This is a genomic window from Halomonas sp. 3F2F, from assembly GCF_014897805.1.
Taxonomy (GTDB): Bacteria; Pseudomonadota; Gammaproteobacteria; order Pseudomonadales; family Halomonadaceae; genus Vreelandella.
Map to the genome: position 1 here is coordinate 171,717 of NZ_JABUZE010000130.1, position 47,122 is coordinate 218,838.

Annotated in this window: 45 protein-coding genes (1 of these 45 running past the window's edge); 29 read left to right on the forward strand and 16 right to left on the reverse strand. The window is 53.7% G+C overall.

Going from position 1 to position 47,122, the window contains the following annotated elements:
* On the reverse strand, nucleotides 1–188 hold the start of the coding sequence (locus tag INT21_RS13300) for a substrate-binding domain-containing protein (protein ID WP_226924662.1). It extends 700 nt beyond the left edge of the window; only the first 188 of its 888 coding nucleotides appear in the window; its start codon is at nucleotides 186–188; its stop codon lies beyond the left edge, outside the window.
* A 164-nt stretch (nucleotides 189–352) separates the two neighbouring features.
* On the opposite strand from INT21_RS13300, the gene INT21_RS13305 reads away from it, so the two are divergent.
* Genes INT21_RS13305 through INT21_RS13315 form a run of 3 tightly spaced genes read left to right on the forward strand, consistent with a single transcriptional unit; the run spans nucleotide 353 to nucleotide 2,659 of the window.
* Nucleotides 353–1,057: an ABC transporter permease gene (locus INT21_RS13305; protein WP_193061246.1), complete on the forward strand. Its 705-nt coding sequence runs from the start codon at nucleotides 353–355 to the stop codon at nucleotides 1,055–1,057.
* Nucleotides 1,054–1,800, forward strand: coding sequence for an ATP-binding cassette domain-containing protein (locus INT21_RS13310; RefSeq protein ID WP_193061245.1), 747 nt, complete (start codon nucleotides 1,054–1,056; stop codon nucleotides 1,798–1,800). Before INT21_RS13305 ends, INT21_RS13310 begins: the two co-directional genes overlap by 4 nt.
* Nucleotides 1,801–1,816: 16 nt before the next feature.
* Nucleotides 1,817–2,659 carry a substrate-binding domain-containing protein gene (locus tag INT21_RS13315; RefSeq protein ID WP_193061244.1) on the forward strand — a complete coding sequence of 281 codons (843 nt, stop codon included), beginning with the start codon at nucleotides 1,817–1,819 and terminating at the stop codon, nucleotides 2,657–2,659.
* A gap of 124 nt (nucleotides 2,660–2,783) precedes the next feature.
* Here INT21_RS13315 and cysN read toward each other — a convergent pair whose 3' ends face one another.
* From cysN to INT21_RS13345, 6 genes are all read right to left on the reverse strand, one after another.
* Complete coding sequence (cysN, locus tag INT21_RS13320; protein WP_089037580.1) at nucleotides 2,784–4,223, reverse strand: sulfate adenylyltransferase subunit CysN; 1,440 nt, start codon at nucleotides 4,221–4,223, stop codon at nucleotides 2,784–2,786.
* 12 nt (nucleotides 4,224–4,235) lie between these two features.
* The gene (gene cysD / locus INT21_RS13325; protein ID WP_193061243.1) at nucleotides 4,236–5,195 is read right to left on the reverse strand and encodes a sulfate adenylyltransferase subunit CysD; all 960 of its coding nucleotides are present in this window, start codon (nucleotides 5,193–5,195) and stop codon (nucleotides 4,236–4,238) included.
* Between the two features lie 178 nt (nucleotides 5,196–5,373).
* A complete protein-coding gene (locus INT21_RS13330) occupies nucleotides 5,374–6,108 on the reverse strand; it encodes a phosphodiesterase (protein WP_193061242.1) in 735 nt (244 codons plus the stop codon).
* Nucleotides 6,108–6,554: a DUF1249 domain-containing protein gene (locus INT21_RS13335; protein ID WP_193061241.1), complete on the reverse strand. Its 447-nt coding sequence runs from the start codon at nucleotides 6,552–6,554 to the stop codon at nucleotides 6,108–6,110. Before INT21_RS13335 ends, INT21_RS13330 begins: the two co-directional genes overlap by 1 nt.
* Nucleotides 6,555–6,556: 2 nt before the next feature.
* Entirely contained in the window at nucleotides 6,557–7,243 is a 687-nt protein-coding gene (locus INT21_RS13340) for an NUDIX domain-containing protein (protein ID WP_089037577.1), read from the reverse strand.
* Nucleotides 7,244–7,379: 136 nt separating this feature from the next.
* The gene (locus INT21_RS13345) at nucleotides 7,380–8,024 is read right to left on the reverse strand and encodes a hypothetical protein (protein WP_193061240.1); all 645 of its coding nucleotides are present in this window, start codon (nucleotides 8,022–8,024) and stop codon (nucleotides 7,380–7,382) included.
* 178 nt (nucleotides 8,025–8,202) lie between these two features.
* Between INT21_RS13345 and greB the strand changes: the two genes are divergently transcribed.
* Nucleotides 8,203–8,751, forward strand: coding sequence for a transcription elongation factor GreB (gene greB / locus INT21_RS13350; protein WP_193061239.1), 549 nt, complete (start codon nucleotides 8,203–8,205; stop codon nucleotides 8,749–8,751).
* A gap of 11 nt (nucleotides 8,752–8,762) precedes the next feature.
* Here greB and INT21_RS13355 read toward each other — a convergent pair whose 3' ends face one another.
* The 3 genes from INT21_RS13355 to INT21_RS13365 form a co-directional block, all read right to left on the reverse strand.
* Nucleotides 8,763–9,491 (reverse strand): SIMPL domain-containing protein, encoded by a 729-nt coding sequence (locus INT21_RS13355; RefSeq protein ID WP_089037575.1) that lies wholly within the window; start codon nucleotides 9,489–9,491, stop codon nucleotides 8,763–8,765.
* Between the two features lie 85 nt (nucleotides 9,492–9,576).
* On the reverse strand, nucleotides 9,577–10,566 hold the full coding sequence (locus tag INT21_RS13360) for a methyltransferase (protein WP_193061238.1): 990 nt from the start codon (nucleotides 10,564–10,566) through the stop codon (nucleotides 9,577–9,579).
* On the reverse strand, nucleotides 10,563–11,426 hold the full coding sequence (locus INT21_RS13365) for a methyltransferase domain-containing protein (RefSeq protein WP_193061237.1): 864 nt from the start codon (nucleotides 11,424–11,426) through the stop codon (nucleotides 10,563–10,565). The genes INT21_RS13360 and INT21_RS13365 overlap by 4 nt, the downstream gene beginning before the upstream one ends.
* 183 nt (nucleotides 11,427–11,609) lie before the next feature.
* Here INT21_RS13365 and INT21_RS13370 point away from each other — a divergent pair, with 183 nt between their 5' ends.
* From INT21_RS13370 to INT21_RS13385, 4 genes are all read left to right on the forward strand, one after another.
* Complete coding sequence (locus INT21_RS13370; protein WP_193061236.1) at nucleotides 11,610–12,626, forward strand: LacI family DNA-binding transcriptional regulator; 1,017 nt, start codon at nucleotides 11,610–11,612, stop codon at nucleotides 12,624–12,626.
* 89 nt (nucleotides 12,627–12,715) lie between these two features.
* The gene (locus INT21_RS13375; RefSeq protein WP_193061235.1) at nucleotides 12,716–13,684 is read left to right on the forward strand and encodes a sugar kinase; all 969 of its coding nucleotides are present in this window, start codon (nucleotides 12,716–12,718) and stop codon (nucleotides 13,682–13,684) included.
* Between the two features lie 43 nt (nucleotides 13,685–13,727).
* A complete protein-coding gene (locus INT21_RS13380; protein WP_193061234.1) occupies nucleotides 13,728–14,702 on the forward strand; it encodes a 2-hydroxyacid dehydrogenase in 975 nt (324 codons plus the stop codon).
* Entirely contained in the window at nucleotides 14,699–15,376 is a 678-nt protein-coding gene (locus INT21_RS13385; protein WP_193061233.1) for an HAD family hydrolase, read from the forward strand. Before INT21_RS13380 ends, INT21_RS13385 begins: the two co-directional genes overlap by 4 nt.
* A 33-nt stretch (nucleotides 15,377–15,409) precedes the next feature.
* On the opposite strand, the gene INT21_RS13390 is transcribed toward INT21_RS13385, so the two are convergent.
* Nucleotides 15,410–16,618 carry an amino acid deaminase gene (locus INT21_RS13390; protein ID WP_193061232.1) on the reverse strand — a complete coding sequence of 403 codons (1,209 nt, stop codon included), beginning with the start codon at nucleotides 16,616–16,618 and terminating at the stop codon, nucleotides 15,410–15,412.
* A gap of 124 nt (nucleotides 16,619–16,742) precedes the next feature.
* Between INT21_RS13390 and INT21_RS13395 the strand changes: the two genes are divergently transcribed.
* The 4 genes from INT21_RS13395 (at nucleotide 16,743) to INT21_RS13410 (ending at nucleotide 21,140) form a co-directional block, all read left to right on the forward strand.
* Nucleotides 16,743–17,606 (forward strand): MurR/RpiR family transcriptional regulator, encoded by an 864-nt coding sequence (locus INT21_RS13395; protein WP_193061231.1) that lies wholly within the window; start codon nucleotides 16,743–16,745, stop codon nucleotides 17,604–17,606.
* Nucleotide 17,607: 1 nt separating this feature from the next.
* On the forward strand, nucleotides 17,608–19,080 hold the full coding sequence (locus tag INT21_RS13400; RefSeq protein WP_193061230.1) for an N-acyl-D-amino-acid deacylase family protein: 1,473 nt from the start codon (nucleotides 17,608–17,610) through the stop codon (nucleotides 19,078–19,080).
* An 11-nt stretch (nucleotides 19,081–19,091) separates the two neighbouring features.
* Nucleotides 19,092–19,484, forward strand: coding sequence for a RidA family protein (locus tag INT21_RS13405; RefSeq protein ID WP_038485767.1), 393 nt, complete (start codon nucleotides 19,092–19,094; stop codon nucleotides 19,482–19,484).
* Nucleotides 19,485–19,640: 156 nt separating this feature from the next.
* The gene (locus INT21_RS13410; RefSeq protein WP_193061228.1) at nucleotides 19,641–21,140 is read left to right on the forward strand and encodes a sodium:solute symporter family protein; all 1,500 of its coding nucleotides are present in this window, start codon (nucleotides 19,641–19,643) and stop codon (nucleotides 21,138–21,140) included.
* Between the two features lie 174 nt (nucleotides 21,141–21,314).
* Here INT21_RS13410 and INT21_RS13415 read toward each other — a convergent pair whose 3' ends face one another.
* Nucleotides 21,315–22,613: a GAK system CofD-like protein gene (locus INT21_RS13415; RefSeq protein ID WP_226924660.1), complete on the reverse strand. Its 1,299-nt coding sequence runs from the start codon at nucleotides 22,611–22,613 to the stop codon at nucleotides 21,315–21,317.
* A gap of 143 nt (nucleotides 22,614–22,756) precedes the next feature.
* Here INT21_RS13415 and INT21_RS20670 point away from each other — a divergent pair, with 143 nt between their 5' ends.
* From INT21_RS20670 to INT21_RS13445, 6 genes are read left to right on the forward strand one after another with little or no spacing between them, the layout of a single operon-like run.
* Nucleotides 22,757–24,283 carry an aminoglycoside phosphotransferase family protein gene (locus INT21_RS20670; RefSeq protein ID WP_193085330.1) on the forward strand — a complete coding sequence of 509 codons (1,527 nt, stop codon included), beginning with the start codon at nucleotides 22,757–22,759 and terminating at the stop codon, nucleotides 24,281–24,283.
* A complete protein-coding gene (locus INT21_RS13425) occupies nucleotides 24,276–25,178 on the forward strand; it encodes a GAK system ATP-grasp enzyme (RefSeq protein WP_193085331.1) in 903 nt (300 codons plus the stop codon). The genes INT21_RS20670 and INT21_RS13425 overlap by 8 nt, the downstream gene beginning before the upstream one ends.
* Complete coding sequence (locus INT21_RS13430) at nucleotides 25,175–26,290, forward strand: HprK-related kinase B (RefSeq protein ID WP_193068759.1); 1,116 nt, start codon at nucleotides 25,175–25,177, stop codon at nucleotides 26,288–26,290. Before INT21_RS13425 ends, INT21_RS13430 begins: the two co-directional genes overlap by 4 nt.
* Entirely contained in the window at nucleotides 26,290–26,982 is a 693-nt protein-coding gene (locus tag INT21_RS13435) for a histidine phosphatase family protein (RefSeq protein WP_193068760.1), read from the forward strand. Before INT21_RS13430 ends, INT21_RS13435 begins: the two co-directional genes overlap by 1 nt.
* Nucleotides 26,983–27,000: 18 nt before the next feature.
* On the forward strand, nucleotides 27,001–28,341 hold the full coding sequence (locus tag INT21_RS13440) for a metallophosphoesterase (RefSeq protein WP_089037560.1): 1,341 nt from the start codon (nucleotides 27,001–27,003) through the stop codon (nucleotides 28,339–28,341).
* Complete coding sequence (locus tag INT21_RS13445) at nucleotides 28,342–28,623, forward strand: amphi-Trp domain-containing protein (RefSeq protein ID WP_193061222.1); 282 nt, start codon at nucleotides 28,342–28,344, stop codon at nucleotides 28,621–28,623.
* Nucleotides 28,624–28,676: 53 nt separating this feature from the next.
* Here INT21_RS13445 and INT21_RS13450 read toward each other — a convergent pair whose 3' ends face one another.
* Nucleotides 28,677–30,191 (reverse strand): amidase, encoded by a 1,515-nt coding sequence (locus INT21_RS13450; protein ID WP_193067728.1) that lies wholly within the window; start codon nucleotides 30,189–30,191, stop codon nucleotides 28,677–28,679.
* Between the two features lie 125 nt (nucleotides 30,192–30,316).
* Between INT21_RS13450 and INT21_RS13455 the strand changes: the two genes are divergently transcribed.
* The 5 genes from INT21_RS13455 to INT21_RS13475 all read left to right on the forward strand — a co-directional run bounded on the left by INT21_RS13455 (nucleotide 30,317) and on the right by INT21_RS13475 (nucleotide 35,380).
* Nucleotides 30,317–31,237, forward strand: coding sequence for a 3-keto-5-aminohexanoate cleavage protein (locus INT21_RS13455; RefSeq protein WP_193085332.1), 921 nt, complete (start codon nucleotides 30,317–30,319; stop codon nucleotides 31,235–31,237).
* Nucleotides 31,234–32,190: an L-carnitine dehydrogenase gene (locus INT21_RS13460; protein WP_193085333.1), complete on the forward strand. Its 957-nt coding sequence runs from the start codon at nucleotides 31,234–31,236 to the stop codon at nucleotides 32,188–32,190. The genes INT21_RS13455 and INT21_RS13460 overlap by 4 nt, the downstream gene beginning before the upstream one ends.
* Complete coding sequence (locus INT21_RS13465) at nucleotides 32,190–32,645, forward strand: thioesterase family protein (RefSeq protein ID WP_193068310.1); 456 nt, start codon at nucleotides 32,190–32,192, stop codon at nucleotides 32,643–32,645. Before INT21_RS13460 ends, INT21_RS13465 begins: the two co-directional genes overlap by 1 nt.
* A 195-nt stretch (nucleotides 32,646–32,840) precedes the next feature.
* Nucleotides 32,841–34,442, forward strand: a complete 1,602-nt coding sequence (locus INT21_RS13470; RefSeq protein WP_193068313.1) for a BCCT family transporter — start codon at nucleotides 32,841–32,843, stop codon at nucleotides 34,440–34,442.
* Between the two features lie 104 nt (nucleotides 34,443–34,546).
* On the forward strand, nucleotides 34,547–35,380 hold the full coding sequence (locus INT21_RS13475; RefSeq protein WP_193068309.1) for an alpha/beta hydrolase: 834 nt from the start codon (nucleotides 34,547–34,549) through the stop codon (nucleotides 35,378–35,380).
* Here the strand turns inward: INT21_RS13475 and INT21_RS13480 are convergent.
* Nucleotides 35,371–36,318, reverse strand: a complete 948-nt coding sequence (locus INT21_RS13480) for an ABC transporter substrate-binding protein (RefSeq protein WP_193068308.1) — start codon at nucleotides 36,316–36,318, stop codon at nucleotides 35,371–35,373. The two genes, INT21_RS13475 and INT21_RS13480, sit on opposite strands and share 10 nt — an antisense overlap.
* 119 nt (nucleotides 36,319–36,437) lie before the next feature.
* The gene (locus INT21_RS13485) at nucleotides 36,438–37,406 is read right to left on the reverse strand and encodes a GlxA family transcriptional regulator (protein WP_193068312.1); all 969 of its coding nucleotides are present in this window, start codon (nucleotides 37,404–37,406) and stop codon (nucleotides 36,438–36,440) included.
* Between the two features lie 174 nt (nucleotides 37,407–37,580).
* On the opposite strand from INT21_RS13485, the gene hutC reads away from it, so the two are divergent.
* The 6 genes from hutC to INT21_RS13515 all read left to right on the forward strand — a co-directional run bounded on the left by hutC (nucleotide 37,581) and on the right by INT21_RS13515 (nucleotide 45,532).
* A complete protein-coding gene (hutC, locus tag INT21_RS13490) occupies nucleotides 37,581–38,297 on the forward strand; it encodes a histidine utilization repressor (RefSeq protein ID WP_089037552.1) in 717 nt (238 codons plus the stop codon).
* Nucleotides 38,298–38,554: 257 nt separating this feature from the next.
* Nucleotides 38,555–39,769, forward strand: a complete 1,215-nt coding sequence (gene hutI, locus INT21_RS13495) for an imidazolonepropionase (RefSeq protein WP_193085334.1) — start codon at nucleotides 38,555–38,557, stop codon at nucleotides 39,767–39,769.
* Nucleotides 39,759–40,724 carry a formimidoylglutamase gene (gene hutG, locus INT21_RS13500; RefSeq protein ID WP_193085335.1) on the forward strand — a complete coding sequence of 322 codons (966 nt, stop codon included), beginning with the start codon at nucleotides 39,759–39,761 and terminating at the stop codon, nucleotides 40,722–40,724. The genes hutI and hutG overlap by 11 nt, the downstream gene beginning before the upstream one ends.
* An 81-nt stretch (nucleotides 40,725–40,805) precedes the next feature.
* Nucleotides 40,806–42,485: a urocanate hydratase gene (gene hutU, locus INT21_RS13505; protein WP_193085336.1), complete on the forward strand. Its 1,680-nt coding sequence runs from the start codon at nucleotides 40,806–40,808 to the stop codon at nucleotides 42,483–42,485.
* A 26-nt stretch (nucleotides 42,486–42,511) separates the two neighbouring features.
* Nucleotides 42,512–44,062 carry a histidine ammonia-lyase gene (gene hutH / locus INT21_RS13510; protein ID WP_193061214.1) on the forward strand — a complete coding sequence of 517 codons (1,551 nt, stop codon included), beginning with the start codon at nucleotides 42,512–42,514 and terminating at the stop codon, nucleotides 44,060–44,062.
* Between the two features lie 123 nt (nucleotides 44,063–44,185).
* Nucleotides 44,186–45,532, forward strand: coding sequence for a Na+/H+ antiporter family protein (locus INT21_RS13515; RefSeq protein WP_193061213.1), 1,347 nt, complete (start codon nucleotides 44,186–44,188; stop codon nucleotides 45,530–45,532).
* Between the two features lie 116 nt (nucleotides 45,533–45,648).
* Here INT21_RS13515 and alr read toward each other — a convergent pair whose 3' ends face one another.
* Entirely contained in the window at nucleotides 45,649–46,902 is a 1,254-nt protein-coding gene (gene alr / locus INT21_RS13520; protein WP_193061212.1) for an alanine racemase, read from the reverse strand.
* Nucleotides 46,903–47,122 lie beyond the last annotated feature (220 nt).

The following is a 47,122-nucleotide window of genomic DNA, read 5'->3' on the forward strand; positions in this document are numbered from 1 at the left end:
AACGCTTGGTCACCTTCTAAATGGCTAAGCACCCACATATCGATATGCTGACGAGGAAAGAGCAATTTTCCGGTAGCGCGGCTGCAAGGTATCTGCCCCTGGCGCACCAAGTCATACACTTTTCGCTCTTTTAAGCGCAGGTAGTCGGCCACCTCTGCCGTGGTGAGGAATTCCCTTAACATGTTCATACGCCTCGCCATTTACTGCATATAGCTGCATATATTTCAGACCACAGTGCATTACATCAAGTTTGCGTACATGATGCTAGTAATGCACCTCAAAGTAATTGAAGTCACATGATATCGGTTGTTAAAAACGATGCTGAATAACAAAAATGAGGGTGCGAACGGCAATGTCCCCAAGTGAGAACCCTTTTTACACAGCGTTTGCCTTGATTCTGGGAATGGATCAGGGGCTAATCGATATCGTGACGCTGTCACTGCAGGTGTCGCTGCTGGCCGTACTGCTTGCTTGTGTACTGGCATTACCACTAGGCGCTGCACTCGCTCTTTGGCGCTTCCCTGGCCGCAATGCGTTGATTGTGCTGCTCAATGCGCTCATGGGCCTTCCCCCAGTGGTCGCTGGGTTATGTGTCTATCTGCTGCTTTCTCGCGCAGGGCCACTAGGTCAGTTTGGGCTGCTGTTTACGCCAACGGCCATGGTGATTGCACAAGTCATTTTAGTATTCCCGATTATTGCCGCGCTTACTCGCCAGCAAGTAGAGACACTGCATAACGAGTATGCCGAACAGCTGCGCTCTCTTGGCCTGAAGCAGCTACGGATGATGCCTACTCTACTGTGGGACGCACGTTTCGGACTATTAACCGTGATACTCGCAGGCTTTGGCCGCGCTAGCGCTGAAGTCGGTGCGGTGATGATTGTCGGTGGCAATATCGATGGCGTCACCCGCGTAATGACTACCAGCATTGTGTTGGAAACCAGTAAAGGCAACCTCCCCCTCGCGCTGGGATTAGGCATCGTGCTGCTTAGCCTTGTAACGCTGATTAATGCATTGGCTCACACGATCAGTGAAACGGCCAAGAGGCGACTGGGATGAACGCGTCTATTTTTCCACCAGCGAGTTTCCCCCAGTCTCTTATGACGACCGTGCCTACGCTACATTTTGAGCAGGTCAGTTTTGAGCATCGCGGCCATCGTTTACTCGCCCCCACCACGCTGACACTCTCAGGCTGCCAGCGCACACTTATTATGGGTCCCAACGGTGCAGGAAAGAGCCTGTTAATGCGTTTGGCACACGGCCTGCTCACCCCCAGTAGTGGGCACGTTAGCTGGCAGGGAGAGCCACCGGCCCAAGCCATGGTGTTTCAGCGCCCGGTGCTACTGCGACGCTCGGCAATCGATAATTTGACCTATGCCCTGGCAGTTAGCGGAGTGCCACGTCGGCAGCGCAAGCACATGGCCCAGCAGGCACTCGAAAAATTTGGCTTAGTCGCGCTTGCCAAGCGTCCTGCCCGGGTGCTCTCCGGCGGCGAACAGCAGCGCCTTGCGCTTGCTCGTGCCTGGCTACTTAACCCTGCCGTGCTGTTCTTAGATGAGCCTACATCTGCTCTAGACCCTGCTGCTATCAAGGCGGTTGAAGATGCGGTAAATGAATTTCACCAGAACGGCACGCGCATCATTATGACCACCCACGACCTGCATCAAGCACGCCGCCTAGCTGATGAGGTGGTGTTTATGTATAGCGGCCAAGTGCTAGAGCACACGCAGGCCCAAGACTTTTTTAACACGCCAGCTTCCACGCAAGCGGGAGCCTTTATTCGCGGCGAACTTGTTTGGTAACCCCAGGAGCAACCCTATGAAAAAAACCACAATATTGACTACCGCTAGCTTACTAACCTCAGGATTAGTAGGCCTCTCGTGGAGTGCCTCACTGCTCGCTAACGATGATTTCATCACCTTAGCGTCAACCACCTCCACTGAAAACTCAGGGCTATTTGACGCGATTATTCCTACCTTCACCGACACCACGGGCATTGATGTGCGTGTGGTCGCCGTAGGGACAGGACAAGCATTTGAGATTGCCCGCCGAGGAGATGCCGATAGCCTGCTGGTGCATGACACGGCGGGCGAAGAGCAGTTTGTCGCCGATGGCTACGCCAGCGAGCGCCTGGACGTCATGTATAACGACTTTGTGATTGTCGGTCCCAGCGATGACCCTGCAGATGTGAGCAGTAGTGCCAATGTCACCGAGGCTTTTTCACGTATCGCGGAAAGTGAATCACCCTTTGCATCCCGAGGAGATGATAGCGGCACCAACCGTGCCGAACTGCGTTTATGGGAAGGTGCAGAGGTGACCCCTCAAGGTGAGTGGTATCGCGAGTTAGGTAGCGGCATGGGGCCAACTCTAAACACCGCTGCAGGTATGAACGCCTACACATTCACTGACCGTGCAACCTGGGTAGCATTTGAAAACCCGCAAGACTTAACACTGTTATTTGAAGGCGACGATGCGCTGTTTAATCAGTACGGCACTCTGCTGCTTTCTGAACAGAAACACCCGCACTTGAAGCATGATTTAGCGGCCCAGTGGCACCAGTGGCTGGTGTCTGAAGAAGGACAGCAAGCGATTGCCGATTTTGACGTCAACGGCCAACAGCTGTTTTTCCCTAACGCGCAGGCTTCGTCTAACACACAGTAGCGCTGCTCCTTACGTAAAAGCCGCCTTGGTCTCAATGACCAAGGCGGCTTTTTGGTTCAGCTCACGTACCTGATAACAGTACCTGATAACAGTACCTACTAACAGTACTTGCTAACAGACCCTGTTAACGCAGCAAGTCACGCACATCCTTCGCTTCCCAGTGCGGAAAATGCTTACGCACTAGCGCGTTCAAATCACGCTCAAAGGCTGCCCAATCAGTAGCGCCACTGACCTGCTCGCGGGCATCGGCTGTTCCGCGAATCATGCCAGCGCCAACTGTTACGTTGGTCAGTCTGTCGATGATGATAAAGCTACCAGTACCAGGGCTGGTTCGATAATCATCCACTGGAATCGCGGCTGTTAACTCTACCTCACAGCGAGCAATCGCGTTTAACCCCAGCGAGTCAGTGGCGTGTCTTTCAAGTGTATTAACGTCAATCTGGTACTCGATGGCACTTACCTGCCCAGATAGATCTCGGGTGGCGAGCTTAAAGTCATACAGTTTTCCCGGCGCCAGTGCATCTTCATGCATCCATACAATATCCGCCATGAACGCATTAGAAAGCGGTAAGTCGGCGTCGGCACTAACAATCCAATCACCGCGGGAAATATCAATCTCATCTTCCAGGGTGACGGTTATTGCTTGGCCTGGATAAGCGGCGCTTAAGTCGCCGTCAAACGTCACAATTCGCTCAACCCGTGACGTTTTACCCGATGGCAGCGCCTTTACTTCCTGGCCTGGGTGCAGAATACCTGCCGCTAATGTGCCGCAATAACCGCGAAAATCCAGATTCGGGCGATTAACGTACTGTACCGGCAAACGTAAATCAGTGAGGTTTTGGTCACGGCTGATTTCGACACTTTCCAGCAGCTCAATCAGCGTTTTACCTTCATAATCCGTACCGAAATACCAAGGCGTCTGATCACTTGGGTTGACGACGTTGTCGCCGTTGAGTGCCGACATGGGTACAAAGCGAATATCCGGCGCGCTAAGGTTGGTGGCAAACGCGCGATACTCATCAACAATCTCGTTGAAGCGCTGCTCAGAGAACTCCACCAAATCCATTTTGTTTACCGCAATCACCAAGTGCTGAATACCCAGCAAATCGGCAATAAAGCTATGGCGACGAGTTTGGGTCTGCACACCATAACGGGCATCAATCAAAATAATCGCCAAGCTGGCTGTTGAAGCGCCCGTGGCCATGTTTCGGGTGTACTGCTCATGCCCTGGGGTATCCGCAATGATGAACTTACGCTTTTCGGTGGAGAAAAAGCGATAAGCAACATCAATGGTAATGCCCTGTTCTCGCTCTGACTGCAAACCATCTACCAACAGCGCCAAATCAACCGTATCACCGGTAGTGCCACTGGTTTTAGACGCTTGGGTAATTGCCGCCAGTTGATCTTCAAAGATCATTTTAGAGTCGTGCAGCAGTCGCCCGATCAGCGTAGATTTGCCGTCATCGACACTGCCGCAGGTAATAAAGCGCAGCAGGTCTTTGTTCTCGTGCTCGTGAAGGTACTGCTCGATATTGTCAGCAATTAAATTGGATTGATGAGCCATTAGACCTACTCCTTAAAAATAGCCTTCGCGCTTTTTCTTCTCCATCGAACCGACCTGGTCACGATCAATGGCACGGCCACTACGCTCACTGGTTTTGGTCAACAGCATCTCTTGAATAATCTCGGGCAGTGTCGCCGCCGTTGATTCCACCGCACCGGTCAGTGGATAACAGCCCAGCGTTCTGAAGCGCACAAACTTCTCTTCAGGCACTTCATCGGGTGCCAAGGGCAAGCGATCATCGTCAACCATAACCTGCATGCCATCACGCTCAACCACAGGACGCTTGGCGGCGAAGTAAAGTGGCACAATCGGAATCGACTCAAGATAGATGTACTGCCAGATATCCAGCTCGGTCCAATTCGAAAGTGGGAAGACGCGAATTGACTCGCCCTTGTTAACGTTGGCGTTATACACATTCCAAAGCTCAGGGCGCTGACTCTTCGGATCCCAGCGGTGGTATTTATCGCGGAAGGAGTAGACACGCTCTTTAGCGCGCGAGGCTTCCTCATCACGCCGTGCGCCGCCGAAAGCCGCATCAAAGCCATGCTTATCCAGCGCTTGCTTCAACGCTTGGGTTTTCATGATGTCGGTATATTTCGCACTACCGTGGTCGAAGGGGTTGATATTGGCAGCCCGCCCCTCCTCATTGGTATGCACAATCAGCTCCATTCCCGCTTCTTCTGCCATGCGGTTACGAAACTCGATCATTTCACGAAACTTCCAGGTGGTGTCCACATGCATCAACGGGAATGGCGGTGTCCCCGGGTAGAAGGCTTTGCGCGCCAAGTGCAGCATCACCGAGGAGTCTTTACCGATGGAGTACATCATGACCGGGTTACTAAACTCAGCGGCGACTTCCCGGATAATATGTATCGATTCAGCTTCTAGCTGCTTTAGATGGGTCAAACGTGCCGCGTCAGGTGTGGCAGACACCTCACGCTGGGACGCTGACGGCGCAGAAAACTGGTTCATTACCTACTCCCTCATAAAACGGTGCTTGCACGTGCAAACGCTATTTTCCGACTAACGGCAATGTTGCCGAAAGACGGTTATTTGAGGATAGGGTAACGCCGAGTCAATAATAACCCAAAAGAATTAATAACTATCTTTTTATATCTTTATTGCCTAACAGTGTCATCACAGGCACACACTATACGACAACACGCTCAATCCAGGTCTGCCAATCACTGCCATGAAGATCAATGATTCGATAGCCGGGTCGAGATGCTTCATCAATCGCAAACTGCTCAGCGCCGGGTAAGAACTGGTCTGCGATGGCAGGACAACCATACACGTCAATCTTGCCATCCGCGGTACGGTGCGACTGGGCATAGGCTTGGTGGGCATGACCAAACAGGATGATTTTAACCTGAGGGTGGCGGTTTAACAGTTGCCAAAACGCCTCGCGATCTTGAAGGCCAATAGCGTCCATCCACACAGCGCCCACATCAACGGGGGGATGATGCATCACAATCAAGGTTGGGCGATCATCTTCTTCCAGGCGCGCAGCCAGTGCGTTTAAGCGCTCAGCACCTAACTCGCCATACGGCTGGCCTTCCACATGAGTATCCAGCAGCAGTAATCGCCACTGCGCTAGATCGACCTCTTCCACCAGCGGGTGTTCTGCTTGCATGAATGCCAACTGATCGTGATTGCCAGGAATCCAGAACCATGGGCACGGCAATGATGCCAGCGCTTGGCATGCCAACGCGTAAGAGGCAGCCGTTTCATCTTGGCTTACATCACCGCTAAATACGACGATGTCAGGCCGCTCAGCGATCACGGCTTCCAGCACACGCTCAAACTGCTGCCACGGAATTCCCGCCCGTGAGCGAGCTGCCTTATCGGCATGCAGGTGCGAATCGGTAATCTGAACCAGCCGCATCAGGGTAACTCCGGCATATCACAGGCATGGCCATGGGCTAAGCCATGCGCCAGCCACTCACCTAGAAAGCGATTCAGCTGCAGCTTCTCATCTGGCTGATGCATTCTGGCATTCGGATAACGATAGCGACCACTAAAGTGGCGCTCACGCTGAAAATCAGTCACTTCTGCCATACGTACATCATGGTAGAGATGGACACGCATTCTGGGGCCTTCAATAACCGCATCTAGCGGCCCACTCTGGGTCACTTCCACCATCGTGGTATAGGGCGCCTGCTCCAGAATCTTAAGATGTAAATCGCCGAAATGCTGGTCATCGCCATGCAGCGCGATATCACGTCGCTGGCCACTTTCCATATCACCTACCAAACGAAGCATGCGCATATAGTTGGCGCTACACTCGCCCTGCAGGGACTTTAAATCGGTGACATAGGCGGTTCTAGCCATGTTCACTCCTTTTCAGATTCGCTTGGCATTGTCGCTGCTCGATGAGAAGCAGCACGCAGCGAAGCGCGCTGGCTCGCTAACCAATGTAGCCCAATCAAACACATGGCGTTATCGAGTCTTCCCTGTTCCAGGAGTTCCCATGCTGTCGGAAAAGCCACCACATGAACACGGATATCTTCGTGCTCATCATCCAGGCCATGAATTCCCCCCATACCCTGGGTATCGACTAAACCACAAAATAGCGTCACGCGTTCGTTACACGCCCCTGGGCTTGGATAATAAGTATGCAATTTCGTCAGCACGCCAACCTGGCAGCCAGACTCTTCCATGGCTTCGCGGCGGGCAACATCTTCAAGGGACTCGCCTTTATCTGCCAGCCCCGCCACCAACTCTAACTTCCAAGGGGAAAGCGGATCATCAATCGCGCCAGCACGAAACTGTTCGACAAGTACTAATGCGTCACGAGCAGGGTCGTAAAGCAGCACGCCAACAGCATCAAAGCGGTTATGCACCTCACGCCGCATCGTGCCGCTCCAGCCACCTTCAAACAGACGATGACGCAGTTCTAAGGCTTCCAAACGGAAAAACCCCTGATAAAGGGTCTCTCGCTGAATAAGCTCGACATCGTCTCGGCCTAACTGAGGCGGCGCTGACGCATCGGGCACTAATGAATTAGGGCTAGATGCCATGAAGCACTCCCAGTGTTAACAATCGTTCTATTATCAATGCTTACCACTGGGAATGCCAATGCGCCTATCAACCTTAGCGTTTCTATCAACCTTAGCGTTTCTATCAACCTTAGCGCTAGGCGCCTTGGCTAACAGTCTACAGCTCGCCGAGTAATACCTCGGCATCCCGGCGCAGTGCTTCATCAGATTTTTGACGGGTCTCGCGTGCGGTACCATTCACCGCGCGCTGGGCATGCTCGCGAGCAGCTTGGGTATTGCCTTCTTCTTTCAAGAACGTTGCATAGTAATAGTTCACATCAATACCGTCTGGGCGAATCTCTAGCGCGCGCTGAAACATGCGCTCAGCGGTATTGCTGTTGCCAAAGCCTAACGGCCTGCCTGGTGCGCGGTCGTATAGCGCTCCTAGCGTGACATAAGCCGAGCCATTGCCGCCTTGTGGGTCGATTTCAATGGCCCGCTCCAGCACATCGCGGGCATCGCCCGCGGTGCCTAATGCACCAAGCCCACCGCGTTCACGTGCGTAGGAAGCCAGCACGATGCCTTGCCAGATCAATACTTCCGCTTGATCAGGATGTTGGCTAGCCAATTGCTCAGCCTCACTGGCCAGCGCTTTAAGCGTGCTCTCACGCTCGTTAGCTGGCATCTCAGTGACGGTGTGTTCCCAGCGATTTTTTAGCGAGAATACGTCACCTTCATAAGCCGACACGCTTAATGGGGCTAGCGCTAAGGCGCTACCTAACGCCGCTGCAATGAGTAACCGAGAAAAAGGGGGTGTGCGCATAATAAGCTCCTGGTTTATTTTTGTGCTTTCTAACAAGTAATACGTTTGGTATTGGGGTCTGAAATCACCCACACCCATAATGTAACGAACGTTTGAATGAATCGCCAATAAATAAGCGCTTTGTTAACCACACTGCCATTAGCGTAAGCTGGTGCTCTTTGAGGAGGTGAAAAACGCAATGAAAGGCCGAAATATGACGCGCTGGCGCGATCCAGCGAAAGACCCGCGCCAACAACCTAAGAGCAACCTGATCACAGCAGAGGGTGCGGCTCGCCTACGCGCTGTCTTGGACCATCTATCGCGAGTTAAACGCCCCGCCATTTCGGCCAAAGTCGGCGAAGCGGCCGCCCAGGGTGACCGCAGTGAAAATGCCGATTACACCTATAACAAGAAAGAGTTAAACCGCGTTATTGCGCGTATCGGCTACCTAACAAAACGGTTGGACGAACTGCAAATTGTTGATCGTCTGCCCGCTGACACCAGCAAGGTTTTTTTTGGCGCGTACGTCGATTTGGAAGATGAAAGCGGAGAGCAAGTTCATCTTAGAATTGTTGGCCACGACGAAATCGATACCAAAAAGCGCTGGATCAGTATCGATGCCCCTATGGCCAAAGCACTGCTCGGGAAAGAAGTAGACGACGATATCACGGTACTCACACCCAATGGCGAGACGTTCTACACCATCACGGCGATCCGTTATCCGGGCATGAAATCACCGCCTACTTGAGGCGCTAAGGACTACTCTTCTAACGCGTAATCTACCGTAGTGACGACTCTGATTCGCTTGATATGGGGTGTATAGCTATCAAGATCTTCAATGGAAAAGTAGCCCTGGGTCGCTTGGCGTATTCCCCCAACACCACTACCAGAATCCTCGGCAAACTGCTGGGCTGCATTGCGTGCATCAGCCGTCGCTTCAGCAATCATTTCAGGCTTAATGTCGTCTAAGCCAGTAAACAAAAACTCAGTGCGGTATTCATAGCTAGGCGACAACAGCACGCCTTGACGTACCAAAGCAGTGGCTTGGGGCACCGCCTCTATCACCCCACTAACATTATCAGTACGTAGCAACAACGTAGCCTCAGCCCGATAGCGCTCGTCTGGGCGTTCGCCACCATACATATTGCTAAATTGATCAGTGATACGCGGTGGCGTTACGCTGACGTTGCCCATATCGAAACCACGGGCATCCAGAAATTGGCGAATCAACTGCTCATTGCTGGAAAGTTGCTGCTCTAAGTCAGAAAGCGAATTGGCATTAACAGTATAGTTAAGTGGCCATAGCACCATATCCGCCGCCACTTCGCGCTCGGACAAGCCACGCACGGTGACGCTGCGTGAAGATTGCTGCCAAACCTCCGCTGCCCCTTTGAAGTAACTGCCTCCCCACACTAGCCCCAGCGCCAGCAAACCGCCCAAGATCAACGCACTGCCAATAACGGCCGTCGTACGAACGCTTCCTGTCATTTCCATCTCCTTTTACACGTGTCACCGAAACGAGGCTTACAAATGGCATCATAGACGTAAATAGTCGTCTCAGCAGTGGCGCTTGCTATTTAGCGGCTCGATACACTTTAAAGCGCCGATTATCTGCCAAGGTCTCAAAACTACCGAAGGTGCCTTCCAGCACATCAGGATAAGGAAGAAAGGCATTCGCCACTAACACAAGCTGCCCCTTGGCCGATAAATGATTGGGCGCTTCTGAAATCAGCCGTGCGCTAGGGCTATAGGTAATCTCGCGCTCCTGATGAAACGGCGGATTGCTGATGATCAGATCAAACTGCTCTCCCCCAAGCGCTGAATAGACGTCGCTCTCAAGCACTCGACCACTAAGCTGGTTGGCTGCTAGCGTTCGGCGGCACGCTTCCACTGCAAACGCACTGACATCCACGGCGGTGACCTGATGGCCTCGCGCTGCAAGCCAAGCACTGATAATGCCGTCGCCGCAGCCCATATCCAGCACGTTGAGCGGCTTTTTGGGCAAGCTAGTCGCTATGCTTTCGAGCATTAAACGCGTGCCTTCATCAACCTTGCCGTGACCAAAGACGCCAGGATGACTCACCAGTTTTAAATCCAGCGCGTCAAAGGTTTGCCACGCATTATCTGGCTGCTCCATCGCTACCGTGCGCGTAGCAAACAACGAGCAACGACGAGCATTATCGAGCTTATCGCAGCGCATGCCCAACTCATTCAATATCTTAGGCACGCGCTTGATGCCTCCCTGGTGCTCACCAACAACATCAAGCGGGGTATTTTCAGGCAACACGTGACATAGCCATGTTAGCCACCAGATTCCCAGTTGATGAGCCTTCGGCCAAAACAGCACCACCTGCCCAGCCTGCTGAATAAAGGGTGCATCAAACGGGCTAGCGGCTGCTTTACCGCCGGATGCCCAGTGTTCACGCAGCGCCACATCCCCACTTATCATTGCCGTGGAGTGGGCTTGCAACCAAGCATCAGCAGGCGGCGCAACGGGCCATAAGTTAGCCGCTTGGCCATAGAAACGTTCAAGGAGTTGGCAAGCAGGCAGTTGAGCGCTCATACATCGGCCTCGGGTTTGGTGAAGGTGTAAAGTAAATAGCGACCTAGCCGCCAGTGAGGATCTTGGCGGCAATACTGCTTTTCGAGCGCCAGCAGCGTTGCCTGCTCGCTCTCTTCCGCAGAGGGATGGCGTAAATAGTCCTGAAAAATTCGTATCCCGGCAACGGAATCCATGCGCAGGCCGTTATTCGCTGCCCACTGGCACACTTCGTCGTGGGTGACCGGTGAGATAGGCGTTAACCGCTGTCGCTTACCTTTGCCCTCAAGCTGGTCGCTAAGCGCTTTTTGTAAGTTACCTTTGATGACGTTGGAAAAACGCAACGCATCGCGGTTAAACACCATCAAACTTAACTGCCCGCCGGGGGCAAGCAGACTCGCCAGCGTTTGCACAGCCTGCTCAGGCTCTCCTAACCACTCAAGCACAGCGTGGCAGGTAATAAGCGGCCACGGCCCAGGCGCTTGCTGCGGCAGCGACTGAAGTGGCGCGGCAAGATAGCGCAGCTGTTCTGGTGGCCAAGCATCTGCAGCACATCGCTCGTCATGCCATGCATTTGCATGGGCCAACATATCCTGGGAAGGCTCTGCCATGGTGACCGCGTGCCCACGCTGAGCAAACCAGCCCGAGAGCTGTCCTAAACCACCACCAACATCAAGTACTGGCTGTGCTGTCAGGCGCAGCATTTGCGGCAGCAAATAATCCAGCATCGCCAGCCGCAGCTCGCCACGGGGCGCTTGGTAAAGCGAACGAGAGAACTTATCGACCAAGCCATCGAAATAGCGATCTCCCGCTTGGGTTAGCTCATAGCCTTTTGCAATATGGCTGTTTGAAATATGACTTGTTGATGTATCAAGAGGATGCATGCATGGCGCCAAGCGTTGACTCAAAGTCGCGTAGTTTAACCTGCCTGAGAGCAGAAGGCTTGCTCCGATAGTGAAGACAACGGGGGCTAATTGTCGATGCCAAGCCATACCACGAGTATTGTCTTTCGGATCGAAAACAGCTAATTTGGGAACGTTCCCATTTATTTAAGAAACACGCCACTTATGCCGTCACCTCGGGCCACCCTCATCGAAGTTGCCAAATTAGCGGGTACATCCAAAACCAGCGTCTCACGTTATTTCGGTTCAGAACGCGAACGGCTAACCCCCAAGCTCCAGTCACAAATTGAGCAGGCAGCTAACACATTGGGCTATCAACCCAATCTCATGGCGCGTGGCCTAAAAGGCGGAGGCTCACGGCTGCTGGGTATGCTAGTGGCTGATATACGTAACCCTTTTTCGGTTGCCGCTGTGCATGGCGTGGAGCAGGCCGCTCGAGCCCACGGCTATTCGCTGATCGTATGCAATACCGATAACGACCCAGAGCAAGAACAAACGCAACTAGCGTCGCTGGCCGCCTACCAAGTGGAAGGACTAATCATCAATGCGGCGGGGCAACCTGAATCTCAGTTGCAAGCATTAATGCACAGCGGTATTCCGCTGGTGCTGCTTGATCGCGAAATTCGCCAACTCGATGCCGAGGTTATTGGGCTCGATAACACCCAAGCGATTGATATGGCACTGGATCACTTAGTGCAACAAGGCTATCGCTCAGTGCTTTATGTAAGTGAAGCACCTGAACATGCCAGCGCTCGCCAAGAACGGCTGAAACGATTTAAGCAGCAAGTAAAAACCCTAGGCCTGGACAACCAGACGCTAGTGCTAAGCAGCCTAGATGAACATTCAGCCCTGCCAACATTAAGCGAGTTTACCCGGCGGCCTGCCAGCGCTCCCAAGGCAGTATTGTGCGCCAACGGCAACGTAACGCTCGCGATGGTGCGCGGCTTTCAGCACCTTGGCCTCACGATGGGCTCAATCGGTTTACTAGGCATTGATGAGTTGGAGTGGTGTGAACTCGTGTCGCCAGGCATCACCACCCTTGCCCAGCCAACCGATGCGATTGGTCAAGCCGCAGTTGCCTGCCTGCTTAATCAGCTTCCCCAGCACGCAGGTAAGCTCGCCGTGCAAGCCCGACACTCACCAACGCTAATTGCCCGGGGTAGCACTACCCCCTCAGGATAGCCCTTACCTGCAGCGTTGCGAGACGCCGTACAACTGACACCTCGAAATGGTATCGTTCCCAATCAGCAGCAAAACGAGTGAGACGCCCTATGACACAGTCTGATTCTGCACCCAAAATACTGACCTTCGGCGAAGCCATGGCCATGTTTGTCGCCGATGCCCCCGGCCCTCTTGCAAACATTGAGCACTTTCAGCGCCGTTTGGCGGGTGCCGATAATAATGTCGCGATAGGCCTCTCCAGGCTGGGCTTTCAGGTAAGCTGGCTAAGCCGAGTGGGCAATGACAGTTTCGGCCAATTTATTCGCAAAGCACTGGAAGCTGAGCGTATCGATAGCCAGCATATTCACACTGACTCACAGCGCCCCACAGGACTGCTCTTTAAAGAGCGTGCACAGAACGGCGCTGACCCGCGAGTTGAATATTTCAGACAAGGCAGTGCCGCGAGCCACCTCTCTATTGAGGATGCTAAGAATGTCGACTTTCAGGCACTTACCCACCTACACGCAACAGGCATTACCCCAGCCTTATCTGAAAGCGCTTGCCAGCTTACCCGCCATTTGATGAAACAGGCGCGTGCTCATGGTGCGAGTATTTCCTTTGACCCCAATCTGCGTCCGTCACTTTGGCCCAACGAGAACGTCATGCGCACTACCTTAAATGAACTTGCCAGCCGTGCCGATTGGGTATTGCCAGGGCTGGCCGAAGGGCGCTTGCTGACTGGCTGCGAATCGCCTGAAGCAATTGCCGACTTCTATCTGGCGCGCGGTGTTAAGGCTGTCATTATTAAACTGGGTCCAGAAGGTAGCTACTATCGCGGCAACATCAACGGCTCACTGGAAAGTTGTTTGGTTCCTGGTCAACCAGTCGCTGAAGTAGTCGATACCGTTGGCGCAGGCGATGGCTTCGCAGTGGGCGCGATTAGCGCCTTATTAGATGGTCTTACGCCTCAGCAGGCATTGAACCGCGGCAACTTGGTGGGCGCCCAGGCCGTTCAAGTAGTGGGCGACATGGAAGGCTTACCTAGTCGCCAACAGCTACAGGCACTAGAACAACGCTAAGCCACTAGCATTCGCAAACACCATCCAAGCGACAGGAGGCAGCATGAAAAAGAGCGTCATCGTACTAGGGCGGCTCAGCTCATCTCAATGGGCGGAACTTGAACAGCACGCCCAGTTAGTTGGGCTATCCAAACCATTAGACCTCACTCAACAAGACGTGCTTTCCAACCTAGCGCAAGCGCATGGCATTATCGGCTCCGGCTTGGCGATCACCCCTCAGTTGCTGGACGCAGCGCCCAACTTGAAAGTCATCGCGACCGTCTCTGTTGGCTATGACAACATCCCCGTTGATGAACTGACCCAGCGCGGCATTATGCTGTGTAACACGCCTGATGTGCTTACCGAAACCACCGCCGATACTGGTTTTGCTCTGATCATGGCCACGGCGCGCCGGGTAGTTGAATTAGCCGAGTGGGTCAAAGCAGACAAATGGCAGGCCAGTATTGGCCCTGCACTATTTGGTAACGATGTGCATGGTAAAACCCTCGGCATGGTGGGATTTGGACGTATTGGTCAGGCTGTCGCCAGGCGCGGAGCTTTGGGTTTTGGGATGCGGGTGCTTTACTCCAATGCATCGCACAAACCTGCCCTTGAAAAGGAGCTGGGTGCGCAGCGCCGCGAACTCAACGAGCTGTTGGCCGAGGCCGATTTCGTCTGTGTTACCGTGCCACTCACCGCCGACACCGAACATTTGCTTGGTGCGAATGAGTTCGCGCTGATGAAGCCCTCCGCCATCTTCATCAATATCGCTCGCGGCAAAGTCGTCGACGAAAATGCGTTAATAGATGCCTTGAAAAACGGCGCTATCCAAGCAGCCGGGCTGGATGTATTTGAGCAGGAGCCGCTCCCCTCCTCGTCACCGCTAGCGAAGATGCCCAATGTGGTCGCACTGCCGCATATCGGCTCTGCCACCCATGAAACCCGCGACGCCATGGCCCAGCGGGCGGTGGATAATATTTGCTTGGCACTTCAGGGTGAACGCCCTATCAGCCTGGTCAACGAGGAAGCATATCGATGAGTACTGTTAACACCACGTCTACACCGCTCTGCTTACTGTTCGACTGCGATGGCACCCTAGTGGATAGCGAAGTACTGCTTGCCGAGGTGATGGGTGAAATACTTCCCGAATTTCACCTACCCTTCTCAGCACAGCAATATATGGATGAATTTCGCGGGGTACGTTTCCTGACAATCGTCCAAACGCTGGAACGTCGTTTTCAGACATTGGAAAACAGCAAGCTTTCTCAGCTTGAGGCAGACATGCGGACACGTATGGAAACCCGCATGCGTGCTGAGCTGGTGGCAATACCGGGTATGGCTGCCGCATTGGAGCAGTTAAGCAGCCACCCCAAAGCCGTGGTGTCTAATGGCCCCGAACCCAAAATTCGTTGTGCGCTGGAAAGCACCGAGCTAGGCCACCATTTTGGCGACAAGCTGTTTAGCGCCTATACCTTAAACGTCTGGAAACCCAACCCTGAACTTTATCGCCAAGCCGCCGCCGCAATGGGCCACTCCCCCCAACAATGCGTGGTGATTGATGATGCGGCGGTGGGAGTGGAAGCGGGGTTGGCAGCAGGCATGCACGTCATTCACCTCAACCACTTCCCTAACGAGGAAGTTACCCCCGAGGGTGCCATTGGTATTCAACACGCCCATGAACTGCCCGCCGCTATTGCGCGCTTAGCCGCGTAAGCGACGTCGCGGCGAGCGATCATAGAGTCTCTTTTAAAAGTAGGTAGCCAAACGCTCTTTAACGTTTAACTGGTCATCCACTAACAGCAGTTGGCGCCATTTATCGAAGGTTAAACAGGGATGAGAGGCGCCAAATGCGACGATATCACCGACCTCGACATCCTGAGCCTCTTCGGGAAGGTGCACAAAAGCGTGCTGATCCATAATTTTCGTCACTTCCCAACCAGCCACAGGCAATGGCTGCGAGGCGCTACCTGCTTCCCGGAAACGACGCAGGGCAATAGGTAACTGGTCATGACCAATATCACGCTTCCCAAGCGCCACAATGGCAAGCCCAGGTTCGGGAAGCGACTGCACCTGGGCAAACACTTCCAGAGCAGGCTCAAGCCCCTGCTGTAAATCCGGTCGGCGGTCTAATACCGCTGACTGTGCTTCACGATAAAGCCCATGGTCGTGGACGACATAACACCCAGGCCGTAGCACAGGCGTAAATCGCCCCTGCAGCGGTGCGCCCTCAAAGACTTCTGCAATCACGTCATACCAAGCAGAACCTGAGGCCGTTACGATCGGGTTTTCTTGCGCAAAGCGGCCAGCCGCTTCAAGCTCTACCGCTACATCCACCAGATATTGAGCATAAGCACGAATACCCGCTTCGGGGTTATCCCCGTGAACCACCCCTTCATAGCCTTCCAACCCCACTAGTGAAAGCGCAGGCTCATCAGCAATTGCCTCTGCCAGAGAAAGAATCTGCTGCTTATTGCGGCAGCCACAACGACCTCCGGTGACCCCCACCTCAATCAGTAGCGCCAAATTCAAATCACGCTCCGCAAAGAAACGTCCGAGCTGACGCACGTTTTCCTGACTATCGACCACACAGTAAAACGTCGCGCCCTGCTCAATCAGGCTGGCGATGATGGACATATTGGCCTGACCAACCAGTTGGTTCGCCATCAATATCCGAGTGACACCATTGGTGAAGGCCGCACGACACTGGGGTGCAGTGGCAAGTGTGATACCCCACGCCCCCGCCTGGAGCTGTCGCTGGAAAAGCGCGGGCGTCATGGTGGTTTTGCCATGGGGCGCCAGGTGAGCGCCATGAGCCTCGGCGAATCGTTGCATCCAGGCTACGTTATGAGCCAGTGGGCTTTCATGCACCACGGCAGCAGGCAGGCTGACACCTGATAGAAGGTTTGATCCCAATTCCACACCGCCTTTATCCATTACTAATGGCATTGTCTGCATTCGCCCACTTCCTGTTTAGTTTTCTGTTTAATGAAACACATCAATGTTAGATATTTTCACAACCATTGACTTCAGGTTAGAAACTAACATACTTTCTAAATCAGGCAACCCCTAGGAGTCCACGGTGAGCCAAGAAATCGACATCTTGTCACGTATTACCACTGACTTTGCTGCCCTGCGCGAAGCTGAAAAGAAAGTCGCCGAGCTGATATTTGCTGACATCGAGTTTGTCACCGAAGCAAGCATCGGTGACATCGCCCAGCGCGCAGGAGTAAGTGATGCCAGCGTCACCCGATTTGCCCGCGCTATCGGCTGCACGAATGTGCGCGACTTAAAAACGCGCTTAACACGCGCTTTAGCAGCAGGTCGTCGTTTTATACAAGAAGCGACCCCCGAAGACAGTTCAAGCGTGGTGTATGACATTGCCACGCAAACCTTGGCGCTTAACCGTGATCTACTCGCCCAGGCCGATGTAGCAGGCGCGGTTGAACTGCTGGATCAAGCGCGCCAGATATTGGTATTTGGCGCAGGAGGCGGTTCCAGCATTCTCTGCCAAGAGTTTCAGTTCCGTTTAGTTAGACTGGGCTATGCGATCTGCGCTTACCCTCAAGCACTCTTGCCCCGCATGGTAGCGTCAACCCTAGAGCCGAATGACGTCGTCGTTGTGCTATCAGTCACTGGCTACACCCCGGAGATGGTGGAGTCTGCACAAATTGCCAAGCAGTACGGCGCAAAAGTGATTGCCATCACCGCTCTGAATTCTCCTTTAGCCGAAACATCCGACATTGTGCTACCGATTACTTCTCGGGAAACCGACTTCATCTATCACCCTTCAGCTTCCCGCTACGCCATGCTGGCGGTCATCGACGTGTTAGCGCTTGAACTTGCCATGCGCCACCGTGAGCGTTCACGAACTAAATTACGCCGTCTCAAACTTAGCCTCGATGACCATCGCGGTGGCGACAACCGCCAGCCACTAGGAGATTAAGATGGTTTACGACCTGCTGATTCGTAACGCCAACGTATTGGATGGCTCCGGCGCAGCCCATTTTCGTGCCGATGTGGCTATTCAAGGCGAACGTATCTGCGCCATTGGCGACATGCCCTACGCCACCGCCACAACCATTATTGACGCCCAAGAGCGCTATCTGGCTCCTGGCTTTATTGACGTCCACACTCACGACGACACCAATGTTATTCGTACTCCCGAAATGCTGCCAAAGCTGACACAAGGAGTAACGACGGTGGTGGTGGGTAACTGTGGAATCAGCGCCAGCCCCGTGACGCTCGCTAGCGAAGTTCCCGACCCCATGAATTTATTGGGCAAGCTAGAAGACTTTCGCTACCCAAGCTTCAGCGCCTATGCCAACGCCGTGGACGCTGCCGCACCCAGTATTAACGTCGCCGCCTTGGTGGGGCATACCAGTCTACGCAGCCAGGTGATGGATAGCTTTGCCCGGCCTGCGAATCGAGAAGAAATTGCCAACATGGAAGCGTTGCTAAGCCAAGCGCTAGATGAAGGTGCATTAGGGCTTAGTTCGGGGCTTGCCTACCGCAACGCGATACACGCGCCGACCACCGAAATGGCTCCCCTGGTGGCCGCCGTCGGGAAATCAGGCGGCGTCTATACCACCCATCTTCGTGATGAGTTTGCGGGTCTGCTAGATGCCATGGACGAAGCATTTGCCACTGCTCGCAGTGGCCAGGTGCCCCTGGTGATCTCGCACCTAAAATGCGCCGGCGCGGGTAATTGGGGAGGCGCGGGTAAGGCGTTGGGTAAATTAGAGGCAGCCGCCCAACATCAGCATGCTCACTGCGACTGCTACCCCTACACCGCTGGCTCCTCCACCCTCGATCTCGGCCAAGTGACAGATGAGATTGAGATCACCATTACCTGGTCGACACCGCACCCAGAGCAGGCGCGCCGCCCACTTAAAGAGATCGCCGCCGAGTGGGGAGTATCTCTTTTAGACGCTGCCAAACAGCTACAGCCAGCGGGGGCGGTTTACCACAACATGAGTGAAGCGGATATGCAGCAAGTGTTAGCGCATCCGCTCTCCATGGTCGGTTCCGATGGTTTACCGAACGACCCGCACCCTCACCCGCGTCTTTGGGGTGCATTTCCGCGTGTACTAGCTCACTACAGCCGCGATTTAAAGCTAATGCCGCTAGCCGAAGCGGTGCGCAAAATGACCAGCCTTTCGGCAGCTAATTTTGGCTTAACAGATCGTGGCGTGATCCGCATAGGCGCCTACGCAGACCTCACCCTTTTTGATCTGAAAACTCTTGAAGATACAGCCAATTACGAGACCCCTATTGCGGCCGCTAGAGGCATCGAAATGGTCATAGTGAACGGCAAAATCGCCTATCACCAGGGCACAATTTCAGACCAACGCGCAGGCAGGATGCTGCGCAGAACAGAGCGCATTTTGCAATCAATTCCCACCTTTCACCCCAACTAGGAGCAAACCTCATGAGCATTACACGATACGGCACCGAAGGCGGCGTAGGCACCGGCGGTCAGAAGCTGCCCTTTGCCCGCGCTGTAGAGGCAGGTGGCTGGCTATACGTCTCCGGCCAAACTCCCATGACCGATGGCGAAGTCGTTGAAGGCGGCATTGTTGAGCAGACTCGCCTCGCCTTCAACAACTGCCTGGCCATTATGCATGAAGCTGGTTACGGCGTTGAAGATGTCGTACATGTCACCACCGTGCTCACCGATGCGCGCTATTTCAGCTCTTTCAACAAAGTGTTTAAGGAGGTCTTTGGCGACAACCCACCGGCACGCATCTGCAGCGTTCAAGACTTGGTGGTGGATTGCAAAGTTGAGGTTGACGTGAAGTGCTTCCGCGCTGATCGCGCCTAAACACCTAAAAATAACTACCACAAAAAAAGCGCCGTACCCCGGCAAGGGCACAGCGCCAGATTACCGCGTGATTCAGATAAAAGCCCTGCGGTAATCGCTTCCATTGCCTACCTCCGGCCGCGGCAACGGCCGGATCAACAACGATAAGAGGTTAACATGAACAGCCAACTATTCCTTACCACCTTTGTGCTCTACATCGTCGCCATGATTGTGTTTGGCTGGTGGATTTCAAGACACAAACGCAGCAGCGGTGACGACTTCTTGCTCGGCGGGAGAAGCGTACCGCTCTTTCTTACCGTCGGCACCACGGTTGCCACCATGGTAGGTACTGGTTCAAGCATGGGTGCCGTTGGGTTCGGTTATGCCAACGGCTGGGCAGGCGCTTTATATGGCATTGGCGGCGCAATTGGAGTTTTACTACTCGCCGTGTGTTTTGCCCCCGTTCGTAAGCTGCGTTTTATGACTATGAGCGAGGAACTCGCCTATTACGTCGGCGCCAACCGGTTGGTGCGCAATGTGGTCGCGCTACTTATCTATATTGCCTGTATAGGCTGGCTGGGCGCCCATATTCTTGGCGGTGGCCTTTACCTCTCTTGGATGGCGGGTATTGATCTAACGACTGCGCGTATTCTGGTTGCTCTGGGCTTCGGCATTTACTGCGTGGTCGGCGGTTATTTCGCAGTTATCTGGACTGACACTATTCAAGCGGTCGTACTGTTCGCGGGCTTTATCTTGATGGCAATATTGGCACTGATCGAGGTTGGCGGCTTCTCAGGTCTTACAGCAGGTATGGATGCGGGCGCCGCTAGCTTTCTAGGCATTGGTCAGATTGGCGGACTACCGGCGCTATCGCTTGCCGCCGTTATTGCTATCGGCGTACTGGCAACACCCTCTTTTCGTCAGCGCATCTATTCAGGTAAATCAGTGGGCTCGGTACGCCGCTCGTTCTTAATCACCGGCGTTCTTTACTTGGGCTTTTCGATCATTCCCGCGATTATCGGTATGGCCACCCACGCGCTTAACCCTGGGCTCGAAAACAGCAACTACGCCTTCCCTTTTCTAGCCACTGAAATCATGCCACTTGGGCTGGGCTTACTGCTGTTGGTAGCAGGCCTCTCCGCCACCATGTCGAGTGCAAGCTCCGATGCGATTGCCGGCGTTTCCACGCTGATTCGCGATCTGTATGTGCTGGCAACGGGCCGCACGCCCTCCGCACGAAATGTTGTGCGCTTCTCACGTATTGCACTCGTAGCAACCATTGGTCTGGCACTGCTGTTCGCACTAGCCTCGGATAATGTCATCACCTACATCACCCGTATGATCTCGACAATTCTGTCAGGACTGTTTGTGAGTGCCATGCTCGGTCGCTTCTGGCCCCGCTACAACTGGCAGGGCGCGATCGCCACGCTAATTTGCGCGTCGGTGACTTCTTTAACGATTATCGCCAATAGCGACTGGACAGCCTTCTGGGGTAACCCAAGCATTCCTGCGGTGCTTGTAGCACTGGTAGCAGGCGTGATGGTAAGTCTAGTGACACCCGCTTCCCGCGTTACCCCGGAGCAGGCGCTAGCGATTCTTGACCAAGAGCGCCAGCGAATGGAGCAAGTGCCCGAGCCAACACTCACCAGTGATGAAGTGCCCGCTGCATCTCGCTAATTATTAGCCAGTAGTGCGCCAAAAAGCCCCGCTGATGAATTACCTCAGTGGGGCTTTTATAACCCATTGGCGGGGCTGGGCACGCGATCGATAATCCATTGGGCATCCTTACGAGTCGAGACAATCCGGGGAAGTCTCTGGCGGGTTCAACACTGTTTTGGATTTAGCGGGGGATTAGGTAAGCCCAAGTAGGGCTTCTGCTAACTTAACGTCATCGTAACGGTCTATATCAGCGTTATCCGCTGCAAGATCCGTATCGATAATTTGAATACCCATCTGCTTACTGATGATTTCCATCTGCTCAGTTGAAACACTCAGTAACTGCGAATCAAACAGCAGAAAGTCTATTAAGGGTCGTTCTGGCGACCTCGTTTGAGGTTTGAATGACATAGACTTGAATGGCACTGGTTTGAGTGACAAGTGGTGATTGAGCATTCTAATCTGGTCAACCAACGTCATCCCAAACGTTTCAAGATCGGTTCCCAAACTAGGCACATACACCCTCGGCGCTGGATTTTTAGCCAATGCTTTGGTCACGCCTTTGGGGAGTAAATTGGCAATAATGCTGCTGTAAAGACTACCCGGTGGAAAAACCAGCAGCTCAGCAGAGTCGATGAGTAAGCGAGTTTCTTTACAAACTTTGGAGACATCCAAAGTATCGATATCATCCGCTTCCCCCGATAGTTTTATCGATTTAATGGGTGAATCAATTTTTGCTGTTTCTTTGCCGGTAAAGCAATGCTGCCCGATAATTGTCTGGCCATTCTCTAACAACACCTCTAGCTGAAGGTCAGCGTCAGTTGTTGTGCGAACAGTGCCGCGTGTTTTGATGAGCTGACCAAATAGAAAAGCAATCGGGTCCAGTGAGCGATTGTGAATAAGGTAGCCACCGGTCAAGATCAAGTTCCCCACGCTGGCCCCAGCGAGGTCAAAATCCTGTGGCATGTGTTTATAAAACGCAGTGATATAACTCTGAATCAGCGACCGCATAGGCTCTGCAATCGCCTTGAGCAGTGGATGCTTAGCGCTCACCAGTGCCTGTAGGCTTTGCTCCAGCACGGCCTTCTCTTCGCTTTCTTTCAGCTCATTAGCCGTCAGACGATGCGAAAACAGTGCAGCAACGTCAGGATGGCCAGTCACCGAATCGTCAGCCAATGAAAGTAACCGAGCTCGCAAGTCTCCAACGGCAGGCATCGCAAAAGCTCGACGCAATTCGGCGGAGCTGCCACCAGAGTCAAAAGGGGTCACAAGATGAATCGAGTTATGCGTGTAGTCTGTCAGTACCTCAGAGAAGTGCCTGAGTGCCGAACCACCGCTGAAAAAAAGTATTTTTGGCCCTAGTTCCGGCGTTTTACGGTATCTGGCAAGACGCAAATCCTGCCCCTGAGAAAGCTCTCGGGGCATATTAACATGAGCACAAGTAAAGCGATTTTTCTTCATACAACCCTTTGAATTGTAACGAAAACGTAACATAAAAAATGGCACAGTTACTTATAGTAATCCCCCCTTGATTGACACTTTTTACGGTGAGGCAGTCTATCAACGCATCAATTCTAGAGCATTTTTATTTTCTACGATTCGAAGTCGAAAATCACTTCGAGTTAGTTGAAGTTTATGTGACTCAGCCAAGTGGCTCTACTGCGCGACGCCTAATTAATCGCAAGGGTTACCGGAACACGCTACTGGAGAAAGTTGAACTTGCCGTAGCGGTTGATGTACATCGACGTAAAGTCGACGGTGCAGGTTTTCAACAATCCAAGTCGCTTGAGCGCTTGGCAAGATTGCTTGACCAACTGGGGCAGGCCTGCCAAGAGTTTACCGCTATCAATGCTCTGAAACAGCTCCCAGACAAGTCACGTAAAGAGTATGCCAAGCTGATTCGATCGATAGGTAAATCATTGAAGTTGGTGATGATTAATGTCGATGATGCAAACACTCGACAAGGCCTGAAAGTCGGTCACCGAATTCCCAAAATAACCGCCCGCTTAACCGCTGCTTTCGAGCCTGGCGCTTCGGGCATGCGTAACAACGCCGTAGTGGATTTTCAACTTCACCGCATGATTCATCTACTTTCGGAGCTTGCCGACGCCCTACTCTCCGCTAACTTTGGCCCCGCCGTACGCTTACAAAACTACAAGCAGCTGCAAAACGCCGCTCACGTAATGACCGCCCAGAGTGACGATTTTACCGTTGAGCGGCTGGCGCTTACCCGCAGCGGCAGCACCATCGCTACCCTTAAAGCCGAGCACGCCACCTCTGGCAAAATGATGGCAGTCTACAAAGAGGGGGAAAGTCAGAAAGTAATTGAAGAGCTTTACGGGGTAGACCAATGGAAGCGGATCTACCCCAAGGTGGCGCCCACGGTGCTCTCGCATCATGTCGAGCAGGGAGATGAGCTGGGTTCGATGGTGATCGAACACCTCCCCGGCCGGACGCTTGAATCGCTGCTGTTAAACGGCCAGTGGAAATCGGCCAAGCAACTTACCCGCACACTCCAGCGGACGTTGAGGAAAATCTGGAAGACGTCACGTACCAACGAATCTGCTCAGCCCGAGTATATGCAGCAGTTGCGTAAACGGATGCCGGAAACCCGCCACACTCACCCCAGTCTGCTTAGTACGGGCCAGCTAATTTGTGGACTGTCTCGGCCAAGCTTTGACCAGTTGATCGATCACGTTGAAAACCTTGAGCAGCACATCCGGGCACCGTTTTCAGTCCTGATCCACGGTGACTTCAACGTCGACAACATTATTTATGACGAATTCAAAGACCGTATCTATTTTATCGATCTGCACCGAGCCTCTTACTCTGACTATGTTCAGGACTTATCAGTACTCATGGCATCCATTTATCGGCTGCCCATTATGGATGTTTCCCCACGGGCCGAGTTAATGGCATTGATCCGACAGCTATATCAATTTGCGTGTCGATTTGCCAAAGACAATAAAGATACAAGTTTTGATGCGCGTCTAGCCATTGCATTAGGGCGCTCCTTTGCGACATCCACGCGCTTTATATATGACAAAAGCTTTGCCAACCGACTCGCGCTAAGAGCGAGCTACCTGCTAGAAGCAATCACACTTCTGAACCCTGAAGAACTTGAGAACTACAGGTTTCCCCTAGAGGACATTTTTAATGACTAAAAAGCGGATTGCAGTTATCGGGATACCTGGCAAGTGGTCAACCGAAGTTCTTGCAAATCACTTGGAAAAGCACACCGGCTTCCGCTGCATCGTCGATATGTCTGAAGTAGTGCTAGAGCTAGAGACAGGCAAGCTACGCTACCGAGACATTGTCCTCAACGAGCTTGACGGGGTGATCATCAAAAAAATAAGCGAAACGTACTCCCCTGCTGCAGACGATCGTTTACGGATGCTTAACAGCCTTGAAGCGGATGGAGTGCGCTGCTTCAGCAGCCCAAGCGAGGTAATGCGTTTAATTAATCGTCTTGAGGGCACTGGCGCATTGGCCGCGGGCGGCATTGCTCTACCATCAACACGTGTTACAGAAAGTATTGAGGCTGCATTAAAGGCCATCAAGGTGTTCGGAACAGCAATCCTAAAACCACTCTACTCGACCAAAGCCCGAGGCATGGTGGTGTTAAAAGCGTCCGATGGTGTCGCGACCAACACACAAAAGTTGAATAAGTTTAAGTCTAAACATGGACTTTTTTATCTACAGAAATTCGTTAACTTAGGTGGTCAGGACTTAGGCATGGTCTTTCTGGGCGGCCAGTATTTATGCACCTATGCCCGTGTTGCCAGTGGCGATGCATGGAACACAACGATACACAGCGGTGGAAAGTATCAAGCCTATGAGCCAAGCCAGGAACTGATTGAGCTTGGCCAAAAAGCCCAGTCATGCTTCACGCTAAGCTTTACCACCGTAGATATTGCATTGACCGATGAGGGCCCTGTGGTATTTGAGGTTTCGGCCTTTGGCGGATTTAGCGGCGCGTTAAAAGGCTGTGGCATCGATGCCAGCGAAAAGTTATGTGATTATGTTCTTAGCCAACTTGAAGTAGAGGCCGGCGAATGACCCACCTGTTTGATGAGAAGCAAATAATGCTGGCTAAGGCTGCTTGTCTCTACGAGCTACCGTTGGTGTTCCACGGACTAACACTGCATGTGCTGGCTGATAATCCAGCTATTCTGGACTATCTTAAGCAGTACTACGCCAGCTTGACGGCAAGTACCTCTCCTCACACGCTCTCCCCTCACACGTCCTCTCCTCACGCTGAACAGCGGATATTCCTGCTCGATAGGCAGTTTGATACCAGCGGGATCGATTGGATGCCCGTTAAGCGCAACAAAAGCAGTTCTCTTGGCCTAAAAGAAGCCTATGTGGATACACCGAAAGGACGCTGGATACATAAAGTACGTACGGGAATGGTGCTATTCCAGTCGTTAACCGACCCGGTTGCGACTGGCGATTTAACCCAACATCGATCTCAAGTAGTCAATTTTATAAACAATCAGTTTCTTAATTATCATCAGCGTGACGGCTACCTATTGGGCCACGCATCAGCCTTTGACATTAATGGCAGTACCACCGCCATTGCCGCGAGTTCAGGTGGCGGCAAATCGACATTAATGCTGAAAGCGCTAGAGAGTGAAAAAGCGCGCTTTCTCTCTAATGATCGGATTTTGTTTAAGCCACAAGAGGGTCAGGTCAACGTTATCGGTGTCGCCAAACATCCGCGCGTTAACCCAGGCACGCTGCTTAACTCTGAACGCTTGGTTGCGCTGCTTACCAGCGAGGAGTGCGCCAAGTTGGACCGCATGCCGAAAAGTCAGCTGTGGGATCTTGAGCAGAAATATGATGTGCTGATCCCCAACGCCTACGGCGAGAACAAAACTGCTATTTCTGGAAAGCTACGTAATCTGGTACTCCTTGACTGGTCCTTAAGCTCACTGGAACCCACACGTTTGAGCAGTGTGGATAGCGATAAAACGCCAGAGGCACTTGAGGGTTTACGCAAAAGCCCTGGGGCATTTTTTCAGCAGGCGGATGGCCGTTTCCCTCCCGAACAGACTCAATCTGTCGAGACCTATGCCGATAACTTACGGGGCGTTCAAGTGCTGCGCCTTACCGGCAGCATAGACTTTGAGCGTGCCATTGAACTGCTGCAAGCCAAAGGCATTCTCTGATGGTGGCACTGGCTCTAATCAGGCATGGTGAGTACGCACAACGGGCGGACACACCTAGCGCCCTACAGCCTTATCCGCTGACCGCTAAAGGGGCAGCAGACGTTAGGCAGCAAGCTCGGCAATTCGGCGAGTGGCTATCTACGTCAGGCTACCAACTGACTAGCGAAATACACTCCTCGACACTGTTAAGAGCCTGGCAAACAGCTGAGATCTACCGCGAAGAGCTAGCAACACTCTTTACAGATCCCCCCTACTCACGCTGCTTCTCAGCCCTTTGTGAACGCAGTGTTGGAGCGCTGGCCAACCTCAGTGTTAAGGAAATAGAAAGGATCGTTGCCCAGGATCCTCGCCTAGCGTCCTTACCAGAAGGCTGGAAATCAGCCAGCCACTTCAAGCTGCCTTTCGAGGGTGCAGAATCCCTGATCGAGGCAGGCGAACGAGTCGCGGCGCACTTAACGGCACTTTTAAAGACACCATCACGATGCGCAACGGATAACCGACTACAGCTGGTTGTTGGCCATGGCGCATCCATACGTCACGCTAGCTATCATTTAAATGTAATACCCTTCAGCGATATTAAGCGGTTAAGTATGTTTTACGGACACCCCGTCGTTTTTGAGCAACAGGCGGAAGGCTGGAACCGATTGTATGGAAACTGGAAGCACCGGCACTTGGCAGACCCAATCGATTAAAAGGTGGCAACTTATAAGATGGCGACGATGACCGCGTTGGACTTTATTCCGAAGGTAAGCAAGCAACCGTATCATGATGCTATCTTGGCGCGCCTGCCGACAGATTGGGTCCCATGGCCTAATGACCAAAGCTCGGTCAACCATGATGATGCATTGAGCACCTTTCTAAAGCGCTCACGGAAAAGTTGCTTTGCCTGGCCCAAGCAGCCTGTCGTATTTATCTCCGACCCTCACGCCGATGCCGAGGCTTTTGAGGCCTCATTAATTGCCGCAGGAGTGATTGAGCGGGATGGACCGCACCCGTGTGAATACGAGCTGACTAAGTTCGGTACAAAAGCGGAAATTGTGGTGGGTGGAGACTGCCTGGACAAAGGGCCGAGCAACCTGACGATGCTACGCAGTTTAGCTCACTTATACCGTCTTAACGCGAACATCACCCTGCTTGCCGGCAACCATGATTTACGCTTGCTCATGGGGCTACTATCCCTGAAACGCGAGACAGATGCCGGAAGCCAGCATCTCTTTGTTCGCATGGGCAAGAAAGTGGTTCCACTGTTCAAAGAAGTCTTCGACCAGTACTTAGCCGATACTCAATGGGACAGAGAGATACCTTCTGAGGCTGCATGCCGTAAAGCCCTTTTCCCAAGCGAGGCATGGTTCGAGAACTTCCCTTTCTATGCCGCAGGTTTTCTTACCCCTGAAGGTATCGATCGTGAAATTAGCAAGATGGAGAGCAAAGCCCAGAGTTTTGAGGCACATTGCGCAAAAGTCGACCTATCACTCCAGCAAGTCTACGCGGCTGCCATGAAATGCCGCTCGCTGTTCCTAAAAGAATCAGGCGAGTTTGGCTGGTTTTTTCGCCGGATGCAGCTCGTAAAGAAGCGTGGCTCATTTCTGTTCCTGCATGCTGGTCTTGACGACAAGATGGCCGAACTACTCGCTAATCATGGCGTAAAGCATGCCAACCAAGCCTTCAAAAAGAACCTGTTGAGCCAAAATTTATTCAGCTTTTATTATGGCTCACTCGCCAATACCTTCAGAACGAAATATCGCAAAGTCGACCTACCCCTTACTCCGTACGGCGCCAACGTTGCTCGCCGGGCGGGTATTCAAGTACTAGTTCACGGTCATATCAACCAGCACTTTGGGCAACGAGTAACGCTTAAAAACGGTCTCATCCATATCGAAGCCGATATCACTCTGGATGCTCACTCCAGAAAAAATGAAGGGCTAGATGGCCAGGGTGTCGGAGTAACACTCATTGATAAAAAACGCGGTGTTATAGGCCTTAGCTGCGATTACCCCCAGGCAAAAGTGTTCAAACCCAACCGCAAAGGAAAACTGGCGGGAGCTAACTAAATGAAGTCAAAAACTAAGTTCAGCCACGACTCACTACTAGATCGTCAGTCAACCCAAGCGCTTTTGGTCACTCTGGCAAATGCCATCAAAGAAGGCGAGTTAGCCTTTCAGGAAAGTGGCGATGACCTAGTGCTTTCACCTCAACAGCTATTGCAAGTTTCCCTGCGGGCAAGCGATGAAGGCGATAAACAGGAAGTGGAAGTGAAGATTAAATGGCGCACCAAAGAGAAAAAAATTTCCGATACACCGCCAAAAATCAAAACCAGCGCTGGAAAACAGTAACCTCATCAGCAACAGGATGGCCTGGGCCTTCGCACAAGGTACGCTGGATAGGGTTAGACATTAGATTCATTTGAAAGGCACTTCATGGCCAGCACACCACCACCATGCCGCTCCATATCCGCCGCCAGCTGTAGCAGTTGCTTATCCTCACCCAGGCGCCCTACCACTTGCACCCCAACGGGCAACCCATTGGCCGCCACATGGAAAGGTACCGACATAGCAGGCTGGCCAGTAAGATTCGCCAGTTGCGTGAACGGGGTGCGGCTGAGCGCATCCACCGCCAGATGCTTTAACACCCCTGCTTTTAATGCCAGCGCTGATGCGCCAGGAACCGCTAACAGAGACATTAATCGCTCGCGAGCCGCAGAGGGATAAAGCTCGCCTATTTTGGGAGCAGTATCCGCGGCTACCGGCAACACCAGGGCGTCATAACGCAGGTGAAACTGGCTCATCTGCTCGGCAGCCTCTTGCCAATAGCGCTTGGCTAGCTCGTAAGCTTTCGCCGAAAGCTTAGCGCCCAGCCTGCCAACGGCGCGGGTAGATGGCTCAATGGCTAACCGATGCACCGGCACACCGGTTTGCTGGCTTACCCACTGAAGATCAGCGGCTAAATGGCCAAGGTAGAGCGTCAGGTAACTATCGGCCAAGGCATCGCCATCAACCAGTGGCTCACACCACTCCACCTCATGCCCCATGTCGGCCAGTGCCTTGGCGGCTTTCTCAACCGCTATTTTCACATCGGTACTTAATTGGGTATCCAGTCCGTAACTCAAAAAATTACCCAGCGACACAGCGATGCGCAGCGGCTTAGAGGAGGCTGATAAGGCATCCACATAGCCCGTTTCCCGCGGAACGGGGTAAGGCCCAGAAGGCGCCATGCCGTTAATCTGTTCTAGCAACGCTGCACTATCACGCACGCTACGAGTGATGGCATGCTCGACCACCGCTCCCTGCCAGACTTCGCCGTGGGCAGGCGCTAACGGCACCCGCCCGCGGGAAGGTTTAAAACCGAACAAACCACAATAACTGGCAGGAATGCGGATAGAACCACCGCCATCGCCTGCCAGCGCAATAGGCACCATTCCGCTAGCGACCGCCGCTGCGGCACCTCCGCTTGATCCGCCTGGGGAATAGCCCTCTCGACATGGGTTTTGCGGGTGGGGAAATGCCTTAGGCTCTGTAATCCCCATTAGCCCTAATTCCGGCGTGGCCGTTTGCCCCATCACCACTAACCCAGCCGCCCGCGCACGCTGAATAAGCAGCGAATCTTGCTTAGGGCACCACGCTGATAACGATGCACTTCCGAACGCCAGCGGCTCGCCTGCTAGTGCCATCAATAAGTCTTTACTTAGCGTGGGGACACCCGCAAACACCGAGTTTTCCAACACTTGCTTACACTCGTGCTGCGCTTTTTCAAAGCGTGTTCGAACCACTGCATGAAGAGAGGGGTTAAGCGTTTCAATCGCAGCCACTGCCGCATCGAACACCTCCGCTTGGCTTACCTCTCGGCGGCGAATCAGCTCAGCAAGGCCAGTAGCGTCAAACGTTTGGTAATCCTCAAGATGCATCGCATTAACTCCACTGATTAATAACGACGCTTTACGCATACCCAACGTCGCTTAGTGTCAATTTCTATCTCGCTATTTAGCCATACTGAAGCACGTTACTTAGAACCACTCTCAAGGAGCGGCCAATGAACCGCAACGTTATTTTAACTTGCGCTGTTACCGGCGCAGGCGATACCACCGGCAAAAACCCACATGTGCCGATCACACCTAAACAAATCGCTAACGACTGTATTGCCGCAGCGAAAGCCGGTGCCAGCGTTGCGCATATCCACGTTCGTGACCCTGAAACCGGCGGCATCAGCCACTCCTTGGCTCACTTCCGCGAAGTAATGGAACGCGTACGCGAAGCGAACGTGGATATTGTCATGAACATTACCGCTGGCGGCGGCGGTGATTGGATTCCTGACGCCCAGGACCCCACTCGCGGCGGCCCCGGCACGGATATTCAGACGCCCGCCCAACGCCACGAACCAGTCGGTGAGCTTTTACCCGAACTCTGCACCCTAGACTGCGGCAGCCTCAACTTCGGCGACATGGTCTATGTGAACCCTGCCGACTGGCTGCGCGAGCACGCCCGCCTGGTGCAGGCCGCTGGCGTCAAGCCAGAGCTTGAATGTTTCGACCTGGGCCACGTTTGGTTCGCACGCCAATTACAGCAGGAAGGTCTGATTGACGGTGATCCTCTTTATCAGCTTTGTTTAGGCATTCCCTGGGGTGCTGAAGCCGATACTGAAACGATGTTGACCATGCGCAATAAACTGCCAGAAAACGCTCAGTGGGCAGCCTTCGGCATCGGTCGACATCAGATGCCCATGGTGGCTCAGGCGGTTCTACTAGGCGGCCATGCCCGCGTCGGTCTTGAAGATAATCTTTATCTTAAAAAGGGCGTAATGGCGACTAATGGGCAATTAGTTGAGAAAGCCGCCACTGTCATCGACAACCTGGGAGGCCGAGTGATGACACCCGCAGAAACTCGCGTGCACCTCAACTTGCGCGATCCGCATAGCAGCCACTCCAACGCACTAACCACGGAAGGTCAGGCATGAGTCAACAGCTATCGGTTATAGGCACAGGGGTGATTGGCAATGGCTGGATCGCGCGCGCTCTGGCTCGGGGCTGGGACGTCGTGGCCTTTGATCCAGCCCCTGATGCGCCACTGCGTACTCGCGCCTTCGTTGAGAATGCATGGGGATCTTTGCAGCGCCAGGGCCTAGCCGAGGGCGCCAGCCCCCAGCGGCTGCGCTTCGTGGAAAGCCTTGAGGCCGCTGTTGAAGGTGCCGACCTGATCCAGGAAAACGTACCCGAGCGACTCGCGCTGAAGCGTGAGGTGCTTGCCGCCCTGGATGCCGCAGCAGCTCCAGATATCTTGATCGGATCGTCAACATCCGGCTTCAAACCCACCGATTTGCAACATGCCTGCACACGGGCACCGGGCCGCGTGATCGTCGCACACCCCTTTAATCCCGTTTATTTACTGCCACTCGTAGAGCTGGTGGGCGGGGAAGCCACCACGTCTGACGAGCTAGCGCGTGCCCAGGCCCTCTACCAAACACTCGCCATGCGCCCGCTGGTCGTGCGCCGGGAAATTGAGGGGCATATTGCTGACCGCCTGATGGAAGCGCTCTGGCGTGAGGCGCTGCACCTAGTCAATGATGGCGTGGCGACAACCGAAGAGATAGATGCCGCCGTCGTCTACGGCTGTGGTTTGCGTTGGTCACTAATGGGCACCTTTCTCACCTTTCATTTGGCTGGTGGCGAGTCAGGGATGCGCCACATGCTTGAACAGTTCGGTCCGGCGTTAAAACTACCGTGGACAAAGCTTGAAGCTCCCGAGCTTACCAACGAGCTTATTGATCGCGTGGTAGAAGGCTGCGAGCATCAAGCCGCTGGTCGCTCAGTGGCCGAGCTGGATCGCCGCCGTGATGACTTTCTGGTGGAACTGCTCGGCTTAGTACAAAAATATTGGCCTGAAGCCGAAGGTTTGGAAGGACGTATCTAATGATTATTTTACAAAGCCGCGTTGCCTCAGAGTGGGTCGACTACAACGGCCATATGAACGACGCCGAATATGCCCGGGTCTTCTCACTGGCGGTAGAAGAACTCATGGAGCATATCGGCTTAGATAGCGCAGGCCGAGCATGCTACGGCTACACGATCTACACCCTTGAGACGCATCTTTGTTATCGCCGCGAGGCCCACGAAGGGCAACCACTCTGCGTGGAGCTGACCCTGCTGGATCACGATACCAAACGCCTGCATGCTTTCTTCAAGCTACAGGATGAGACAGGCAACCTACTTGCCACCAGCGAGCAGATGCTGATGGGCATTGATATCAATACCGCTCGCCCTGCGCCTTTCCCTGCCCCCGTTGAAGAAGCCATTGCAGCTCTACCCCAAGCTCAGCCTTCGGCCTGGCCAGAGCTGGCCGGCCGCACTATTGCCATACGGCGATAACGACACGGCAAAACCACATAACAAAGCAACACTAAAAAATAATGAGAACCGTCCGCCAGCACGGACGGTTGACCGGGATTGCCGGCCCGACGTCCGGCCCAAGAGGACAAGCATATCGCTACGCCAACTTCCCCTCACCGACCCACGCCGCCTTCGCATAACAACTCACCCAAGGCCGAACTCAGTACAGACTACATGGTGACAGAGCTCGCCCAAGGCGGTTTCTTCCAAGGCATGCACAAGGGAATGACGCTAACCGCTAGCGGCCTAGTGCTGCTGTTCGTACTTTTCACCGGGCTTGGCTCAGATACAGCGGGCAGCGTGTTCGGAGCAACACGCGCCTGGATTGAGAGCACGTTTAGCGGGTATTACCTAATTACCGTCATGCTGCTACTAGCAGTCTGCGCCTTCATTGTCTTCAGCCGCTATGGAAGCGTAAGGCTTGGCACTGACGACAGCCGCCCAGAGTTCAGCAACTTTGCGTGGTTCTCGATGCTCTTCTCTGCAGGTATCGGCATTGGCATCCTGTTTTTTGGCGTCGCTGAGCCCGTGTTCTACCTTGACGATACTGGCGCCTTTGGCTATCCCAACAATCCTCATGCCGACATGGCCGGTGCCGCCGCCATCGGTCACGAGCGCGCTATCGATGCGCTACGCGTCACCGTTTTTCACTGGGGCCTTCACGGCTGGGCCATCTATGTGATTGTCGGTATGTCGCTGGCGTATTTTGCTTATCGAAAAGGGTTGCCGCTAGCACTGCGCTCGGCGCTTTATCCTTTTATCGGTGAACGCATCTTCGGCCCTATCGGCCACCTGTTTGATATCCTTGGGGTGCTGGGTTGCGTCTTTGGCGTCGCTACTTCGCTGGGGCTTGGGGTTAGCCAAATGGCCGTTGGCTTAGAACGGCTAATAGGTGTCGACCCAGGGCTAAATACCCAGTTAATACTTATCGCGGGTATTTCAGTTATCTCAATACTCTCAGCCGTATCCGGCGTACGCGGCGGTATTCGTCTTATTTCCGAGATGAATATCTGGGTGTCCCTAGTGGTCGTGAGCATTTTCCTAATTGCAGGCCCCACGCTGTGGCTCATCATGGCATTCGGCGAAACCATGCTCGACTACGCTATCAATTTTATTCCCATGGGACTTTGGTACGCTGATGAGGAAGGAACCGCCGCTTGGCAACAAGGTTGGACAATCTTCTACTGGGGCTGGTGGCTAGCCTGGGCTCCCTTTGTCGGTCTTTTTATCGCGCGAATTTCTAAAGGCCGTACGTTACGCGAGTTTGTATTGGGCGTTCTGTTAGTACCTACCCTGATCATTTTTGTTTGGCTAATCATCTTTGGCGGCAACGCCATGTATCAGGAGTTATATGCAACGAACGGCCCAGGTAGCGCCGGTATTATTGAGCTGGTTAACGCTTGGAACCTACCCTCAGCGCTGTTTGCCACGGCTGATGGCATTGTCGGCAGCGGCACATTTGGCTGGATACTCTCCGCCATGATGGTATTTCTGCTAATGAGCTGGTTTGTCACCTCTTCAGACTCCGGCACGTTAGTGCTGACCACCATTTTATCGTTAGGTGATAATGAACCGCCTAAACGCTTCCGAGTGTTCTGGGGCGTGGTGATTGGTTTAGTGGCGGCGGTACTGCTGGTTGCCGGTGGTCTTACGGCGCTGCAAACAGCCCTTATTGCAGCCGCCCTGCCACTCAGTGTTGTAGTGCTAGTGATGACGGCTGGTGTGCTGATTTCGCTGTTCCGCGAAACGCTCGATGCACAGCGCAGAAGGCGTTGATCTAACCATCCCGATGACATCAGGCGTGCTTAACGGCAGCGCCTGATTGTCAGTGAGAGACAGCATCAAACCAACGCAGTAACGACTGACTGGTGGAGCCGCTAATGGACATTAACGCTTTTATAACCCGCTTCGATGCGGGCTTAAAAGATATCGAAAATGGCTCTCCTGCAGTAGCACGACAGCGCTACGACCAACTATGCCAAACGTTTGCACCACCTAATCCGTCAGGCATGACAATCACTGACGAAGCGCGGGAAAGCATCGTCCTCCGACACTTTATCCCTGCATCCGCTCAGTTTGGCCAAGTGCTATACATTCATGGAGGTGGGTTTACCCTGGGGTCTATCGACAGCCACCATGGGGTAGCAGCAAATCTAGCAGAGCAGCTAAAGCGTCACGTTATCAGCATTAGCTACCGCTTAGCGCCCGAGGCGAGCTACCACAACATGCTAGAAGACTGCTTCAAGGTTGCTAAAGCCATAAAGCCCATTGCAGTAGTCGGTGACAGCGCTGGCGGTCGCATAGCCATAGATTTAGCCCCCTTACTGCATCATTCTGTGCTGCTAGGACTCATCTATCCGCCGGTCGGCAAACTAAATCAGCAGACGCTGGGAGCCAATGCGCCGTTACTTAGCCGACACGATGTTTTGTCGCTCATTGGCTACTGCCCATGGATTGAAAACCACGTCGATACATTTCCACCAAACATGCAGATTGAGGTTCTTGCAGTTGAGCACGACCCTTTAACCGCACCGCTTGAAAAAGCCATTGCGTCCTGGCAGAACAGCAGCATGCAGATAGGCTATCGCTGTGCAAAAAACATGGTTCATGCGGCACTACATGCCCACGCGAACCTGCCTGAAATGCAAAGCGCTTGGCAAGATTTTTGCCAAGCGCTTAACAAACGGTTAACGCGAAATATTGGTTACTGGTAAGTCGAACGTACCGCCTGTATCGCTGGCTGCCCATCTTTAGTCGTCACGCCATCCAGCCATGTCTCTACGGTGTCTAAATTAGCACTAATCCACTCAGACGCTACCTCGTTGGCGGGACGATCCTCATAGCTGTAGTCATGCACCCACGCGTTTTGATCCTCAATATCCACTACATACTGTGAAAGAAAACGATGCAGCTGGGGATCATCTTCAGCCATATTGGCCGGAACGATAGTCCAAACAGTGCTCTCAATTTGGGCAATGCCCGCCTGATCGGCATCATCCAGATAAGCTATGTCGAAACTGACGTTCATCCAGTGGGGCTCCCAACCAACAAAGGTCACCCACTCTTCATCCGCCATCTTTTGCTCTGCCTGCGCCAACATAGCGGCGGTGGAGCTTTCACGTAGACGCCAATCTCCTAAACCTGCAATGTCATTATCAATAGCCGCCAGAATGGCGGTATTAATCCCGGTGCCCGCCTCGATGCCCTGAACTTCACCGCCAAAGCGGTCACGGTAGGCGTCCAGGTCGGCCACCGATGTTACACCGGCATCATAAACATACTGAGGAACCACCAGACCAGAGCTCGCCCCCTGGATATTGGAGACCACTTTTTCAATTTTATCATCAGCCACCAGAGGCTCTACCATATCGGTTTGCACCGGATACCAGCCGCCCAGATAGACGTCCACATCGTTGCGCGCTAGCCCCTCAAGAATCACGCTTACGGCCAAGTCACGCTGACTTGTGTGATAGCCCATCGCTTCCATCAACTGCGCTGCTACTTCAGATTTCACGGTGACACCTGGCCAGGGAGGAACACCAAACCGTACTTCATCAAGGTCGGCTGCGGCGGGCCCTGACAACGCAAGCGCTGCCACCCCAGCGGCGCTAAGTGCTGACATACCCTTAAAACCAACGAGTGCGTTCTTCATTATAATGTCCTCTTTTGGCAATATACCGCACCAAGTTTGACGACTAGACAACAATGGAAACGACACAAAGCGACATTATCTACGCGTAAAACGACAGAGCTGCGTCGTTCATCGCTCAGTTAGCGGCCCTGTTGGCGTGCCTCTATCGGTGAGCAGCCAAAGCAAGCACGAAACGCTCTGGCAAAGCTCGAACTAGAGCTAAAGCCGCAGGCTACCCCTATGGCGAGTACGCTCATATCAGTTTCAATCAGCAAACGCTTTGACCGCGCCAAACGAAGTGACAAATACCACTGGCGCGGTGTTTGATGAAGGTGATCCTCAAACAACCGCTGCAGCTGACGAGATGACACACCGCTTCGGCGTGCAATCTCAGCCAAAGCAAGAGGCTCCTCTAAATGTCTTTCCATCAATGCAACGGCTTCCACTAAACGCCGGTTATGAGTGCCTAACCGCTGCGCTAACGACATCCGTTGCTGGTCGCTGCGGCTACGTAACCGCTCATGAATAAGCTGTTCCGAGACATCGACGGCTAATTTGCTCCCGTGACGTCTGGCGATGACGGCTAAGGCCATATCCATGGCTGCGGCACCGCCCGCACAGGAAAAACGCCGCTCCCCGATCTCAAATAGCTCGTCGGTCGTTTCAATCGTTGGAAAACGCTCACGAAAGACCGGCAAGCTCTCCCAATGCAAGGTGACCCGCTCACCCTTCAATAACTGAGCGGCGGCTAATATAAACCCTCCGGTGTCTAACCCACCTAGGGCACATCCGGCTTGATCAAGCCGATGTAGCCATGAAATGAGCGCTCGGCTTAAATGATCTTCAGGCTCAAAGCCGCTACACACAGCCAACGATGGCAGGTCGAGACCACCACCCATGGTCTGATCGACTAATAGCGTCATGCCATTGCTTGCGGTGACAGGCTCACCATCACGACTAAAGAGCGTCCACTCAAACAGCGTTTGGCCACTGATACGATTGGCTATGCGTAGCGGCTCTACCGCAGAAAAAAATGCCATCATTGAAAAGCGCGGTAATAATAAAAAACCAACGCGCTCTGGCAGTGCTCCAGAATAGTTTAGGCGCAAAATAACTCCTAAAATAAGCGCTTTCTTATCGATGCTGACGATTACTAAACGCATCAGGCAACGCCAATAAATCCGCGTACATAATACACGCCCAACCAGCAACAGGATGCCCTGGGCCTTTGCACAAGGTACACTGGATAGAGTTAGACATTAGATTCATTTGAAAGGCATTTCATGACCAGCGCTCCCCCACTTTATCTGCAAATACAGCAGCACCTGTTAGAGAAAATCCAGGGCGGTGCCTGGCCAGCACACCACCAGATCCCTCCCGAAGAGCAACTTGCCCGAGATTTTGGGGTAAGCCGAATGACGGCTAATAAAGCGATTCGTGATCTCGTCCAAAAAGGCTACCTAACACGCCAGCCTGGGTTAGGCACCTTCGTGACAGATCGCAAGGCAGAGTCATCCCTGGTCGAGGTCTATAACATTGCCGATGAAGTGCGCTTCAGGGGACACCATTACAGTAATCACGTACTGGTATGTGAAGCCATTGAAGCGGATGACGAAGTCGCTTTGCGGCTAGGCGTTCGCCTGGGTAGCCGCGTGTTTCAAACGCTGCTGGTGCATTTGGAAGACGACACGCCTATTCAACTTGAAAACCGCTATGTTAACCCGCGTTGGGTACCCAACTACTTAACCAGTGATTTTTCACTGCACACACCCAATGAAGTATTGGTAGCGGCCTGCCCGATTACTGACGTAGAGCACACTGTTGAAGCCGTGCTTGTCGACCAGCAAACTGCCGATTGGCTTGCTATTGATACCGCCACCCCCTGCCTGAGCATGGTACGGCGCACGTGGTCAGGCGAGCAGCTCATCAGCTATGCCCGCCTACTCCACCCAGGCGACCGCTACAAACTGCGCTCCTCGGTGCATCGCCAAGCGTCATAATTCTTTTCGTGGCATTGACGTCTATTACCCACATCAAATGTATATACATAAAACCTCACAAACACATAGACATTAGTCTAACCAAATAAATTATCAGCCTTACCAAAAAAATAATAAAAAATTGATTTTATTACAAAAATATAAAAACAATCATTTTTCACTTTACCGCTAGCTGACATTTCTCTACTAACCGTATTGACTAGGAAGCGCTTATTGATCTTAATTGTATATACATTAAGGTTCTTAAGGAGCTCCTCATGCCGAATGCAACGGATCGTCGCCTCTGGCGCGATATCAGCGTCTTCGATGGCTTGCGGACATTGCCCGACCGCATGGCCGTTATTACCGAAGGGGCACACATCATCGCCTTGTCGCCCATGAGTGAGTTCGACGAGCAACTCGCCAATAACTGCACAGAGATGGGCAGTGGCGGTGTGATGACCCCTGGTCTTGTGGATTGCCACACCCACCTTGTCTTTGGCGGTTCTCGGGCTGAAGAGTTTGAAGCGCGGCTTGAAGGGGCTAGCTATGAAGAGATTGCTAAACGCGGTGGCGGCATACTTAGTACCGTTCGTGCCACGCGCGAGGCTAGCGAAGATGAGCTGCTAAGACTCGCTAAACCGCGTCTTGAAGCACTGATTGCTGACGGCGTTACCACCGTAGAGATTAAGTCTGGCTACGGGCTTACCGTCAAAGACGAACTCAAGATGCTGCGTGTCGCGCGCCGTCTCGGCAAGATGCTGCCAGTCAACGTCGTCACGACGCTGCTGGGCGCCCATGCCCTACCCCCAGAATACAAAGATGACAGCGACGGCTATATTGATCTTGTCTGCCAGGAAATGATCCCCGCAGCAGTGGCTGAAGGCCTGGCAGATGCGGTTGATGTGTTCTGCGAAAAAATCGCCTTCTCGGTGGAACAGTGCGAGCGAGTGTTTGCAGCCGCCGAGGCCCACGGCCTACCCATCAAGGCACACGCCGAACAGCTCTCTAACCTGGGCGGAACGGCCATGGCCGCACGCCACGGAGCCCTATCTGCTGACCACATTGAGTACCTGGATGACACTGGCATCGCTGCCATGCATGAGGCCGGTAGTGTGGCGGTAATCCTGCCCGGTGCTTTCCATACCCTTCGTGAAACGCAACAACCGCCGATTGCGGCGCTGCGCAGCGCAGGCGTCCCGATGGCGGTGGCAACCGACGCCAACCCCGGCAGCTCCCCACTGTTTATGCCCACGCTAATGCTCAACCTAGCCTGCACGCTGTTCCGCCTGACTCCCCAAGAGGCACTGGCGGGCATGACAGTCCATGGGGCAACTGCGCTAGGCCTATCGGGCAAAGGTCGCATCCACGAAGGTGCAGAAGCCGACCTCTGTGTATGGGATATCGATGCACCCGCCGAGCTCGCTTACGCCGTACAACCAGGACGCCTTCGTCAGCGCATGTTCCAGGGGGTGCTTACCCATGGCCATTAACAGTAAAGCCACTGCCACTGAACTCGACATGTCACTCTGGACGGGCCGAACAGACCCAGAACCCAACAGTGAGCGCTGGCATCAAAAGATCCAACCGCTCAGCCCAACGGCAGCGCCGGGCTGTGCTTTATTAGGTTTTGAAAGCGATGCAGGTGTGGCCAGAAACCAGGGGCGTACCGGTGCTGCGCAAGGCCCTTCGGCACTGCGTAAAGCGCTGGCACCGCTGGCGTGGCACCGCACAGGCCCAGCCTATGATGCGGGAAATGTACGCTGCGAAGGCGATGCCCTAGAAACCGCCCAACAAGCCCTCGCCGATCGATTAGCAGCGTTACTTAAGGCTGAACACTTTCCCGTTGTGCTAGGCGGCGGCCATGAGGTGGCCTATGGCAGTTGGCTGGGGCTTGCCCAGCATCTCGCTGATAGCGGTGAAAAAGCACCACGCATCGGCATTATCAATTTTGATGCCCACTTCGATCTGCGCGATCCCTCTCATGTGCGCTCTTCGGGCACCCCCTTTACGCAAATTGCTGATGAATGCGCTAAGCGCGGCTGGCCGTTTCGTTACGCCTGCTTAGGCGTAAGCCGCGCTGCCAATACCCGCGCACTGTTTAGTCGCGCAGCACAACTCGGCGTCATGGTTCGTGAAGATCGGGACTTCCAACCGGCGCAGCTTGAGTGCATCCGGCGCGACCTGGAGCGCTTCATGGTGCGTTGCGATCACCTCTATCTGACCATCGATCTGGATGTCCTGCCCGCAGGGGAAGCCCCTGGCGTCAGTGCCCCCGCCGCTCGCGGCGTCTCACTCGCGCTGATTGAACCGCTGATTGAGACCATCCGCGACAGCGGCAAGCTGCGCTTAGCCGATCTCGCCGAGCTAAATCCCGATCACGATATCGATAGCCGTACCGCCCGCGCGGCAGCACGAATTGTCTTTCAGTTGGCGCTAGACACCTAGCGCCCTGAATTAACAAATCAATCAATTACTAGCCAATAACTAATTAACTAACAAAAACCGCCAAACCAGAGGAACCAGGTCATGTTACCGAACGATAAACGTCACGACGCTTCCCGCAAGATTGCTGCCCCTACCGGTAGCCAACTCAGCTGCAAAAGCTGGCTGACCGAAGCCCCGCTGCGCATGCTAATGAACAACCTCCACCCTGACGTGGCTGAACGCCCCGAGGACTTGGTGGTATACGGTGGCATTGGCCGCGCTGCGCGTGACTGGGAGTGCTACGACAAAATCGTTGAGACCCTGCAGCGCTTGGAAGACACGCAAACCTTGTTGGTGCAATCTGGCAAGCCAGTAGGCGTATTTGAAACCCATAAAGATGCCCCGCGGGTACTTATTGCCAACTCCAACCTGGTCCCCGCCTGGGCCAACTGGGAACACTTCAACGAGTTGGATCGCAAAGGCCTAATGATGTACGGCCAGATGACTGCAGGCTCATGGATTTACATCGGCTCTCAAGGCATTGTCCAAGGCACCTACGAAACCTTTGTGGAAGCGGGCCGCCAACACTTCGACGGCAATCTAACAGGCCGCTGGGTTCTCACTGCAGGCCTGGGTGGCATGGGTGGCGCTCAACCACTCGCCGCTACCCTGGCCGGCGCCTGCTCGCTGAATATCGAGTGTCAGCAAACCAGCATCGACTTCCGCCTGCGCACGCGCTATCTAGATGAGCAAGCAGACGATCTCGACGATGCGTTAGCGCGTATCGAACGCTACACTGCCGAAGGCAAAGCCGTCTCGATTGGCCTGTGTGCGAATGCTGCGGATGTACTACCCGAACTGGTCAAGCGTGGCGTGAAGCCCGACATGGTCACTGACCAAACCAGTGCCCACGACCCGCTACACGGCTACCTGCCTGCAGGCTGGACCTGGGAAGAGTACGTGGCACGTGGTAAATCCGAACCACAAGCCACCGTAAAAGCGGCCAAGCAATCGATGGCCGTGCATGTACAAGCCATGCTCGACTTCCAGAAGATGGGCGTACCCACTTTCGACTACGGCAACAATATTCGCCAAATGGCTCAAGAAGAAGGTGTTGAAAATGCCTTCGACTTCCCTGGTTTTGTACCTGCCTATATCCGCCCCTTATTCTGCCAGGGAATTGGCCCCTTCCGCTGGGCCGCGCTTTCAGGCGACCCGGAAGACATTTACAAGACCGACCAGAAAGTCAAAGAGCTGATCCCTGACGACCCGCACCTGCACAACTGGCTGGATATGGCCCGCGAGCGCATCAGCTTCCAAGGTCTTCCGGCGCGTATCTGCTGGGTCGGCCTGAAAGACCGTGCGCGTCTTGGCCAAGCCTTCAACGAGATGGTCAAAAACGGCGAGCTTAAAGCACCCGTCGTGATTGGCCGTGACCACCTGGACTCCGGTTCCGTGGCAAGCCCCAACCGCGAGACCGAGGCGATGATGGATGGCTCCGACGCCGTCTCAGACTGGCCGCTGCTGAATGCCCTGCTTAACACCGCCGGTGGTGCGACCTGGGTCTCGCTACACCACGGTGGCGGTGTCGGCATGGGCTATTCCCAACACTCTGGGGTGGTTATCGTCGCCGACGGCACCGATGATGCCCACGCACGCCTTGGCCGCGTGCTGCGCAACGACCCGGGCACTGGCGTTATGCGCCATGCCGATGCAGGCTACGACATTGCCAAACAATCTGCCCGTGAAAACGGCCTCGATTTGCCGATGCTGAAGAGCTAATTCAACAACTTCAAGGAGCACTCATAATGACCCATCTCGATATTCAGCCCGGCAAAATGACACTGGCGCAAGCGCGCCAGGTCTTTCAATCCCCCGTCACGGTTAGCCTGCCTAGCAGTGCCGACGAGGCAATTCAAAAAAGCGTCGATTGCGTCAATCGGGTAGTTGAGGAAAACCGCACGGTCTACGGTATTAACACCGGGTTCGGGCTGCTTGCTCAAACGCGTATCGCCGATGAAGACCTGGAAGCACTGCAGCGTTCGTTAGTGCTTTCTCATGCCACCGGCGTGGGCGCTGCGATGGATGACAGCCTTGTGCGGCTGATCATGGTGCTTAAGGTTAACAGCCTGGCACGCGGCTTTTCCGGTATTCGTCGTGAAGTGCTTGATGCCCTTATCGCATTGATCAACGCCGAAGTGTATCCGCATATTCCGCTCAAAGGTTCTGTGGGTGCGTCAGGTGATCTCGCGCCGCTGGCCCATATGAGTGTGGTACTGATTGGTGAAGGCAAAGCACGCTACAAAGGCGAGTGGCTCAGTGCCGAAGAAGCGCTAAAAGTCGCCGGTCTTAGCCCGATTGCACTGGCTCCGAAAGAGGGTCTCGCGCTGCTCAACGGCACCCAGGTGTCAACGGCTTACGCGCTACGCGGCCTGTTCGATGCCGAAGACCTCTATGCTGCCGCCACAGTTTGCGGCTCACTGACGGTTGAAGCCACGCTGGGCTCACGCTCACCGTTCGATGCGCGCATTCATGAAGTACGTGGCCAACGTGGCCAGATCGATGCGGCGGCGGCCTACCGACATTTACTCGGCGAGAGCAGCGACATCGGCAACTCCCACGCCAACTGCGATAAAGTGCAAGATCCTTACTCCTTGCGCTGCCAGCCACAGGTGATGGGTGCAGCACTGACACAGATTCGCCATGTTGCCGATGTATTGGCGGTGGAAATCAACGCGGTGTCTGATAACCCTTTAGTTTTTACTGACAGAGGGTTTGAAGATACCGACGACATCATCTCCGGCGGCAACTTCCATGCCGAACCGGTGGCCATGGCGGCTGATAACTTAGCCTTGGCGATTGCCGAAATTGGCTCACTGGCGGAACGCCGCATCTCGCTGATGATGGACAAACACATGTCCCAGTTACCGCCCTTCCTGGTCGAGAAAGGCGGCGTCAACTCTGGGTTTATGATCGCCCAGGTAACTGCAGCCGCGCTTGCCAGTGAAAATAAAGCCTTAGCGCACCCGCATAGCGTGGATAGCCTGCCGACTTCAGCCAACCAGGAAGACCATGTTTCCATGGCCCCGGCAGCGGGTAAGCGGTTATGGGAAATGGCCGATAATGTACGCGACATTCTAGCCATCGAGTGGCTCTGTGCCTGCCAAGGGCTTGATATGCGCCACGACTTACAGACAACGCAACAACTTGAGCAAGCCAAGCAGTTGCTGCGTGAACATGTCACCCACTACGAACAGGACCGCTTCTTCGCGCCAGACATTGAAGCCGCCAGCAGCTTGTTGGCAGCCAGAACGCTGAGCCACCTGCTTCGCCCTGGCACCCTGCCAAGCCAGCACTAAGCGGTCACTCCTGCCCCGCAGCAACAGGCTGCGGGGCTTCACCGCATTCAATTCCAGCTAAATCACATTCCAGCTAAATCTAACTCCAGCTAATTCTAACTCCAACGACAAGAGTAGCTATTCATGAATGCTATCGTTTTGGCCATTTTAGTAATGGTCAGCCTCAGCTTGGCTCGCGTTTCCGTTGTCTTTGCCTTAATCGTCGCAACGTTGGTGGGTGGGCTTTATGCGGGCATGCCGATTAATGCCATCCTTGATGCCTTTAACGACGGTCTTGGCAACGGCGCTACTGTAGCCCTGGCCTATGCCGTGCTGGGTGCTTTCGCCGTCGCACTCTCACGCTCGGGCATCACCGAAGTAATGGCAAACCGCGCCATTGCGCGTTTTCATGTTGATGATTCTGGCAGCAGTCGCCGCATGGTGACCTATACCCTACTGGCCGCCCTATTGGCCGCCGCGGTCAGCTCTCAGAACCTTATTCCGGTACACATTGCCTTCATTCCTGTACTGGTTCCGCCGTTACTAAAACTAATGAATCACCTTCAGCTCGACCGCCGACTCGTTGCTTGTGTGATTACCTTCGGTATTACCGCCCCCTATATGCTGTTACCGGTAGGGTTTGGCGCTATCTTTCTGAACGATATTTTGCTCACCAACCTCAATGAAAGTGGTGCCGAATTTGGCCTAGAAGTCACCCGTCAGATGGTGCCCATGGCAATGGTGATTCCTATTGGTGGCATGGCATTGGGCCTTGCCGTAGCAGTATTGTTTAGCTATCGCAAAGGGCGTAACTACCAAGACCGAGACCTGGCCAAGGGCGATGAAACCCCAGCGCAAGCGGCCCAGCATTTGCAAGGTTGGCAAAAAGCCGTACTGGCAATCGCACTGGTTGGCACCGTGGCCGTTCAGCTCTACACCGGTTCAATGGTGCTGGGGGGAATCTTTGGCTTTGCTCTGCTGTCACTCAGCGGCGTCTTCCGCTGGCATGAACAGGACGGCATCTTCACTGAAGGCATGCGTATGATGGCCTTGGTTGGGTTCATTATGATCACCGCGGCGGGCTTCGCCAGTGTGATGCAGGCCAGTGGCGAGGTTGAAGCGCTGGTCAGCAGCTCTACAGAAGTCATTGGTGATAATAAAGGCTTGGCAGCGCTGATTATGCTGCTTGTGGGCCTTTTCATTACCATGGGTATTGGCTCCTCCTTCTCAACAATCCCAATTATCGCATCGCTATACGTACCACTCGCACTTAACTTTGGTTTTTCGCCACTCGCTACCGTGGCGCTGGTAGGCACCGCAGCCGCCTTGGGCGATGCAGGCTCTCCGGCCTCCGACTCAACGCTTGGCCCAACCGCCGGTCTCAATGCCGACGGCCAGCACGACCATATTTGGGACAGCGTTGTTCCGACCTTCCTGCACTACAATATCCCGCTGATTGCCTTTGGCTGGATAGCTGCAATGATCCTATAACGCTCAGCCCCGCTTTTCTGCGCAATAATCCTTCCCCAAAACGACGCCACCCCGCTCAGTTGAGCGGGGTGGTTTCGTCAGCAAACACAGTAAATTACTACCTGTATTGGCAATAATTACTCGCTATCTGTCTCTGTATCGCTATCGCTTGGACGCAACACCTTCGGGTTAGAGTTTCCCCATACCGTGTAAAGATCGGCAAGTAGCGCGCCATTAAGGTCTTCAAGTTCTCCAATGGTAATTCGCTCGTCCCCCTGAAGTCCGTAAAGTACCACTTCATCGCCCGGTGCCACTCCCTCGACATCCGTCACGTCTACCATGGTCGTGTTCATTGACACTTTTCCCATAACCGGCACACGCTCACCGTTGACCAGTACAAAGGCAGCGTCTGTGAAAACACGGCGGTAGCCGTCAGAGTAGCCAACAGGCAAGTTCGCCAATAAGCTATCGCGCTCCAGCACCCTGACATTATCGTAACCAACGCCGCTGCCTTGCGCGTAATCGTTAACCGACGCTACACGCGTGCGAAACGACATCACCGGTTTGAACTGTTCATAATGGGGTAGATCGCCATACAGCAAGCCACCCGGGCGCACCATATCAAGGCGTGCTTCAGGCACTTCCATGGTGGTAAATGAGTTGGCGGCGTGAAGCGTTAGCGCCTCGCGATCCAGGTTAGCCGTCTCGATTAACCAGTCACTTTGCTCGTGAAACGCCTCCAGCCCCTGGCGAACAAAATCTTCATCCTCAAAAGCAAAGTGGGTCATGATGCCCACCAGCTCTAACGACGCTAAGTCTTGAAGTTCTAACGCTTCCTGGCGTCCTGCTTCATTATCAAGCGCCATGCCATTGCGCCCCATACCGCCAGCATTCAGGCCCAAATGGTAGCGCAGTGTAACCCCCGCCTCAGCTGCATCGCTGGAGGCTTGACGAGCAGCCGTTATATCGCCGAATAGCTCTTCCATGCCGTAATCAAAAGCACCGCGCACTTCTTCTGGTGTCGCGCTGCGCACGCGCATTAAACGTCCATCGAAACCAGATGCCCGAACAACCCGCGCTTCTTCGTTACTCGCCACACCAATACAAGGAATACCTAACGCGATCACGGAAGGCATTAAATTAGCAATGCCGTGACCGTAGGCATCGGCTTTCATAATGGCGCAAAGCTCCGCTTCTTCGCCCAATAATTCCAGAACACCGCGAACGTTCCCTTCAAAAGCCGATTGCGAGATTTCTACCCAGGCATTGGCACTCAAGTGTTCCGGGCTATCAACGAGCAATGCTTGGTCGCTCAGCAACGGCGCCGCATAGCTGGTAGTAGTAACAGTGGCAGCAATAGCGGCAGCTAACAGGGTTAGTGGATATTTCATTATCAAATCCTTGATTCGTTTTCATTGTTAAGACCCCACTGCTCACACTACCCCTACTAAACAATTCTTAACGATAGCGCGTGCCGCGTTTATTAAAAAAAGCAGCGCTAGGACGCAATAACCTGATGAGAAGGAAAGATCTTTCGCTGATTACTCTGACTGAAAGCGTGGAGCAACTCTTCTGCTCGGCATGTATTCAAGCGCCAAAACTCATTAAAAC

What these genes read in the sequence shown, in the direction of transcription:
- INT21_RS13305 (WP_193061246.1), top strand. Translation starts at nt 353, where the DNA reads ATGTCCCCAAGTGAGAACCCTTTTTACACAGCGTTTGCCTTGATTCTG.
- INT21_RS13310 (WP_193061245.1), top strand. Translation starts at nt 1,054, where the DNA reads ATGAACGCGTCTATTTTTCCACCAGCGAGTTTCCCCCAGTCTCTTATG.
- INT21_RS13315 (WP_193061244.1), top strand. Translation starts at nt 1,817, where the DNA reads ATGAAAAAAACCACAATATTGACTACCGCTAGCTTACTAACCTCAGGA.
- cysN (WP_089037580.1), bottom strand. Translation starts at nt 4,223, where the DNA reads ATGGCTCATCAATCCAATTTAATTGCTGACAATATCGAGCAGTACCTT.
- cysD (WP_193061243.1), bottom strand. Translation starts at nt 5,195, where the DNA reads ATGAACCAGTTTTCTGCGCCGTCAGCGTCCCAGCGTGAGGTGTCTGCC.
- INT21_RS13330 (WP_193061242.1), bottom strand. Translation starts at nt 6,108, where the DNA reads ATGCGGCTGGTTCAGATTACCGATTCGCACCTGCATGCCGATAAGGCA.
- INT21_RS13335 (WP_193061241.1), bottom strand. Translation starts at nt 6,554, where the DNA reads ATGGCTAGAACCGCCTATGTCACCGATTTAAAGTCCCTGCAGGGCGAG.
- INT21_RS13340 (WP_089037577.1), bottom strand. Translation starts at nt 7,243, where the DNA reads ATGGCATCTAGCCCTAATTCATTAGTGCCCGATGCGTCAGCGCCGCCT.
- INT21_RS13345 (WP_193061240.1), bottom strand. Translation starts at nt 8,024, where the DNA reads ATGCGCACACCCCCTTTTTCTCGGTTACTCATTGCAGCGGCGTTAGGT.
- greB (WP_193061239.1), top strand. Translation starts at nt 8,203, where the DNA reads ATGAAAGGCCGAAATATGACGCGCTGGCGCGATCCAGCGAAAGACCCG.
- INT21_RS13355 (WP_089037575.1), bottom strand. Translation starts at nt 9,491, where the DNA reads ATGACAGGAAGCGTTCGTACGACGGCCGTTATTGGCAGTGCGTTGATC.
- INT21_RS13360 (WP_193061238.1), bottom strand. Translation starts at nt 10,566, where the DNA reads ATGAGCGCTCAACTGCCTGCTTGCCAACTCCTTGAACGTTTCTATGGC.
- INT21_RS13365 (WP_193061237.1), bottom strand. Translation starts at nt 11,426, where the DNA reads ATGCATCCTCTTGATACATCAACAAGTCATATTTCAAACAGCCATATT.
- INT21_RS13370 (WP_193061236.1), top strand. Translation starts at nt 11,610, where the DNA reads ATGCCGTCACCTCGGGCCACCCTCATCGAAGTTGCCAAATTAGCGGGT.
- INT21_RS13375 (WP_193061235.1), top strand. Translation starts at nt 12,716, where the DNA reads ATGACACAGTCTGATTCTGCACCCAAAATACTGACCTTCGGCGAAGCC.
- INT21_RS13380 (WP_193061234.1), top strand. Translation starts at nt 13,728, where the DNA reads ATGAAAAAGAGCGTCATCGTACTAGGGCGGCTCAGCTCATCTCAATGG.
- INT21_RS13385 (WP_193061233.1), top strand. Translation starts at nt 14,699, where the DNA reads ATGAGTACTGTTAACACCACGTCTACACCGCTCTGCTTACTGTTCGAC.
- INT21_RS13390 (WP_193061232.1), bottom strand. Translation starts at nt 16,618, where the DNA reads ATGCAGACAATGCCATTAGTAATGGATAAAGGCGGTGTGGAATTGGGA.
- INT21_RS13400 (WP_193061230.1), top strand. Translation starts at nt 17,608, where the DNA reads ATGGTTTACGACCTGCTGATTCGTAACGCCAACGTATTGGATGGCTCC.
- INT21_RS13405 (WP_038485767.1), top strand. Translation starts at nt 19,092, where the DNA reads ATGAGCATTACACGATACGGCACCGAAGGCGGCGTAGGCACCGGCGGT.
- INT21_RS13410 (WP_193061228.1), top strand. Translation starts at nt 19,641, where the DNA reads ATGAACAGCCAACTATTCCTTACCACCTTTGTGCTCTACATCGTCGCC.
- INT21_RS13415 (WP_226924660.1), bottom strand. Translation starts at nt 22,613, where the DNA reads ATGTTACGTTTTCGTTACAATTCAAAGGGTTGTATGAAGAAAAATCGC.
- INT21_RS13425 (WP_193085331.1), top strand. Translation starts at nt 24,276, where the DNA reads ATGACTAAAAAGCGGATTGCAGTTATCGGGATACCTGGCAAGTGGTCA.
- INT21_RS13430 (WP_193068759.1), top strand. Translation starts at nt 25,175, where the DNA reads ATGACCCACCTGTTTGATGAGAAGCAAATAATGCTGGCTAAGGCTGCT.
- INT21_RS13435 (WP_193068760.1), top strand. Translation starts at nt 26,290, where the DNA reads ATGGTGGCACTGGCTCTAATCAGGCATGGTGAGTACGCACAACGGGCG.
- INT21_RS13440 (WP_089037560.1), top strand. Translation starts at nt 27,001, where the DNA reads ATGGCGACGATGACCGCGTTGGACTTTATTCCGAAGGTAAGCAAGCAA.
- INT21_RS13445 (WP_193061222.1), top strand. Translation starts at nt 28,342, where the DNA reads ATGAAGTCAAAAACTAAGTTCAGCCACGACTCACTACTAGATCGTCAG.
- INT21_RS13450 (WP_193067728.1), bottom strand. Translation starts at nt 30,191, where the DNA reads ATGCATCTTGAGGATTACCAAACGTTTGACGCTACTGGCCTTGCTGAG.
- INT21_RS13455 (WP_193085332.1), top strand. Translation starts at nt 30,317, where the DNA reads ATGAACCGCAACGTTATTTTAACTTGCGCTGTTACCGGCGCAGGCGAT.
- INT21_RS13460 (WP_193085333.1), top strand. Translation starts at nt 31,234, where the DNA reads ATGAGTCAACAGCTATCGGTTATAGGCACAGGGGTGATTGGCAATGGC.
- INT21_RS13465 (WP_193068310.1), top strand. Translation starts at nt 32,190, where the DNA reads ATGATTATTTTACAAAGCCGCGTTGCCTCAGAGTGGGTCGACTACAAC.
- INT21_RS13470 (WP_193068313.1), top strand. Translation starts at nt 32,841, where the DNA reads ATGGTGACAGAGCTCGCCCAAGGCGGTTTCTTCCAAGGCATGCACAAG.
- INT21_RS13475 (WP_193068309.1), top strand. Translation starts at nt 34,547, where the DNA reads ATGGACATTAACGCTTTTATAACCCGCTTCGATGCGGGCTTAAAAGAT.
- INT21_RS13480 (WP_193068308.1), bottom strand. Translation starts at nt 36,318, where the DNA reads ATGAAGAACGCACTCGTTGGTTTTAAGGGTATGTCAGCACTTAGCGCC.
- hutC (WP_089037552.1), top strand. Translation starts at nt 37,581, where the DNA reads ATGACCAGCGCTCCCCCACTTTATCTGCAAATACAGCAGCACCTGTTA.
- hutI (WP_193085334.1), top strand. Translation starts at nt 38,555, where the DNA reads ATGCCGAATGCAACGGATCGTCGCCTCTGGCGCGATATCAGCGTCTTC.
- hutG (WP_193085335.1), top strand. Translation starts at nt 39,759, where the DNA reads ATGGCCATTAACAGTAAAGCCACTGCCACTGAACTCGACATGTCACTC.
- hutU (WP_193085336.1), top strand. Translation starts at nt 40,806, where the DNA reads ATGTTACCGAACGATAAACGTCACGACGCTTCCCGCAAGATTGCTGCC.
- hutH (WP_193061214.1), top strand. Translation starts at nt 42,512, where the DNA reads ATGACCCATCTCGATATTCAGCCCGGCAAAATGACACTGGCGCAAGCG.
- INT21_RS13515 (WP_193061213.1), top strand. Translation starts at nt 44,186, where the DNA reads ATGAATGCTATCGTTTTGGCCATTTTAGTAATGGTCAGCCTCAGCTTG.
- alr (WP_193061212.1), bottom strand. Translation starts at nt 46,902, where the DNA reads ATGAAATATCCACTAACCCTGTTAGCTGCCGCTATTGCTGCCACTGTT.